We start from the raw sequence: 49,417 nt of genomic DNA on the forward strand, positions 1-49,417 counted from the left end.
CGTTGCGCAGGTAAGGTGAAACGTGTGATGGCAAACGAGATCGTTCCGTGGGAGCCCAAACCCGATGACGTCCATGCAGCTCACAGCTCGGTGTGGGAGATGGGGACGCTCCCAGCAGATTCCATCAAGGCCCGCAGGCCCTCGGACCTGCAACCCAAGGCCGAATATAAGACTGCAAACGCAACCTCCATGTCTCGCACGCTAGAACCCGACCTTGCCAACGGGGAGGTGTTCATATAAGGACGTCAAGCTTTCTCCGTTGATGAAGAGGCATCGTTAGCACCGCCACCATTCACCCCCCACCTCCGCCCAAGCCTCGGTTTCCGACGCGCAGCGGCGATGCTCGACCGTGAGCGCGATCGCGACCAACAGGTCGTTGACGCGGCGGTCAGGAGAGAAATTAATGCTTGGGTCGAGGGGTGCCGCCCTACGCTGGAGATCCAGCAGACAGGAGCCGTTCGAATCCGCGTATTACCCCGCTGCTGCTGGCGCCGCTGCTGCCGCCATTACGCCGCCCCATCCCTGGTGCCATTACGCCGCCCGTCGACACGCCGAGCGGGCAATGCGGCGAGCCCGCGCATCGCCGCCGTGTTCTCGGCGCCATCCTCGCTGCGGCCCGTGATCTCGTCCAGCGCCCGGTTGTTGGTGCGCGGCCCGAACACACCTATCGACACCATCACGATCAGCATGCTGCCGCCGATCAGCACGAACACCGCGGGCACCCCGCCGCGTTCGAGCAGCAGCGCGACGATGAAACTGCTGGCGATTCCCGTCAGGCGGCCGATCGAATGCACGAAGCCGAGCGCGCGCCCGCGAATCTCGGTCGGAAACACTTCCGACTGGTACGCGGTGCCGTTGCTCGCGAGCACCGTATTGGACAGCGTGACGAGCAAGCCGAACGCGATCACGAACGGCGCCTGCGCCGACATCGCGAACGCGGTGCCGAACAGCGCGACGCCGAACGCCGACGCGACGATCAGCCACTTGCGCTCGATCCGGTCGGCGAGCAGGCCGGCGACGAACGGCGACACCGGATACGCGAACGCGATCAAGAATGCATACCAGAGGCTCTTCGTGACGGTCGCACCCTGCGCGGCGAGCAGCGTCGGCAGCCACTGGCTGAAACCGAAGAAGCCGATGCTCAGGAATGCATTGAACGCGATCAGCATCGCCGTGCAGCCGCGATGCCGCGCATCCCACATCGACGGCGCGCGCTGCGCGGCGGCGGCAGTTGCGACCGGCGTCGGCACTGCGGGCAGCGGCCGGCCGGATTCCCGCTCGACCGCCTGCTCGAGCCGCTGCAGCACGGCTTCGGCCTCGGCCTCGCGGCCGGTGCGGGCGAGCCAGCGCGGCGACTCCGGCAACCGCGACTGCAGCCACCAGACGACGGCCGCACCGCTGCCGCCGAGCAGCACGACCCAGCGCCACCCGGACATCCCGAGCGGATCGTGCGGCACCCATAGCCACGACACCAGCGCGAGCACGGGCATCGCGAGATAGCCGACCGCGAAGCACAGCGCGAACGCGCGGCCGCGCACCGCCTTCGGCACCAGTTCGGTCAGGAACGCGCTGATCGTGATCAGCTCCGCGCCGATGCCGCAGCCCGCGATGAAGCGGCACGCGAGAATGCCGAGCGCATGCGTCTGCACGCACATCGCAAGGCTCGCCGCCGTGTAGAGCAGCAGCGCGCCGGTAAACAGCGCGCGCCGTCCGAAGCGGTCCGCGAGGCGCGACACGAACATCTCGCCGACAAACAGCCCGGCGAACGTCGCCGCGCCGAGCGCGCCCTGGTCCGACATGCCGAGCACGCCGTGCGAACCCGCATGAAAGATGCCGTCGCGGATCAGCCCCGGCGGCAGGTAGGTCATCTGGAACAGGTCGTAGACCTCGAAAAAACCGCCCACGCTCAGGAACAGCACGAGCGTCCAGATGCTGGCCGTCGCGGGCAGGCGGTCGATACGCGCGGCGATCGACGCCGCATGGGAATGGGACATGGCGACTCCTCGATGATCCGCCCGCGCGGCCTGCGCGAAGCGGCGGACAAGGCGCCGGCGCGGCGTGGCCGGCGCCGGCGCCGGCGCCGGCGTTCACACGGTGGCGACCGGATTGACCGGCGACCCGACGAGCCCGCGCAGGTGCAGCGGCGGCGCGGTCAGCAGGAAGCGGTTACGCCGGTGCGCGTGCAACCAGTCGGCAAGCGGTGTCAGGTGCCACAGCTCGCCGAGATGAATGCCGAGCTTGAACAGGCACAGCTCGTGCAGCGGCATCAGCGCGCCGGGCTGTTCGCGCGCCGACGCATCGCGTGGGCGCTCTTCGACCGCGTGGTTGTCCGCCGCGAGCGCGGCGAGCTCCGATGCGTCGATCCATTCGAGCAGGCGCGGGTCATTGCCGTCGAGCACGCAGCACACCTCCGGCGCGCCGGGCTCGCCACGCGCGTCGGCGTCGAGCAGGCGATCGGCGAAGCCGGTATGCACGCACACGATGTCGCCGCGCTCGACGACCACGTCGTCCGCGCGCAGCACCGCCATCCATTCCGCGTAGCCGATCTTGCGCCGTTCGTCGCCGAAGTGACGGCGCAGGTCGACCAGCACGCCGCGCCCCTGCACGCCGGTTTGTGCCATCACCTCGATGCCGAGCGCGCGCGCGCCGCCGCGCGACGCGCCCGCTTCGGGCACGTGGATGTGCTCGTCCATCCGGTAGCCGTTGTAGAACACGCGGGCTCGCTCGCCGTCGCCCGCCGGATCGAACAGCGAGCCGACATGCGACAGCGCATCCCACTGCGTCGAGAACTGCGAGTGCATGCAGAACGAATCGTCGCAGACCACATCGGTTGCGTTGGCAACCTGTTCGTCGGCCCGATAGCCGAAGTACGGCTTGTCGCCGAGCAGCGCCGGCATGATCGCCGGCGGCCGGCGCCGCGCGTTCAGCCCGCCGCCGCGCGGCACGTCGAGCGGCAGGCTCAGCGAAAACACGCGACCTTCGCGCACCTCCGCGACGCCGCGCAGCACCGCGTCGGCCGTCAGCCAGTTCAAGCGCCCTCTCTGGTCGTCCGGGCCGAAATCGCCCCAGTTCGAGCCGGGCGGCCGATGGGTCCAGCGTGGCTTCATGGTGTCTCCTCCATGCAATGTCAAGGGTGCGGCGGCCGGTGCGCGCAACCGTCCTTCGCGGTCGCGTCGCGCCTCCCGAGGCTGCGCGCCTAGCGCGTGCGGATCACGCCCAGCCCGGCGAGCCGCTCGTATTCGCGTTCGCCGAGCAGCGGCAGCAGGATCTCGCGATTGTTCTCGCCGAGCGCGGGCGCCGGCCGGCGGAACGTGCCGGGCGTGGCCGACAGGCGCGGGGTGATGTTGTGCATCGGCAGGCTGCCGACATCGTCGTCCGGCAGCTCGACGAGCGCCTCGCGCTCGATCACGTAGTGATCCTGAACGATCTGTGCGATGTCCTGGATCGGGCCGACCGTCACGCCCGCTTCCTCGAAGAATGCGAGATTGGCATCGAGATCGCGCGCGGCGACGAATTCGCCGACGATCGCATCGAGCGCCTCCGCATGCTGCACGCGCTGCACGTTGGTCGCGTAGCGCGGATCGTCGATCAGCTCCGCGCGGCCGATCGCGCGGAACAGCCGCTCGGCCATCGCCTGCGTCGAGCTCGACAGGCACAGCCACTTGCCGTCGCGAGTGCGATACGCGTTGCGCGGCGCGGTGTTCGACGAGCGGCTGCCGGTGCGCGCCTTGATTTCGCCGGTCATCACGTAGTTCGCGGCAGCCGGCCCGAGGATCGACAGCAGCGGCTCGAACAGCGACACGTCGATCACCTGCCCCGCCGCGCCGTGCGCATCGCGCGCATGCAGCGCGACCAGCACGGCGATCGCGCCGGACAGCCCGGCCGTCATGTCGCCGAGGAACATCGGCGGCAGCACCGGCTCGCGATCGGCGAAGCCGTTGATCGCCGCGAACCCCGCGTACCCTTCAGCGAGCGTGCCGAAGCCCGGCTTGTGGCGGTACGGCCCCGTCTGCCCCCAGCCGGAGATCCGCGCGATCACCAGCTCGGGACGGATCGCGAGCAGGTCGTCCGGGCCGAGCCCCATCTTCTCGGCGACGCCGGGCTTGAAGCTCTCGACGAACACGTCCGCGTCGCGCACCAGCCGGCGGACGATGTCGATCCCCTCGGGCGCGCGCAGGTCGACGCATACGCTGCGCTTGTTGCGCCCGTACACCTTCCAGTTCGTGCTGATCCCGCCGGCGCCGACCGCGCGCAGCGTATCGCCGCGCTCGCTCTCGACCTTCACGACGTCCGCGCCGAAATCGGCGAGCTGCACACTCAGCATGTTGCCCGCCATCAGGCGCGACAGGTCGACCACGCGCACGCCGGCGAGCGGCCCCTGCGCGCCGGCGTCGAAGGGCTTCGGATGGATCGGGCCGGTGGACGCGCGACGGCGCGCGCCGGCCGCGTAAGCGGCCTGCGGATCGGGAACGAACATGCTTGTCTCCTGGTTGGTGTGTGCGTCGTTCGATGCGGAATGCCGGTCAGGCGCACTCAGCGGCGCATGGCGCTACTCGAGCAGCGCGCCGAGCTGGTCGGCCGTGCGGAACGCCGCGCCCGCGGCGGGCAGATCGCCGCCCAGCGCATGCGTCAGCTCGGCGGCGGCTGCCTGCACGCGCGGCAGGTAGTCGGCCATCACCTTCTTGTTGAAGCGATAGCGCGGCACGCCGAGCGAGATCGCGCCGCTCAGCACGCGGCCGACGCCGAACGCCGGGCATGCGATCGCCGCGCTTTCCGGGTCGCGCTCGGCGATCGACACCGCGTAGCCCTGCTCGGCCGTCTTCTCGTAGTCGCCGCCGCGGGTGCCGCTGCACGCGAGCAGCACGCGGCCGGCCGCGCCGACGTCGAGCGGGAAGCGGTCGCCCTCGCGCAGATGCGTGCGCACCGAACGCTGCGCCTGGATGCGGAACAGGCACACGCGCTGGTCGCCTTCGCGCACGTAGAACGCGGCCGTCTCGCCAGTTTCCGCCGAAAGCTTCGACAGGATCGGCATCACGTACTCGCGCAGCTGGAACGACTCGCGATACATCATCCCGAGCTGGAACACGGCGGGCCCCAGCACGTAGCGCCCGTCCGGCAGCCGCTTGATGAAGCGGAACTGCTCGAGCGATTCGAACATCCGCAACAGCGTGCTCATGTTGAGCCCCGTCTCCTCGCTGACCTGCGCGAGCATCAGCCCGCCGGGCGCGTTGCCGAACGCCAGCAGCGCGGTCAGCGCGCGGTTGACCGCGGCCACGCCGCCCTCCGCCGGATTGCTTGTCTCCACCTTGCTCATGTCCACCTCGTGCGAGGCCGGGCCTACGTGCCGCGTCGCGGCGGCCGGCACTCGAAAAATGAAAGTCACTTTCATTATACGCAGATCATCGATGACATCAACATGAATTCGCGCGCCTTCGTTCGCTCATCGTCGCGCAATAGCCTTTGAAACTAGGCGTTAACGATAATCTTGACGAATGCCATCATCCATCACAAAAATGAAAGTGACTTTTATTTTTTGAGATCAATGATGAATTTGACGCCTCAACCCGTCTGGCGCTCGCTGCTGTACGTCCCCGCCCATGTCCCCCGCTTCGTCGCATCGGCCGCCGCGAGCGACGCCGACGCGCTGATCCTCGATCTCGAGGACAGCGTCCCGCCCGCGTGCAAGGAGGCGGCCCGCGACGGGCTGGCCGACGCCGTGCCGGCGCTGCGCGCGCCCGGCCGCGACGTGCTGGTGCGCGCCAACGGCCCGCTCGACCTGCTGGTACCCGACCTTCGCGCGGCCGTCCGGGCCGGCGTGGACGGCGTCGTGCTGCCGAAGGTGCGCGGCGGCTCGCACGTCGAGGCGATCGACGAACTGCTGGCTGCGCTCGAAGAGGAAGCCGGCGCACCGCCCGGCGGCACGCGGATCGTCGCGATCGTCGAAACGCCGCGCGCGTTCCAGGCTATGGACCGGATCGCGCGGGCGTCGCCGCGCGTCGTCGCGATGATGCTGGGCGGCGGCGACTTCGCGCTGAACTGCGAAAGCGGCGCGAGCGCCGAAGTGCTGCGCGTGCCGAAGCAGTTGCTGATCATCGCCGCGCGCGCCGCCGGCATCCTGCCGCTGGGCCTCATCGGCGGCCTCGACGAGCTGCGCGATCTCGACGCATTCGAGCGCATCGCGCGCGCGTCCGCGGAGCTTGGCTATGCGGGCGCGACCTGCATCCATCCGCTGCAGGTCGGCGCGCTCAACCGCGCGTTCCGGCCCGACGACGACGCGGTGCGCGACGCGAACGCGGTGCTGGCTGCGTACGACGACGCGCGCGCGAACGGGCGCGGCGCGCTGCGCGTCGACGGCAGGATGGTCGACGCGCCCGGCGTCGCCCGCGCAAAGCGCGTGCTCGCGCGTCACGCGGCCGTGCAGGCGCGTGCCGACGGCGTGCCCCGGTGATGCGAGCGCCGCCGTTCATCGCTGCGCTTCGTACCCGCGCATGCGCATGTCGCGCAATGCGCGCGTGCGTCCCGCCACCACGCCGAGCCATCGCCGCCCGGCCCGGATAGCGTCGCTCCGCAGCACCGCCGCGCCGCTCGACCGGCACGGCGCCGCAATCAAATAAATAACAAACCCACGAAGGAGACAAGCCATGGGCAAGCGGATGTCCGCACTGTGCGGACTGGGCCTCGTATCGGCCGGCGCCTGCGCGCAGAGCACGATCACGCTGTATGGCGTGGCCGACATCTATACGGAATTCCTCACCCACCAGGCCGCGCCCGGCGACAAGTCGTCGGCATCGCTCGTGCGAATGGCGTCGGGCGGCAAGAGCGGCTCGCGCTGGGGCCTGAAGGGCGTCGAGGCGCTCGGCGGCGGCTGGCAGGCCGCATTCCGGCTCGAAAGCGGCATCAACCTGAACAACGGCACCGGCACCGGCGCGGGCGGCTTCGACCGCTCCGCGTGGGTCGGGCTGCAGCACGAGCGCTGGGGCGCGTTGCGGCTCGGCCACCAGTACTCGACGCTGTTCGACGTCATGGAGCGCTATTCGCCGACGGGCGCGTATTCGACGCTGTACGAGCCGGCCGGCGCGATCGTCGGCGTCAACTTCCGCGAGAACAACGTCGCCAAGTACCTGGCGAAGATCGGCTCGCTGACGCTCGAAACGCATTATTCGTTCGGCGGCACGCCCGGCGCGTTCCAGTCGAACGCCGCCTACGGCGCCGGCTTCGACTATGCCGGCGACGCATGCTCGTTCGCCGCCGCGTTCGACAACGTCAATACGCCGCAGCCGGGCGGCTTCGCGCATTTCCGCCGCTACGCCGCCGCCGCGATCGTGTCCGTCGACCGCGCGCAGCTGCTGGCCGGCGTCACGCACGGCCGCAGCGGCGTCGCCGCGCCATCGGTCGTGACGCGCTACACGTTCTGGTGGGCCGGCGTGCGCTACGCGATCACCCCTTACCTGCAGGCGATCGGCGCGTTCTATTACGAGGACATCCGCGCGCAGAATCCGCCGAACGCGCAGACGCCCGCGCCGCACCCGGCCAACCCGCAGCAGGTCACGCTGCAACTGAACTACTTCCTGTCGAAAGCCGTCACGCTGTATCTGGCAGGCGGCTACGCGCGCCGCGCCGCGCTCGATTTCGACAACGACAACTACAACTTCCTCCACTACACGCTGGCCGCCGGTCGCGCCAGCAGTGCAGGCGCGGCACTCGGGCTGCGCAAGCTGTTCTGACCTCGCCTCTCCCCCAGTTTCAGGAACCTTCGGAGTCTTCGAACCATGAACCGCCGCCACTTCCTTTCCACGCTGACCGGCGCCGCGCTCGCGCTGCCGCTCGCCCATGCCCGCGCGCTGCCGGCCGCCGGCGTCGCCACCGGCCGCCCGATGCTCGCGCAACAGCTCGCCGATTACGCGGCCGGGCTGCAGTATCGCGACCTTGACGCCGCGACGATCGAGACGATCAAGGCGCACCTGATCGACGCGCTCGGCTGCGCGATCGCCGCGCACGACGAACGCCCGGTGCGGATCGCGCGCGACGCGGCGCTCGCGTCGCCGGGCGGCGTGTCGACGATCGTCGGCACGAACCAGCGCACGAGCCCCGATCTCGCCGCGTTCGCGACCGGCACCGCGCTGCGCTATTACGATTTCAACGACGCATACGCCGGCAAGGAGACCGGCCATCCGAGCGACAACATGTCCGCGTGCCTCGCCGTCGCCGAAGCGCAGCATGCGAACGGTCGCGACCTGATCCTGTCGATCGCGATCGCGTACGAGATCGCGTGCCGGCTGATGGATGCCGCCGCGATCAGCCCGCGCGGTTGGGATCACACGTGCTACAGCCTGCCCGCCGTCGCGCTCGCCGCGGGCAAGCTGATGCGCATGCCCGTGCCGCAGCTGGTGCAGGCTGTGAACCTGTCGATCAACGGCCATCTCGCGCTGAACCAGACGCGCGTCCAGCAACTGTCGAACTGGAAGGCGCTCGCCGATGCGGACGCGGCGCGCAACGCGGTGTTCTCGACGCAGCTCGCGCGCGCCGGGCTGACCGGCCCCGCACCGATCTTCGAAGGCATGGCGGGGTTCTTTCCGCAGGTGTCCGGGCCGTTCGCCGTCGACACGCGCGAATTCGGCGGGCGCGGCGGCGCGTTCCGGATCGGCAACTGCTTCGTGAAGTTCTATCCCGCGCAAGGGCTCACGCAAACCGCGATTCCGGCCGCGCTCGACGTCGCCGCGCAGGTCGGCGACCTGCGCCGCATCCGGCGCATCGAGATCCACACGACCGAGATCGGCTACGTGACGGCCGGCCGCGACCGCGAAAAATGGGCGCCATCGACCCACGAGACCGCCGATCACAGCCTGCCGTACATCGTCGCGCGCGCGATGCTCGACGGCGACATCACGACCGAGAGCTACCGGCACGACGCGCTGCGCGATCCGGCGCTGCGCGCGCTGATCGAGCGGATCGAGGTGCGCGAGGATCCGGCGCTGACCGCCCGCTACCCGATGCAGGCGCCGAATCGGGTAACGGCCGTGTGCGACGACGGCACGACCTGCTCGAAGCAGGTGGACGACCTGCCCGGCTCGCGGACGCGGCCGATGCGGCGCGACGACTACGACGCGAAGTTCACGAAGAACTGCCGGCGGCACTGGAACCCGGCGCAGATCCGCGCGGCGCTCGATTACCTGTGGCGGCTCGACGAACAGCCCGACGTCGCGACGCTGCCACCGCTGCTCGTCGTCGGCTGACCCGCGCGGTGCGGGACATGGCGGCACATGGCGGAACTCGCCCGGCCGACGCGTTACGCCTCCGCCGCGACGCCGTGCGGCTCGAGCGCTTCCGCGACCTCGACGATGCGGCCGCGCAACCACGCGTGCGCGTTGCTGCCGTCGTAGCGACGGTGCCAGTACAGCGACCACGAGACGGGCTCCATCGCGAGCGGCAGCTCGCGGATCACGAGCCGCGCATCGTCGAGGCTCAGCGCGTGCCGCTCCGACATGATCACCGCGTACGGCAACGCATCCAGCATGTTCGGCACGACGAGCCAGTGCGGCACGTTGAGCGCGATGCGCCGCGTGCAGTTCATGTTCGCGAGCAGGTTGTCGACCAGGCTGTGGTCGACCGGGTTGATCGACACGTTGAGGAAGTCGAGCGCGAGGAACCGTTCGAGCGTCAGCGGCGTGCCCGCATCCGGATGGCTGCGGCTCATCACGCAGACCATCCGGTCATGAAACACGATTTGCGACGACAGCGTGCCCGAATTCTCGAGGCCCGCGCTGATCGCCAGGTCGAGCAGCCCCGATTCGAGCGCGTCGGCGGTCTTGGCGGCGCTCATGTGCACGACGTCCATGCCGATATTCGGGCTGCTCAATCGCATGCAGCGCAGCAGGGCCGGCAGCAACAGCAATTCGGTGAGATCCGACATGCGCACCGTAAAATGGCGCTCGGATGTAAAAGGATTGAATTGATAATCCGATTCAAATAATTCCTCGATTTGTTGCATGATTTGTCGAATCGGCATGGCCAGCGCCTGCGCACGCGGCGTCAATTCCATACCGACCGCGGTACGCGCAAGGATCTCGTCCTTGAACACGAACCGCAGCCGCGCCAGCGCGTTGCTGACGGCCGGCTGCGTGAGGCCGACCTTCTGGCCGGCCCGTGTGACCTGTTTCTCCGTCAATAGCGCATCGAGTATGACCAGCAAGTTCAGATCGATCGAACGTAGATTCATGGTTGTGACCATTCACTAAACAGGTTAATCACCGCCTCCGTTTACGATTACGAAATTCCGCAATCGGAGCAATCCCCTGATATTTAGTGCAATGCACAAGAATAGTCCAATCTTGACATGACGATATTTTTTAGATAAAGCGCGATATTATTTACGCTCCTAAATTAAATCGCCCGTTGCGCGTCGATTCTTCTGAATACCTTGCCAATCGGCAATTGAATCCGGCTTTGTGCAAGCCGGTCGCGTTGCAAAAAAGTGCGGGCGGCCGCCGCCACGGCCGCCCGCAGGCTCAAACGGTCGCGACAGGATTCGCCGGCGCGCCGACCAGTCCGCGGATATGCAACGGCGGCGCGGTCAGCAGAAACCGGTTCCGGCGGTGCGCATGCAGCCAGTGCGCGAGCGGCGTCAGGTGCCACAGCTCGCCGAGGTGAATGCCGAGCTTGAACAGGCACAGTTCGTGCAGCGGCATCAGTGCGCCCGGTTGCGCGAGCGGCTGAGCATGCTGCGGACGTTCCTCGATCGCATGGTTGTCGGCCACGAGCGCGGCCAGCCCCGATTCGTCGATCCATTGCAGCAGCCGCGCGTCGCTGCTGTCCAGCACGCACGCGCTCGCGACCGTCGCCGGCGATCCGCCGTCATCGTTCAGCAGCAGATCCGCGAAGCCGGTGTGAATGCAGACGATGTCACCGCGCTCGACCTGCACGCGGTCCGCCTCCATCACCTGCATCAGTTGCGCGAAGCCGACCTTCGTGCGCGCGTCGCCGAAATGACGCCGCAGGTCGATCAGCACGCCGCGCCCCTGCACGCCCGTCTGCGCCATCACCTCGATGCCGAGCGCGCGAGCGCCGCCCGTCACGTCGCCTTCCTGCGGCACCAGCAGATGCTCGCCCATCCGGTAACCGTTGTAGAACACGATTTCCGGCACGCCGTCGCCGTCCGCGTCGAACAGGCCGCCCACGTGCGACAGGCCGTCCCATTGCGTCGAGAACTGCGAGTGCATGCAGAACGAATCGTCGCAGACCACGTCGGTTGCGTTGGCAACCTGTTCATCCGCGCGATAGCCGAAGTACGGCTTGCCGCCGAGCAGCGCCGGCATGATCGCCGGCGGCCGGCGCCGCGCGTTCAGCCCGCCGCCGCGCGGCACGTCGAGCGGCAGGCTCAGCGAGAACGACAGCCCTTCCCGGACCTCGGCTGCGCCCTGCCGCACCTTGTCCGGCGTCAGCCAGTTCAGCCGCCCCTTCTGATCATCGGGACCGAAATCGCCCCAGTTCGAGCCGGGCGGCCGTTTTTTCCAGCGGGGTGCATTCAAGATCGGTGTCCTCCTTCCGTGCCCGACGTCAGTGCCGCGATCGCGTCGAGCGTCGCATCGTCGGCCAGCGCCTGCACCGCGTCGCGCAGCGCGAGCGCGCGCGCCATGCCGAGCGCCGAACTCGCCGCCAGCACGAATTTCGCGATGAGTTCCTGTTCGGTCAGCGGCCGCGAATTCGTGCCCTTGCTCGATTCGATCCGAGCCTCGCGCACCTGCCCGTCGCGCAGCTCGACGCGCAGCACGGCCGGCAGGAAATTCGGGAAGCGCGCGTCGCACCACGGATCGGCCACGCAGCGCACCTTCGCGGCCAGCGCGCGCCGCGCGGGGTCCTGCGCAAGCGCATCGTCGAAATCGTCGAACCAGACGCCGAGCCCGCCGCCGCCGAGCAGCGCCGCCGCGACCGTGTATGGTCCCGAGAACGCCGCCGCATAGCCGTTCGGCGGATTCGCCTTCAGCTCCGCCGGCTCGCCGATCGTGCGCAGCGTCGACGTCGCGACCCGCAGCTCGGCCGACACCACGTCGTCCGCCGTCACGCCTTCCGCCTTCAGTTGCAGCGCGGCGTCGATGCCCGGATGCGTGAAGTGGTTGCACGGATACGGCTTGAAGATGATCCGGCTCGTCTCCCATTCGTCGCCCAGGTCGCGCAGCACCGCGTCGACATCGGCAAGGTCGCCGCACCACGCGTGGAAGAAGCCGAAGCGGCCTTCGAGCGCGGTCGGCGGCGCGGTCACGCCCGCGCCCGCCAGTTCCGCCGCGCTCACGCCCGCATGCGCCGCCCAGCCGCAGTGGATCCGCTTCACCGAACCGCCGGTGCGGTTCGCTTCGAGCAGGCCCGCGCCCATGCTCGCGGCAATGCCGAGCGCCGCCGCGATCTGTGCAGCGTCGAGCCCGAGCAGCATCGCCGCGGCCGCCGCCGCGCCGACCGTGCCGCAGATCGACGTCGCGTGCTGGCCGCGCTCGAAGAACACCGAGTTGCCGAGCCGCTCGTTGTAAGCGGCGACGCCGAGCCGGATGCACACCTCGGTGCCGACCGTGATTGCGTCGAGCAGCGCCGCACCCGACGCGCCGCTCGCCTGCGCGACGGCGATCGCGGCCGGAATCACGGACGCGCTCGGATGCAGCACCGACCGCATGTGCGAATCATCGAAATCCATCGCATGCGCGAGCGTGCCGTTGACGAGCGCGGCGCTCGCGGCCGGCAGCCGGTCGGGCGCGCCGATCACGCTCGCCGGGCCGGTGCCGGCCCAGCGCCGCGCGACCTGCAGCACCGACTGCGCGACCGGTTCGTCGTGCGCGATCAGGCTGTTGCCGATCACGTCGAGCACGCGCGCGGCGGCCTCGACGCGCAGCCTGCGATCCAGCCCTTCGGCGCGCACCGCCGCCGCGAAGCGGCCGAGCGCGCCGACGATGCCGTCGGGCGGCGCCGGCCGGGTTGTCGCGGCCGCCGCCGGAGCGGAAAGCGTCTCGGGTGTGCTCATGCCAGTGCTCCACTGAGTCGAAGATTGTTCGCGAGCGCAAGCGTGACGCGCGCGTTGGCGATCAGCGGCGGCGCGACCACGCGGCCGTCCGGCAGCACGAACACCGACGACGCCGAGGCCTTGCCCGCCGCCGCATCGACCGCCTCGAGCACGCGCTCGGCCGCGCGGATCTCGTCGTCCGACGGCGTGAACACTTCGTTGATCACCGGCAACTGCGACGGATGGATCGCGAAGCGGCCGAGGAACCCCATCGATTTCGCGCGCAGCGTCGATTCCTTCAACCCGTCGAGATCGGGCAGCGTGTGATAGACGGTCTGGATCGGCCCGTTCAGCCCCGCCGCGCGCGACACGACCACACAGCGCGCGCGGCACACCTCGAGCGTGAAGTTGTCGACGCCGATCTGCAGGTCCGCGCGCAGATCGCTCTCGCCGAGCCCGATCCGTTCGAGCCGCGGCGACGCGGTCGCGAGCTGGTAAGCCGTCTCGACGCCGTACGCCGACTCGATCAGGATCTGGATTCCCGCATCGCAGCCGAGCGCGTCGAGCCAGCCCGCGACCTCCTGGATATGCTGCGGCAGGTCGCACTTCGGCAGGCGCAGCGCCTGCAGCGCGGGCTGCGCGATTGCTTCGACATCATCGCGACACCACGGGCTGCCGATCGGGTTGATCCGCACGTAGGTCGGTTTCGGCGGACCTTCCGCGAGAATCGCGGCGGCCGCCTCGCGTGCTTCGGCCTTGTGGCTGGCCGGCACGGCGTCCTCGAGGTCGAGCACGACGGCATCGGCCTCGCTGGCATACGCCTTCTCCACCACCTGCGCCTTGTGCGCGGGCACGTAAAGGTAACTGCGGTAAGTTGCGCTGGTTTTCACATCACACCTCGTTCGGTCAAATCGGCGATCTCGCGCCGCTCCAGTCCCAATGCGCCGAATACTTCGTCGTTGTGGGTGCCGCGCGCCGGGCCGCCCCAGCGGATCGTGCCGGGCGTGTCGGACAGCCGGAACGGCACGTTGTGCGTGCGGAACGCGCCGAGTTCCGCGTCGGGCACCGATACGACCGAGCCGAGCGCCGCGTACTGCGGATCGCGCAGCACGTCGGCGACGTCGTAGATCGGCGCGACCGCCGCCTGTGCCCGCTCGAATTCAGCGATCACCTCGTCGCGCGTGCGCTGCCCGATCCAGCCGCCGACCGCCGCATCCAGCTCGTCCGCATGCTTCGCACGTTCGGACCCGTTCGCGAACCAGGGTTCGTCGATCAGGTCCGCACGGCCGACGAGACGCATCACGCGCTCCGCGATGCTGTGCGCCGACGTCGACAGCGCGACCCACTTGCCGTCCAACGTGCGGTAGACACCGCGCGGCGAATTGTTCGGCGAACGATTGCCGGTGCGCGCGGGCACCTGGCCCGTCTGGTCGTAGCTCGCGACCTGCGCGCCCATCGCGGCGAGCATCGTCTCGATGATCGCGAGATCGACGACCTGGCCGCGCCCGGTGCGCTCGCGCGCCTTCAGCGCGGTCATGATCGCGAACGCGGCGGTCAGCCCCGCGACCGTATCGGCGAGCGGAAACGATGGCAGCAGCGGCGGCCCGTCCGCCTCGCCGGTGATCGACGCGAGCCCGCTCATCGCCTCGGCCAGCGTACCGAAGCCCGGGCGGCTCGCATACGGGCCGAACTGGCCGAAGCCCGTCACCCGCACGAGCACGAGCCGCGGGTTGATCGCGGACAGCACGTCATAGCCGAGCCCCCAGCGTTCGAGCGTGCCGGGCCGGAAATTCTCGACGACCACGTCTGCCTGCGCCGCCAGTTCGCGGAAGATCCGCTGGCCGTCGGTCGTGCCGAGATTCAGCGTGACCGCCCGCTTGTTGCGCGCGAGCACCTTCCACCACAACGGCACGTCGTCGCGACGCGCGCCGTACTTGCGCGCCGGATCGCCGTCCGGATGCTCGACCTTGATCACGTCGGCGCCGTAGTCCGCGAGCATCGTTGCCGCGAGCGGGCCCGCGAACAACGTCGCGGCGTCGATCACGCGAATGCCGTCGAGCGGCGCCGGTTTGGGCGCGTCCGACGCCGCGCCGGCGTCGACTTGCCCGATTTCCACAGTGGCCATGCCGTTCTCCCATCAGATGGATTGCACGGCGCCGCGCACCGTCATCGTCTGCATGACTAATCATCGTGCAGCGATGCGGGCGCGGCGCGCGACCTGCCGCTCAGACGGCGTTGATCCGGTAGATCGGGAAATACGTCTGGATCTTCCCGTTCAGGTAGTCGGACGCGAGCTTCGGCACCTCGTCGAAATCGAAGATCTCGGTCGGCTCCTGGCCGATCCAGCCGCTCTTTTCCTGGAAGTCGCGGATCGTGATGCTGTCGTCGTAGCGCCACGCATGCGTGTGGATGTGCAGGCGGCGGTTGATGCATTCCGTCGCGCGCAGGTTCCACAGGCGCATCCCGGTCTTCCAGCCGACCGTCGCGATGATGCCGGTGCGGCCGACCACACGCGTCGTCGCGCGATACAGTGCGCCGCCGAGGTTGTCGAGGAAGATCGCGACGCCACGGCCGCCGCTCAGTTCCGCGATCGTCTCCGCGAACACGCGCTCCGACTCCCGATAGCTCGCCTGGTACTCGGGATCGGTCTTGTAGCGCTCGTCGTCATACGCGAGATTCGGGAACTTGCGTCGATCGACCGGCGTGATGCCGAGCTTCGCGAGCTCCTCGAGGCGCCGGTCGTTGCTCGCCGTCATCGCGACGCGAAAACCCTCGCGCTTCGCGAGCTGCAGCTCGGCGAGCGTCGTGCCGCCGCCCCAGCCGAACACCAGGTAGTCAGCCGGATCGACGTCCCGCAACTGCGAGCGCCAGCACGCCGACGCCACCTTCCAGTTGTCCCACGCGGTGAAGTAGCGGCCGTACGTCGCCCATTGCAGCAGCGAATGGCGGCTGTCCGTCGGCACCGCCACGAGGTTGTCGGCGCGCATCTTGGTCCGCTGCGCCATCACGCCGATCGTGCCCGGCGCGTCGTACGCATAGACGAGCTCGGCGAACCCGTTTTCGTCGCGCTTGCCGAACGGCATCACCATGCAGATCTCGCCCTCCTTCAGCGCCTTCACGCCGCTGCCGCGCTCGACGATGCGCACCAGCGCGCCGTTGCCGAGCACGATCTTGTCCTCGCGGCGCTGCCGGCAGATGTCGACCGGATTGCGCGACAGCGCGTGGTCGAGGTTCGCTTCCCACGATCCGTACAGCGGCTCGACCAGCACCTCGTCGGTTTCCAGATCGGAGAATTCGAAGGTCTCGCGACGCAGCTCGCCCGCCACGGGCGCCTGCTTCCTGCTCGGTTCCGGTCCTGCGTAGAGAACCCATGCATCGGTCTTGATCATCGTCATGCCTCGGTAAATGACTCTGTTTGAATGTGCACGCCGAACCCGCCGCTTCGTTCAGCGCGAATACGCCTGCTCCAGTGCCGCCTCCACGTCAACCGTCGCGGCGACCTGCCCGAGCTTCGGAAAGATCTGCGTCAGCGCGAAGGCCTGCGCGTCGGTGGACGACGTGCTGACCGCGTCGCTGACGACGACGACGTTGTAGTTGTTCTCGTATGCCTGGCGCGCCGTCGATTCGACGCCGATGTTGGTCGCGATCCCGGTCAGCACGATGTCCGTGATGCCGCGCCGGCGCAGTTGCACGTCAAGGTCGGTGCCGGTGAACGCGCCCCACTGGTGCTTCGTCACGACGATGTCGGACGGCTGCACGCCGAGCGCCGGCGCGAACGCGCTCCATTCGGGATCGAGATTCGGTGGCGCCGACGGCGCGTCCGTCTTGACCTTCAGCGCAACGCCGCCGTCCGGCTGGTAGCTCGTGTGCACGTAGATGACGGGAAGCTGCAGCGCGCGGAACGCGGTCGCGAGCTCGACCGTCTTCGCCACGACCTGCGCGCCGGTGTAGGGCACGACCGGCAGCGACACGATGCCGTTCTGCAGATCGATGGCGACCAGGGCGACCGTGCGATTGAGCGTCGGAATGGACATGTAGAAACCTCACTTCTGTTGGGGGAGGGAAGAAGCGGCGGCATCCAGGTGCCGGCTCGATGCCGCGTTGAGCAGCAGCAGCACGCTGATGACCGCCAGGACGATGGCCAGCTCGCGCAGGCCGCGATCGCTCGCCGGATGGCCGAGCGCCAGCCCGACGAGCGCAAACGACAGGCTGCCGCCGACATACTGCGCGGTGCGGTACAGCCCCGCGGCCGTGCCGATCCGGTCGTGCGGCGCGCTCTGGTAGAGCGCCGCCTGGTTGCCGAGATTGTTGAAGCCGTTCGGCACGCCGAACACGATCGACAGCAGCACGATCGACCAGACCGGCATGCTGCTCGTGAGGAGACTCATCACGACGCTGCCGACGCACAGCATCGCGGAGCCGATGATCAGCACCGGCCGCGAGCCGTGACGGTGCGCGAGGCGGGTCGCGAGCATCGTCGCCACCGTGCCGACGCCGGCGATCGGCAGCATCACGAGGCCGGCGTCGGCGGCAGACAGGCGCTTGGCCTCCTGCAGCCACATCGGCAGCGCATAGAAGATCGCGTAGAACACCGCGTAGGTGCCGACGCAGCGCAGGTACGTGCTCGTGAGCGCACGGTTGTCGCTCAGCATGCGGATGTCGATCAGCGGCGTCGCGGCCAGCCGCTCGCGCCGGACCAGCAACGGGCACAGAACCAGCGTCGCGACGAGCAGCAGCCAGTCGGGCTCGTGCGATACCGATTGCAGGAACAGCAGCAGGCTCGCGAGCGTCAGGATGAAGAGCGCAACGCCCGGCAGGTCCAGCTCCTTCAGCGTGCCCCGCGGCGTGCGGCGCTCCTGCGCGCCGCGCGGGACGACGTCGGCCGGAATCCACAGCCACGCCAGCACGAAGGCGATCAGCACGATCGGCACGTTGATCCAGAAGATCGCGCGCCAGCCGGCGAACTGCACGAGCGCGCCGCCGAGCGGCGGCCCGAACGCGACGGCCACCTGCGCCGCGACCGAAATCGCGCCGAGGCCACCCGTCGGCGTCGCGCCGTTCGCGTGCCGCTGCGACCACGTGCGGATCATCGCCATGCCGGCCGGATACGCGGCGGACGTGCCGATGCCGAGCGCGACGCGCGACGCGATCAGCCACCCGAGCGACGGCGCGAACGGCGCGAGCGCGGACGCGATCAATACGATCGCGAGGCCGATGCAGAAGATCCGCTTCGCGCCGAACCGATCGGCGAGCCGCCCCATCGTCGGCTGGCCGACGGCCGTCGCGAGATAGAGGCCCGACACGAGCCACATCGTGTCGATGCGTTCATGCGCCGCACCCTGCGGGTTGAACGCTTGCTGGATGCTAACGAGCGCGACCGCGATCATCGACGAGTTCAGCGCGTTGAGCAGCGTGCCGAGCACGATCGGGCCCACCAGCCGGGTCGGCAGGCGCAGGCCCGCCGCGTGCGCATTGCCGCCGCCTGCCGGCGTGACGCCGGGGGACGAAGGTGTCGCTTGCGCAGGTCGATCGTGGTTCGTTTTCATGGCATCGTCACGTGGTGGATTCGCATCGCTCGATCAAATTAGAACGTGCGTTCACCTTACCGTTACGATTGCCGTGAATGAAATGGATTGTTGCGATGCACACATTCGTCGCTTGAATGCAGATCGCGAACCGGATGCTCGAGCGTGGCCTCGGCAAGCCGGGGAATGATGTCGGCAAACAAGCCGTGCCCCTTGCCGGACGGGCATGTCCCGGGAGCGCGACGAATCTTGCCGCTTGCGTACGAAATGATTTGCCCCGTGTGAGTCCACCGGCTGACGACTGTTTTCTGCGGCAGTGCAGCGGGGATTCAGAGCGATGGCTCTAGACCGGCATTCCGCCCGCGAGTGCCGGGCCATCGAGATCGGTGCCGGCCTGCGCTCGCAGGACGGGATCCTGGCGCGTTCGCGACTTACTGATGCGACCGTATGCGCGATCGCATACGCGTCGTGAGCCGTTCTGCGATGAAGTGCGGACCGCGCTGAAGCACCGATAGACCACGCGCTGGTGGCCGTTATCGACGACGCGTTGCGGCAATCGCTCGATGCACGACGCTCCGCGCGATCGCGCCCGGATCTATTGCGTGCGCGTCGACACGCTGCCACGATCGAGCGATGCCGCACGCAGCGCCTCGCCCGGCTCCGTAAAGTAGCGCTGTCGCAACTGCGCGATCTGCGCATCGCGATCCTGTGTCGACAGGTTCTGCGCATCGATCTGCGCGCGCTGCGCCGCATATTCGTTGTACTTCGCATGCCACGCGTTGTCCGCCTGCTGCATCTTCACGACGCGCTCGGCAGCCTCCGGCCCGAGCGTTTGCGCGAGCTGCGCGCGCATTTCATCAGGCGTCGCGTTCGATTGCCGCACTTTGTCGATCTGCGCGATCGCGTTGTCCTGCGCCTTCTGTTGTTCCAGCTCGGCGCGCTGATCGGCCGGCAGTTGCTGCTCGAGCGCGGCAAGACCTGCCGCCTTCTGGTCTTCCGTCAGCGACGGATCGCGGATGATCTTCCATCGCGCGAGATCGTAGCGCTGCAGCTTCTGCTCGGCGCCGAAGAACGGCTCGCTCCAGTCGCCGAGCGTGCGGCTCGCGATCGTCGCGCGCTGGTCGAGCGCAAGCTGCAGTGCCGGGAGGTCGAGCTTGTTGTCCACGGCGCCGCCGCCCGGCAGCTTCGCCAGTTCGGCGAAATACGCGCGGTAGCGCTGCCAGACGTCGAGCGCCTCGCGTTGCGCAACCGTCCCGTCGAGCTGCGCGGCAATCGCGCGCACGACGAGTGCATCGAGTTCCGCGGGGCGCAACTGGTTTTGCGCGGTCAGGAAATAGTCGAAGAAGCCACGCACCGCCACGACCTTGGCGAGATGGCCGTGCGCATCGAGCGGCAGGCGCGGCGCAGTCGAGCCAGCGAGTGCCGGGGGCAGCCCGCTGGCGCTGAAACCGGGCACGGTGCTCGCCGCCGTGCCGCCCACCGGCGCGGACGACACGGCCCCGGCAGGCGCGACACCGGACATGCCGGCGTCGCGCGCGTTCCGGGCGCTGATCCCATACCAGGCAGCGCCGGCCGCAACGACGCCCGCTACCCCGTAAAGCGCGACGCGTCGCGCGATGCCGCTCTTGCTACCTGCCATCGGTTACACGCCTTGAGTTTTCAGCCGGTTCGCATGCGTGCGGATCGCCGCAACCGGATCCTCCACATTCGCGCCAAGCACGCCGAGAATCTGGTTGATCGCATCGGTGTGATTCCAGTGATACGTGCCAAGCACCTGGCCAAACAGCGCGCTGCATTGCGACACGACGCCGTCGTTCGGACCGGAGCCGCGATTGACCATCACCGTACCGCTGCCGAGCAGCGCCAGCGTTGCAGGATTAAGCACGTTCGCCGGATCGGTCAGCCCGCTCACGCTCGTATCGACGGCACCCGTCACACCGGCCACCGTCGTTGTCGGCTGGATCGCCGTGCCGCCCCATGAATAAAGCAGGTGCGTATTGCCGCTCACCGTCTCGGTTGACGCGCCCGTCCGACACGAATCCGGCGCACCAAGGCCTGCGCTCGGAAATTTCTGGTTGTATGCGGCGGCCTTCGCTGTCGTCAGCACCGACAACGCCTGCATCGCATCCTGGTTCGAATTGAGGTTGCTGCTCGTCAACGTGCCGAGCGCATTCGCGAACGCGCTGAACACGGCCGACGACAGGCCGGTCGGATCCGTCTGCAATAGTTGCTGGACGAAGTCCGCGAATTGCGAGCCCCAGTGCGGCGTGCTGATCGTCGTCACCGATGCGACCAGTTCCGGCGCAACAGATGCAACATAACGCGATGTCAAGCCGCCCTGGCTATGGCCGATCAGATTCACTTTCTGCGCGCCCGTCGCGGCGAGCACCTGCTTCACGTAGGCAAGCAATTGCTCGCCGCGCCCGTTCGGGCCATCGTCGCTCTGAAAGCCGGACAGATTGGCAACGTATACCTTCGCGCCGTGCGCCTGCAGATCCTCCGGAATGTGATACCAGTACTCGACGACGCCACCATACTTGTCGGTGCCGGTCAGCCCGTGCACGAGAATGATCGGGTACTTGGTCGCCGCATAATCGTCGACGGCGGTCGTCGCGGCGGACGCGGCGTGCACGCCGGCCAGCGACAGAAAGGTTCCAACACTCGCGGCGGGGGCCGCGTTCATTGCGAATGCGACCACGGCCGCCGCTGCCTTCGCTCGTATCGATCTGCTCATCTTTGCTCTCCATTTTTTAAGTGCATATCAATTGCTCGAGGATGAGGATGCGAAAATCGCTGATGCAGCGACGCTTCCGGCACTGAAGCGTCGCCCGCACGCGGTGTCGGCCATACCGGCCTCGACGGTTTGGCACGACACGCACCGATACCCGAAAACGAACACAAACGAACACAAACGAACGTTTTCGCACCAGCACGCGAAGTGAATCACATTCGACAAATCTGCGCGGATAGTTAGACAGGGTGCTCCAGTCAGTTGACAGCGGGCGCATCGACCGCTACATCCATCGCCCCTCCTCGATGCCTTGCGATCTCAGCCGTTACACCCACTCAACATCGTCATGCGTACAAGAAAGGCCGAGCGTGCGCACGCCAAACCACTCCCGTTCATCCACTCACCGTGATCCGCAACGCGGGCAACATCGCCGTCTTATGGGCCGGAACCTGGCGGCGTATCGGCCACGGTCGAACACGCGGTGGCCGTCCTCGGCGTGCGCGGCATCGTGATCTGCCGGCTGAGTTGAGTCCGGCCGCGCGCTCGCTACCGGACACGGTAGCGTTGCCGCCTTCGTTACGTGACCCGAGCGGCCCGACGTGCGTCGGCGCCTACCGCCGCTCAACCGCCTCCCGCCGCGGCAAAATCGCCCGGCGGTAGCGGTCGATTCGCGACGTCCTGCGCCTCGACGCGCGTCAGGCCGAGCGCCTGCAATACCACCGCGGCGGCACGCTCGGGAAAACCGCCCGCCTCGTCCGCCCGCTCCCTGCTTCCGCCCTCGGCCTGGTCGGCCGAATGAAACTCCGCCGCGATCACCGCGAGAATCGTCCCCGTCATCGCGAGCACGCTCATGAGCGGATCGCCGACGACAAATCGGCGTGCCGCGATTCCGCGCTCGCTGTCCCGTTGCAAACGCTTGCCCAGCCCGTGATCGAGCGCTCGCACCGAGAAGCCCTCCCGCATCAGGAAGCGGCCCCAGAGGCGCTCGCGGCGCGCTCGCATGAGCGTGTGGCGCACGCATACGGAGATGACCTCGGCGGGATCCGACAAGCCGCTCGCGAGACGCTCGAGCCCATCCGCGAAATCGTCGAACACCCACTCCGTCAGCGCGGCGAAGATGCCGTCCTTCGATTCGAAGTGGTAGTAGAACGAGCCGAACCCCACATCCGCGGCCTCGGTGATCTCGCTGATCGCCACGTTATCCCTCCCCTTTTCCGCCATCAGCCTGAACGCCGCCTGCAGCAAACGCATGCGCGTCTGCTGCTTGCGGCGAGCTCCGCGCGGTTGGCGAGGCTCCGCTTCCCCGCCGGAGGCGTTCGGGCGACGGGGCCCGACCGTTCGGTCCATGAGCGCGTCTCCCCTGTTCGAAAGAATTTTCTGCATGCCGCAATTTTAGATTGTTGGCTCATACTTGACAACATTATCAGTTATGAGTCTAATCTCGAAAACAGCGGCACAGGGTTCCTGTGCCGGCACGGGGTCCGATGCGCGGTAGCAGGCAACGCCAGCGCGTCCACGGCCCGTGCAAGCCGTTGCCGCCGGTTCGTTGTTCCGTCGTGCGCCGCGCGCGGACACCGGGCGACGGCGATGTGAGGCGTCGCCCGGTTCTGTCGGCCGGCCGCGCCGTCGAAGCGACCGATCCGTCGGCAGGTCGGCGGCCTTCGCGGTGCATGGGCATCGGTATGCCGGCAACCGGGACGATTTGCAGCACAAACATTGGAGTACTGATTTATCTGCAGGAGCGTCGTCGGCGGCGAAGCCGGAGCGCGCTTGCGCAAACCGGGCGCCCCGCCGTGGTCGCCGAATCTTTTTCAGTTGGCCCCTCACTTGTCTTGGAAACATCGTGAAATCACCCAGTCTTAACGCGCGGACTGAAACGCGCCTGTTTGTTCGGCGGGCGCCGATCGTCTTCGCCTGCTGTGCGATTCTTCTGACGGCTTGCCACTCGCACCCGGCCCCCGCGCCCGAATTGCAACCGGTGGTCGCGCTGGCGGTTCATGCGGATAACGACGCCGTGCAGCGCGTGCTGCCCGCGCAGGTCCAGGCACGCTATTCGACGCCGCTGTCGTTCCGGGTCGGCGGCAAGATCGTCGAGCGGCGCGTGCGAATCGGCGACACCGTCAAGGCAGGCCAGGCACTCGCGATGCTTGATCCGGCCGATCTGCACAACACGCTGCTGAATGCCCGTGCACAGCTCGATGCCGCCGAGCATCGCGTCGTCTACGCGAAACAGCAACTGGATCGCGACCGCGCGCAGGCCCAGGCCAACCTGATCGCTCCCGCGCAGCTCGAGACAACGCAGGACGCTTATACGTCGGCGCTCGCGCAACGCGATTCCGCGCTCGCGCAAATGGGGCTCGCCGGCGATCATCTTCGCTATGCCACGCTGGTCACGGATCACGACGGTGTCATCACGTCGGAAGACGCCAGTACCGGGCAGAACGTCGAGCCCGGCCAAGCGGTGTTTCATCTCGACTGGAGCGGCGATCTCGACATCGTGTGCGACGTCTCGGAGCGCGACCTGCGCGATCTCGCGGTCGGCCGCATCGCGCACGTCAGCCTGACGGCACTGCCGGGCAAGGCCATCGACGCACGCGTGCGCGAAATCGCGGCAGCGGCCGATCCGCAGAGCCGCACGTGGCGCGTGAAGCTGACGCTGATCGCGCCGGGGTCGGACGTCCGCTCGGGCATGACCGCAAGCGTTGCGTTCGACGCTACCGCCGAAGCCGCCGCCGACCACGTGATCACGCTGCCGGCCACCGCGCTCTTTCACCGCGGTGAAGCGCCGGCGGTCTGGGTCGTCCGCAAGGGCAGCGACACGCTGGAACTGCGCCCGGTGTCGATCGGACGCTACGACGAACGCACGGTGTCCGTCACCTCGGGGCTCGCGAGCGACGAGCGCGTCGTGATGCAAGGCGTCCATACGGTCAGCGCCGGCGAGCACGTGCGCCCCGTGCCGCCGCTGCACGCGGAGGACTTCCCGTCATGAATGCCCCAGAACATCGGCACTCGCCGGACGGCGCACACGATGCGCGGACCGACGCCGGCCCGGGCGACGACCGTCGCTTCAATCTGTCCTCATGGGCGCTCAAGCATCAGCAACTGGTGATCTTCCTGATCGGCCTTGCGACGATCTTCGGCGTGATCGGCTATACGCGCCTCGCACAGTCCGAGGATCCGCCGTTCACGTTCCGCACGATGGTGATCCAGACCTACTGGCCGGGCGCCACCGCCCGCGAAGTGCAGGAGCAAGTCACCGACCGGATCGGCCGCCAGCTTCAGGCCGCGCCGTACGTCGACAACATCAAGAGCTACTCGCGCCCCGGCGAGTCGATGATCTTCTTCGCGATGAAGGATTCGGCACCGGTCAACCAGGTGCCGGAAACCTGGTATCAGGTGCGCAAGAAGGTCGGCGACATTCGCTCGACGCTGCCGAAGGGAACGGTCGGTCCGTTCTTCAACGACGAATTCGGCGACGTCTATACGAACATCTATGCGCTCGAAGGTGACGGCTACTCGCCGGCGCAACTGCACGATTACGCGGACAAGCTGCGCGCGGTGCTGCTGCGCGTGCCCGGCGTCGCGAAGGTCGACTACTTCGGCGACCCCGACCAGCACGTCTTCGTCGAGATCTCGAATACGCAGCTGACCCGGCTCGCGATCACGCCGCAACAGCTCGCGCAAGCGATCGACGCGCAGAATACCGTCGCGCCGGTCGGCACGATCACGACGGCCGACGATCGCGTGTTCGTGCGGCCCACCGGCGCGTTCAAGGACACGCAGGCGCTCGCGGACATGCTGATCACCGTGAACGGCCGCACGTTCCGGCTCGGCGACGTCGCGAAGATCACGCGCGGCTACGACGATCCGCCGGTCACGCAGATGCGCACGAACGGCCATGCCGTGCTCGGCATCGGCGTGACGATGCAAAAAGGCGGCGACGTGATCGATCTCGGCAAGGCGCTCGACGCCAGGACCGCCGAACTCCAGGCAGGCCTGCCGGCCGGCGTGAAGCTGAGCGCGGTGTCGAGCATGCCGCACGCGGTCAAGCACTCGGTGGACGACTTCGTCGAGGCAGTGGGCGAAGCCGTCGCCATTGTGCTCGTGGTCAGCCTTGTATCGCTCGGCTTGCGCACCGGGATGGTGGTCGTCATCACGATTCCGATCGTGCTGGCCGTGACCGCGCTGTGCATGCATGTGTTCGGCATCGGGCTCGACAAGGTGTCGCTGGGCACGCTGGTGCTCGCGCTCGGGCTGCTGGTGGACGATGCGATCATCGCCGTCGAAATGATGGCGGTGAAGCTCGAGCAGGGCTGGACGCGAACCCGCGCGGCGGCGTTCGCGTACACGAGCACGGCGTTCCCGATGCTGACGGGAACGCTCGTGACGGTATCGGGCTTCCTGCCGATCGCGCTCGCGAAGTCGAGCACCGGCGAATACACGCGGTCGATCTTCGAGGTGTCGGCCATTGCACTGATCGTGTCGTGGTTCGCGGCCGTCGTGCTGGTGCCGCTGCTCGGCTACCACATGCTGCCCGAGCTCAAGCATCACGACGGCCATGCGCACGGGCAGGACGTGTACGACACGGGCTTCTACCGGCGCCTGTCCGGCTGGATCTCGACGTGCATCGAACGCCGCTGGGTCGTGCTCGGCGTGACGGCCGTGCTGTTCGCGATCGCGATGGCCGCCTTCACGCGCGTGCCGCAGCAGTTCTTCCCGAACTCGGAGCGCCCCGAACTGCTGGTCGACATGCGCTTGCCGGAAGGCGCGTCGTTCGACGCGACGCTGCGCGAGGCCACGCGGCTCGAGAAGGCGCTCGATGGCCGGCCCGAAATCGATCACGTCGTCGACTTCGTCGGCACCGGTGCGCCGCGCTTCTATCTGCCGCTCGATCAGCAGCTTCAGCAGCCGAACTTCGCGCAGTTCGTCATCACGGCGAAGGACGTCGACGCGCGCGACCGGCTGTCGCACTGGCTCGAGTCGACGCTCGCGACCCGTTTCCCGACCGTGCGCACGCGTGTGGCGCGGCTCGAAAACGGGCCGCCGGTCGGCTTCCCGATCAAGTTCCGCGTGAGCGGCGACGATATCGCGACCGTGCGCGCGATCGCCGACAAGGTCGCCGACAAGGTGCGCGCCGACTCGCGCACACGCAACGTGCAGTTCGACTGGGACGAGCCGGCCGAACGGTCGGTATCGTTCGAAATCGACCAGCTCAAGGCGCGCCAGCTCGGCGTGACGTCGGAAGACGTGTCGGGCTTCCTCGCGATGACGCTGTCCGGCTACACGGTCACGCAATATCGCGAGCGCGACAAACTGATCGACGTCGACCTGCGGGCGCCGAAGAGCGAGCGCATCGACCCGTCGAAGATCGCGGGCCTCGCGATTCCGACGCCGCACGGCCCGGTGCCGCTCGGCTCGATCGGCCACGTGCGCGACACGCTCGAATACGGCGTGATCTGGGAACGCGACCGCCAGCCGACGATCACCGTGCAGGCCGACGTGCGCGGCGACGCGGCGAGCATCGGCGTGACGCGCGATATCGACGGCGCGCTGGCGATATCGCGCGCGACGCTCCCGGTCGGCTACGGGATCGAGATCGGCGGCGCAGCGGAGGAAAGCATGAAGGGCCAGACGTCCATCAACGCGCAGATGCCGCTGATGATCATCGCGGTGCTCACGCTGCTGATGATTCAGCTCAAGCGCTTCTCGCGCACCTTCATCGTCGTGCTGACCGCGCCGCTCGGGCTGATCGGCGTAGTCGCCGCGCTGCTGCTGTTCGGCAAGCCGTTCGGCTTCGTCGCGCTGCTCGGCGTGATCGCGATGTTCGGGATCATCATGCGCAACTCCGTGATCCTGGTCGATCAGATCGACCAGGACATCGCAGCCGGACAGCCGCGCTTCACCGCGATCGTGAGTGCGACCGTGCGGCGCTTCCGGCCGATCATGCTGACCGCCGCCGCGGCCGTGCTCGCGCTGATTCCGCTGCTGCGCTCGGGCTTCTTCGGCCCGATGGCCACGGCGCTGATGGGCGGCATCACGATCGCGACGGTACTGACCATCTTCTTCCTGCCCGCCCTTTATGCGACGTGCTTCAAGGTGCGAGGCGACGAACGCGAATCGACCGCCACGGCCGTCGCGTCCCCGGAGACATGTCAATGAAACTTACCCGTATGACTGCGGCGCTCGCCGCAACCGCGGCGCTCGGCCTGTCCGGCTGCGCGATGGCCCCGAGCAGCACGCCGCCCGCGATGCCGTCGCCGGCGCACTACGGCGAGACGCCGCAGCCGCAGCGGACCGCCGAAGCGGCGGGCGTCGCGCAGCAATTCGAAGTAGGCGCCGCGCCCGTCCCGCAATGGTGGCGGCTGTATCGCTCCAGCGCGCTCGACGCGCTGGTCGACGAAGGCCTGCGCGCCAACCCGACGCTGGCCGCGACGGAAAAGACGCTCGCCGCCGCGCAGCAGGAACTGCGCGCGCAGGTCGGCGCATCGACGCTGCCGTCGATCGACGCGAATGCGCAGGCCGCACGCACGCGCACGCCGGACATTTCCGGCGCGGGCGCGCAAAGCCTGCGCTACAACGTGTTCGTCGGACAGCTCCAGGCGCATTACACCTTCGACCTGTTCGGCGCCACGCGGTATGCGAACGCGGCGAGCGCCGCACGCGTCGACGTGCGCGGTTGCGAACTCGAAGCGGCGCGGCGAGCGCTGGCGGCCAACATCGTCGGCACCGCGATCGGCGCCGCGGCGCTCAACCGCCAGATCCTGCTGACCGAGCGCCTGGTCGCCGTCGCCGAAGCGTCCGCGCTCGACAACCAGCAGCGCTACGCGCTCGGTGCGGTGTCCCACGTGCAAGCGCTGACGTCGACGCAGGGCGCGGCGTCGCTTGCCGCGACGCTGCCGCCGCTGCGCCAGCAACGCGCGAGCGCCGTTCACTCGCTCGCGATCCTGCTGGGCCGCACGCCCGACGCGCCGCCGCCGATCCCCGCATTCGCCAGCCTGTCGCTGCCGGAGCACGTGCCCGTCGTCGTGCCGTCCGACCTGTTGAAGGCCCGCCCAGACATCCGCGCGGCCGAAGCCGCCGTGAAGGCCGCATCGGCCGACGTCGGCGAGGCGACCGCGCAGTTGTTCCCGAGCCTGTCGCTGACCGCGACGATGGGACGCGGCGGCTTCAGCTGGCCGGCCCTGTTGTCGGGTGCGGGCGGGCTATGGGCAGTCGGCGCAGGCCTGTCGCAGCCGATCTTCCATGGCGGCGCGCTGCTGGCCCATCGGCGGGCGTCGCTCGATTCGTACGACGCGGCGGTGCTTCAGTATAAGGCGGCGGTGCTGTCCGCGTTCGGCGACGTCGCGGATTCGCTCGCCGCGCTGGACAACGACGCGCAAACGCTGGCCGCGAACGAACTCGCGGCACGCGCCGCAGGCATGGCTTTCGACGAAACGGTGCAGCGCCGCACGCTGGGCGCCGTTCCGGTGTCCGCGCAACAGGCGAGCGAGCAGCAATACCTGAACGCGGAGCTCGACGCGGTGCGTGCCGCGAGCCGCCGAATGACCGATACGGCGGCACTGCTGCAAGCGATGGGCGAGCTGCCGCCCGACACCCGCACGGTGGTCGCGGCCCGGCAATGACGGCTGCTTGCGTCGACGGGTCGGCCGCGCGTGCCGTTCGGCCGGTGCCGGCCCGGACCTCGACGCTCGACGCTCGACGCCCGGCGCACCGCGAGTACCGCAGCGTCGAGCCCTCCCTTACCCCGCATGATTGATTCCCGATGAAACCCGAAAACCTGGTCGCCTGCCACGAATGCGACCTGCTGTTTCAGCGTCCACCGCGCCTGCGCGCGCTGGCGGCGCACTGCCCGAGGTGCCGCGCCCGCGTGGGCGGCGCGGCGCACGGCCGCCGGGCGCTCGACCGGCGGTGCGCGATCGCGCTCGCCGCGCTGTTCACGGTCTTCATCGCGCAGGCCTTTCCCATCGTCGCGCTCGATGCTGCCGGCATCGCGTCGCATGCGACGCTGGCCGACGCGGTGGCCGCGTTGCGCTTGCACGGGCAGCCGGCCGTGGCGGCGATCGTGCTCTGCACGACGATGCTGTTCCCGCTGCTGGAACTCGCCGCATGGCTGTACGTGCTCATCCCGTTGCGCACGGGCCGTGTACCGCCCTGCTTCGTGCCGGTCCTGCGCAACATGCAGCGGCTGCGCCCTTGGAGCATGGTCGAGGTGTTCCTGCTCGGCATCTTGGTCACGATCGTCAAGATGACGAGCGTCGCGCACGTGATACCGGGCCCCGCGCTGTTTGCGTTCGGCGCCCTCACCGTGATGCTCGGCTTTCTCGCGTCGTTCGACCCGGGCGGCCTGTGGGAAGCGCGCGACGAAATCGTCGCGCTGCGCGGCGGCGGTACGCGCGCCGCGGCGTCGCGCCGGCCGCACACGCTGCGACGCGCGGCACCGGTGGCGCCCGACGCAACGGACGCAACGGACGCGACCGGCGCGACCGGGCACCGCCGGCCGGCAAGCGTCACGGCCCGCGCCGCGGGACTGGTCGCCTGTCATACGTGCGGACGCGTGCAGCGGCCGCATGCCGGGGCCGACGGCGAGCGCTGCATGCGCTGCGGGTCGGCGCTGCACGAACGTCGCCCGCGCAGCGCCGCCCGCACGGGCGCGCTCGTCATCGCGGCCGCGCTGCTCTACATTCCGGCGAACCTGCTGCCCATCATGCATGCGACGTCGTTCGGCCGCGCCGAGGACGACACCATTCTCGGCGGCGTCGCGTACTTCTGGACGTCCGGCGACTGGCCGCTCGCCGTCGTCGTGTTCGTCGCGAGCGTGCTCGTGCCGATGCTCAAGCTCGCGATTCTCGCGTTGCAGGCGATCGCCGTGCATCGCGGCGCGCAATGGCGCCCGCTCGAACGGGCACGGCTCCATCGGCTGGTCGAGCGCGTGGGCCGCTGGTCGATGCTCGACGTATTCGTCGTCGCGCTGACGATCGCGCTCGTGCATTTCGGGTCGTTCGCCGAGATCACGCCCGGCCCCGGCGCGCTGGCGTTCGGCGCCGTGGTCGTGCTCACCATGTGCGCGTCGATGCAGTTCGATCCGCGACTCATCTGGGACGGCACGCAGCGTTCTGCCGCCGGCCCTCGATCCTGAACGGGCGCAAGCCCGTCGCAACTCTACGACTATTCACAAGATGCCTTCCCTCGATTTACCTGAACCCGAGATCCGGCCGCGCAGCCGCTGGATCCCGTCCCTCGTCTGGATCGTGCCGCTCGTGTGCGCGCTGATCGGGCTGTCGCTCGTGTTCCGCAGCGTTGCCGCGACCGGCCCGACGATCACCGTCACGTTCGCGAACGCAGAGGGCCTCGAAGCCGGCAAGACCAAGGTCCGTTACAAGGACGTCGATATCGGCTCGGTGCAGGCCATCACGCTCACGCCCGACTTCAAGCGCGTGGTCGTGCGCATCCAGCTCACCAAGGAAGCCGCGCGGTTCGCGAACCGCGATACGCGATTCTGGGTCGTTCGGCCGCGGGTCGGCGCCACCGGAATCTCCGGGCTCGGCACGCTGCTCTCCGGCGCGTACATCGGCGCGGACCTCGGCCGCTCGCCGCACGAGCAGACCGACTTCACCGGCCTCGAGACGCCGCCTGCCGTCACCGCGGACCAGCAGGGCCACCGCTACCTGCTGCACGGCGATTCGCTCGGCTCGATCGACATCGGCTCGCCGGTGTTCTACCGGCACCTGCAGGTCGGCCAGGTGGTCGGCTTCTCGCTCGGCAAGGACGGCACCGGCGTCGACGTGCAGGCGTTCGTGAAGGCGCCATACGACAAATACGTCGGCACCAACACGCGCTGGTGGCACGCAAGCGGCGTGGATCTGCGGCTCGATTCGAGCGGCCTGAAGCTGAACACGCAGTCGCTGGCGACGGTGATCGTCGGCGGTCTCGCGTTTCAGGCGCCGCCCGGGCAGCCCGATGCTCCGCCGGCGGCCGACAACGCGTCGTTCCAGCTTGCGCCCGACGAAACCGACGCGATGCGCGACCCCGACGGTGCGCCGCTGATGGTCGTCATGCGCTTCGACCAGTCGCTGCGCGGGCTGTCCGTCGGCGCGCCGGTCGACTTGCGCGGCATCGCGCTCGGCCAGGTCACGAACATCGGCATCGAGTACAACGAGCACTCGCGCAGTTTCAGCATGAAGGTCACGATGGCGCTGTACCCGTCACGACTGAGCCGGCACTCCGATACGGCGCTGCCCGCACCCGATACGGCCGGCGGCCACGAACTGCTCGAGCACCTGGTGCTGCAGGGGCTGCGCGGGCAGTTGCGCACCGGCAGCCTGCTCACGGGCCAGCTGTACGTGGCGCTCGACATGTTCCCGAAGGCGCCGCGCGCGAGTGTGGACGTGCGTCGCACGCCGGTCGAGCTGCCGACCGTGCCGAACACGCTCGACGAACTGCAGGTGCAGCTCGCCGACATCGCACGGAAGCTCGATAAGGTTCCGTTCGACCAGATCGGCAACAGTCTGAACGGTGCGCTCGAGCATGCGAATCAGCTGTTCGGACACCTCGACGAGCAGGTCGTGCCGCAGGCGCGCGACACGCTGGCGGCGGCGCAGCGCACGTTCGACGCCGCGCAGGCGACGCTACGGCAGGATTCGCCGATGCAATCGGACGTTCATGACGCGATGCAATCGCTCACGCATACGCTCCAGTCGCTCAATACGCTGGCCGACTATCTCGAGCGGCATCCGGAAGCGCTGCTCTTCGGCAAGAAAGGGGAATCGCAATGACGCCGCATTTGTTTCGCACGATCCGGATGCCGATCCGCATCGCGACGTGCGTCGCACTGGCCGTGCTGAGCGCCTGCGCGTCCTCGCCCGTTCACTACCATACGCTCGGGATGGCGGACGGCGCGGGCGGCGAAACCGGCGCCTCGCGTCCCGCATGGCTGATCGACATGCAGACCGTGCACGTCGCGGCGCCGGCGGACGGCAGCCGGCTCGCGGTGCAGCGCGGCCCCGAACGGGTCGACATCCTGGAACAGGAGCGCTGGGTTTCACCGCTCGGCGACGAGATGCGCGGCGGACTGTCGACGCGCGTCACGTCCCGGCTGAACACGATCGACGTTCACCGCGTCGCCCATCCGGATGACACGCCGATCTATCGGGTCGCCGTGGACGTCCAGCGTGTCGAATCGTGGCCGGCGTCGCACGTGCTGCTCGATGCGACATGGAGTGTGGGCGCCGGCTCCGGACAGCCGGCACTGATGTGCCGCAGCATCGTTCAGGCCGGTGCGTCGGCGGGCTACGACGCGCTCGTCGACGCGCATCGCCATGCGCTCGACACGCTCGCGCTCGGCATCGCCGCGGGCATTCGCGCGGCGGCCACGCACGCGCCGCCGCCAGCAGGATGCCGCGCGGCAGCACTCGACCGACGGATCGCGCCACCCGCCGTCGAGCGCGGCGCGCCGGAGCCGCTCGTCGATTGAATCGGGCCGCGAAAACGCGCCCGGTCGGGTCGGGCGACCGGCCTCGCGCCGGTGCCCTTGCACGATCAAGCGACATCGTTGGACGAAATCGTCCCGACGAAAAGCGAAGCGGCGCACCGCCGTTCCCGCGTCGATCCGGCGTTTCGCGCGGCGCGGCGTTGCGCCGCTTCGCTCATTTCCACCTGCATGGACAACCCACGATGAAACCCGCCCGACTCACGCGCGAGCAACGCAGGCTCGACACCCGCGAACGGCTCGTCGCCACCGCTCGCGCGCTATTCATCGCGAAAGGCTTTGCCGATACGAGCGTCGAACAGATCGCCGAGGGCGCCGGGTACACGCGCGGCGCGTTCTATGCGCACTTCGAACACAAGCGCGAGCTGTTGATCGAGATCCTTCGCCGCGACCATGATCGAATGATCACGAAAGTTCGGCTGGCAGCGCGGGAGAGCGGCGGCTCCTGCACCGCAGCCGACTACGCGGACATTGCCGCCGGCTGGGAATGTTTCCCGCTGTGGGTCGAGGTCCATCTGTACGCGCTGCGCGATGCCGGGTTTCGGCACATCGTCGACTGCCTGCACACCGAACCGGTTGCGCTACCGGAGACGGCAAGCGGCGCGGCGGGCGCCGCCGATCGGATGCCGTCCGCGACCGGGTGGGCGGCCGTGCTCGGCGTCGCGCTGCTGAGCGCCGGCGTGCGGGATGCCCGGCGCGACGATCCGGCGTAGCGTAAGAAAGAGCCACCCGGCCGGGATTCGCTAAAAATCCGCCACATCTCGGCCCAAGCTGCCGTGTTGCCGTTCATCCGCAATTGACCCACCCGGGCCTGGCAGGGGGATGCGTCACCCCGCTGCGTCACTACGCCGTCTCGGCCGCTTCCACGACCGGCAGCGGCCGGCTTGCGATCTTCTCGGCTTCCGCGCGCTTGAGCCCCAGCGTATGCAGGAGTGTTGCCGCCGTGCGCTCCGGAAAATGTTCTCCGCTGAAGCCGAGTTCCTTCAGCACACCGGCCGCCGGCGCGCCCGGCGCGACGAAGTTGAGCTCGGCCGCAATTGAGGTCAGCACCGTACCGCCTACCGAAAGGAAGCCGATGAACGGGTCGGCGACCACGAAGCGTTTTTCGGCGATGCCGCGCTCGATGTCCCGCAGCAGGCGCTGGCCCAGGCCAAGCGTCAGGACCCGCGCCGAAAAACCCTCGCGTATCAGGAAGTGTCCCCACACCGGCTCGCGCCGCGCGCGCATCAGCGTATGTCGCACCGACACGGAAATGATTTCCGCCGGGTCGGACAAGCCGCTGGCCAAGCGATCGAGCGAATCCGCGAACTCCTCGAATACTGATTCCACGAGGGTGGCGTAGATCGCCTCCTTCGATTCGAAGTGGTTGTAGAACGAGCCGAAGCCGACGTCGGCGGCCTCGGTGATCTCGTTGATGGCGACGCCTTCCATCCCCTTCTCCGCCATCAGCCTGAGCGCGGCGTCCAGCAGGCGGGCACGGGTCTCCCGCTTGCGGCGCGCGCCGCGCGGCTCGCGCTCTTCGGCGGCCGCGACCACGGGATTGGCTGCTTCCGGAGCGGCGCGCTTTGGGGTCCGGCGGTTCGGTGTATTCGGCATGACGTTTCTGATCCTTGTTCGTGCCCAAGTATAGATTCAAATGTCTACATTGACAAAACTATCATCTATGATTTTAATGTCATAAAAGACGGCGGAACAAGGCCTCGAGAACCAATCGAAAGACGAATGGAGAAACGGTGGAGACACATCTGCACACGGGCGCCAGCGCGTCCATTCACGACAATCCGCTCCCGTCGCCGGCGTGCGGGTTGCCTGCGACGCTCGGCGAACGGGTCGCAGGATTCGGGCCGGCCCGAGCCGCCACGGGCCATTTGCCGGCCAGCGACGGTACCCGCGACGACGCGCATCGCCCCCATGCGAAAGCGACGATCGACCTCGCGACGTTCATGGGCCGGCCTGACATGTCGTACGACGGTGCGATGGCATGCCTGCCGTTGCGCGGAAAGCCCCTCGATGCGACGGCGCCTGCCTTCGCGATTGCCATTCGACCTGCCTGACTGCCATCCGCCATGAAACTGACTACCACACAGCCGGCTCGACATCCTCACCCCACGACGAAGGCATCGGCACTCGCGTATCTGATCTTCGATCGTCCGGACCTCCACGAGGCCGAGCACTTTCTCAACGACTTCGGTCTTCGAACGGTGCTGCGCGATGACACGCAATTGCTGCTGCGCGCAACGGGCACGGCACACTTCTGTTATGTCGTTCGCCACGCGCCGAAGGCCCGCTTCGTCGGCTTCGGCTTGCAGGTCGACAGTCGGGCCGATCTGGAGGCGCTCGCCGGCGTCCCTGGCGCGTCGAAGGTCGAGGCATCGGATTGGCCCGGTGGCGGCCACCGGGTGCGCCTCACCGATCCGTCAGGCTTTCGGGTCGACGCGATTGCGGGCCAGACACGGGCCGACACGCTGCCGCATCGCGCTGCGCTCCCGTTCAACTCGGTCGACGCGCCCGTGCGAATCAACGAGACGCAGCGGCCGCCGGCGAGCGCCCCCGAAGTCATTCGGCTCGGGCACGTCGTGCTCGAGCTCGCCGACTACCAGGAAACCTGCGCGTGGTACACGCAGCATTTCGGGTTCATTCCCAGCGATGTCCAGGTGCTGCCGGACGGCTCCCCCGCGGTTGCATTCATGCGGCTCGATCTGGGCGACAGGCCGGCCGATCACCATACGCTCGCGCTCGCCCAAGGGTTCGTGCCGACTTATAGCCACAGCGCGTACGAACTGGTCGACGCCGATGCCGTCGGCATGGGCCAGCGCATGCTCCGCGACAGCGGGTGGACGCATGCGTGGGGCATCGGCCGACACATTCTCGGTAGCCAGATCTTCGACTACTGGCAGGACCCGTGGGGCGACAAGCACGAACATTATTGCGACGGCGACCTGTTCACGGCCGACGAGCCGACGGGCGTGCACGCGGTCAGCCGCGAAGCGATGGCGCAGTGGGGCCCGACGATGCCGCGCAGCTTCACGAAGCCCCGGTTCACGCCGTCGAGCCTCGCGGCGCTGTTTCGCAACCTGCGCCGCAGTCCCGATCTGACGCTGAGCAAGCTGCTGACCTTGGCGAAGCTGTTCGCCTGATCCCCAACCGCCTGTTCGACTCACGAGAGATCCATTCATGTCATTGCTTGTCCTGCACTTCCGGCATCACGGCCGCGCCCAATGGGGTGTGGTCGCCAACGGCGCCGTCACGCCGATTCCCGGCGACTTCGAAACAACCGCGAGCTTTCTCGCGGCGAATCCGGTCGAACGACTCGTCACGCTCGACGGATCGACGATTCCGGAGACAGAGGTGGAGTGGCTGCCCCCGGTGACCGCCAACCAGCAATTCGTTTGCCAGGGCGCGAATTATCGCCAGCACATGATCGAATCGGGCATGGATCCGGACGCGAAAAAGTTCAACATGATCTTCACGAAGGCGACGAGTTGCATCGTCGCCGCCGACTCGGCGGTCGTGAAACCGCGGCACGTCCGGTTTCTCGACTACGAAATCGAGCTCGGCCTCATCCTCAAGCGCGACATCACGTCTCACCGGCAAATCACGGACGAGAACCTGCACGACTTTGTCGCCGGCACCGTGATCGTCAACGACTATTCCGCGCGCGATGTCCAGATCCCGCAGATGCAGTTCTACAAGGGCAAGAGCTTCCGGACGTTTGGCCCGGTCGGTCCCTATCTGTGCCTGCTCGAGCGGCGTGACTTCCCGCAGCTGAAGGCGCTCGACCTGACGTTGACCGTCAACGGCGCGGTGCGTCAGCGGGACTCGACATCGAACCTCGTCTATGGTCCGGCAGAAACGTTGACCGAGTTGTCGGGCGTACACGACCTTCGCGCCGGCGACCTGCTCGCGACCGGCACGCCGGCCGGCTGCGCACTCAGCATCCCGTCGCCGCTCAAGCAGCGGGCCGTGGCGCTATTTCCCGAATCCGTCAAATGGAAGATGTTCATGAAGGTGCAGGCGGGACGCGCGCAGTACCTGAAGGCCGGAGACATCGTCGAAGCCCGGATCGCGAGCCGCGACGGAACGATCGATCTGGGCGTGCAACGTAACGAGATCGTGGACGCAGCAGCATGAACGGCATCGCGACCCGGTACGACGTGCTGGCGATCGAAGCGCGGGGCCTTCCGCCGGACCTCCCTGCCAGCACGTACGAGATGATTTGCGCCGGTGCGGACATCGATCCGTCCGCCCCCGCCCTCTCCTTCTTTCTGAGCGCCGACGCGCACCGCGACGCCGAGCGCTGGACCTATCGCGAGCTGGTTCGCGACATCACGCGCACGGCCAACCTGTTCACGCGCCTCGGCGTGAGCTCGCGTTCGGTGATCGCTTATGTCCTGCCCAATCTTCCCGAAACACATTTCGTGATCTGGGGCGGGCAGGCGGCCGGCATCGTATGTGCGATCAATCCGCTGCTCGAAGGCGAAGCGATCGGCAATCTGCTCGAAGCGGCCGGTGCCGGCGTACTCGTGACGCTCGCGCCATTTCCCGGGACCGATCTCTGGCAGAAAGTCGCGGCTAGCCTTCACCAGGTCGAGTCGCTGCAGCATCTCGTGCTGGTCGATCCGGCCGATCGCATGCGGGGCAACGCGCAATCAGCGGCCCGAATGCGCCAGCGTGACGCGTGCACGAAGCTGCACGGCGAGGGTGGTTTGCGCGGCGCGGTGCCCGCGCACATCCAGATCCACGACTTCGGTACGGCAATGGCGCGGGAATCCGGTACGGCGCTCGATACCGTGCGCCGCTTTCAACCCGGCGACATGTCCTCGTTCTTCTGTACCGGGGGAACCACCGGGTTGCCGAAAATCGCGATGCGCAGCCACGGCAACGAAGTGGCGAATGCATGGAGCGCCGGCCGGTTCTTCGGCGACAGCATCGGCCCCGGCAAAACGACTTTCTGCGGATTGCCGCTCTTTCACGTCAATGCCGCGATGGTGACCGGCCTTCTGCCTTTTTCGCGCGGCGCCCATGTCGTGCTCGGCACACCGCAGGGTTACCGAGGCGACGGTGTCGTCAAACGTTTCTGGGAAATCGTCGAACATCATCACATCAATTTCTTCAGTGGCGTCCCGACACTTTATGCGTCGCTGCTCGACATTCCTGCCGACGATCATGTGATCGACTCGCTCGAATACGGCCTGTGCGGTGCGGCGCCGATGCCGGTCGGCGTCTTCAGGGCCTTCCAGGAAAAAACGGGCATCCGGATCCTCGAAGGCTACGGCCTGACCGAAGGAACGTGCGTGAGCAGCGTCAACCCGCCGACCGGCGAGCGCCGGCTGGGATCGATCGGGCTTCGCATCCCCTTCCAGGCGATGAAAGCTGTCGTCGTGGACGACGCGGGGCGGTATCTGCGCGATTGCGCGGTGAACGAAGAGGGGCTGCTCGTCATCTCCGGCCCGAACGTTTTCACCGGCTACATGCGTCCCGATCAGAACCGGGCGCTGTGGCTCGATCTCGGCGACGGCAAGCGCTGGCTCAACACCGGCGACCTCGGCCGCTGCGACGTCGACGGTTACTTTTGGCTGACCGGCCGCAAGAAGGAATTGATCATTCGCGGCGGCCACAATATCGACCCTGCGGCGATCGAGGAACCGCTGCATCGGCATCCGGCGGTCCAGCTCGCCGCGGCAATCGGGCGTCCCGATGCGCATGCCGGTGAACTGCCGGTCGCGTATGTTCAGCTCAAGCCGGGCATGAGCGCTACCGAGCACGATCTGGCAGCGTTCATGCAGCAGGAGATCGCTGAACGCGCCGCGCTGCCCAAGCACGTCCGAATCGTGGAAGCCATCCCGCTCACGGGCGTCGGCAAGATCTTCAAACCGGAACTCAAGCGCCGCGAGACGAGTGACGCGCTCCGCACGGCATTGGCCCAGGGCGGTGCCCCCAGTGCATCCATCGACGTCAAGACCGACGATTCGGGCGGAATGTCGGTCTCGGTCGAGTTGAGCGATCCCGGGCTCGAGGCTGCGGCGCGCTTCGTGCTAGGTCGTTTTCCGTTTGCGTTCTCGATCTCGATCGCCGCGCGGCCAATACGGTCACCCTGACCGACAGCGACAGATCTGCGGCGATGGAGGCGCGCGGCTAGCCTGGATAACAAAAGCGTCGAAAGTAGATCGCCACACTCAATAAGGTATCCAAATTAATTGTTATTCATTAAACGGATCGAGACAGAGGAGACACACGATGAATTTCAAGCGGACGACGCGTTTCGCAGGCGTGGCGGTTTGTATCTGCTCGGCTTTGCTTGCCGACAATGCAGATGCGCAGGCGGCCGGAAGCATTACAACATCGGTAGGATGGCTACACATCGCCCCACATGGCGACGCAACGCCCCTGACCGTGCAAAGTGTCGACGGCATGACGGTGAATCATGAACTGACCGGTAGCAGCGCACATGCCAGTTCGACGGATACGCTCGGCATTGCCACCGAGTACTACGTCACCGACAACTTGGGCGTCGCCATGCTTTTGGGAATGCCACTGAAGGTCAATCTGATTGGCGACGGGACGTTGCAGAAGTACGGCACGCTCGGCACGACAAGGCCGATGCCGCCCGCGATCGAACTTCGATACCACCTGTTCTCAGCCGCATCGAAATTCCGGCCATACCTGGGCATTGGCGCGAACTATACGTGGTTCACCCAGGTTCGAGCCACCAATAGCCAGTTTGTCTCCGACAGCTTTGGGCCGGGCGGCTCGGCGCGCGCGACACTCAGCGCTTCGTGGAACCCCGTGTTCGAGATCGGCGCGAATTACGCGATCACAAGACACTGGTCTGTCGGAACCTCCGTCAACCACATGCCGGTGAAGACCCACCTCACGTTATACGGACAGACCGCGACCGGGACGCAGATCGTTTCCAAATCGACGCTCCGGCTCAATCCCGTCAGCGTTTTCTTGAACGTCGCCTATACGTTCTAACGGGTAAGCCCGGATGCCAGCCCCCCGCATCAAAGCAACACACTGGATCGAACGATGAAACGACAGGTTCTCAAGACCATTCTATTTGCGTTGCCCAAGGTTCTGGACCTGACGGCGCGCCGCTTCCCCGCCTACCGAGAACGTCTCAAGGAGCGCAATCTCGTTGCGTGGATCGGGCTCATGGATCAAAGCATCGGCCGCGCGATCGAGTTCAGGAACGGCCGTATCCGGTCGCGCGCCGGCAAGCATCCGCGGCCCGACGTGCGCATGGCCTTCAAGGATGTCGCCACCGCCCTGAAGTTCCTTTCCCCCAGCCCGGACCAGGGCGAAATCGTCCACGCCGCCAAGAACTTCAAGGTGGTCACCGAGGGCGAGGACGAACTGCTGGTCTGGCTCATGCAAACCCTGAGCATGATGCGCACCGTCGGTCTGCCGATGGGCACGCCCATGCGCGACGGCACCCGGCGCTACACCACCTGTACCAATGGCGGGCCCCTGTTCGTCTACGTCAAGGATGGCCGCATCGTCCGCGTGACCCCCATCGAGCTGGACGATACGGATGCGTCGAGCTGGGTGATCGAGGCACGTGGACGTCGCTTCAGCCCGCCACGGCGTGGCTTGGTCGCACCCCACGCGTTGACCCTCAAGTCGCTGGTCTACTCCGACAAGCGCATCCTTCACCCGATGAAACGGGTCGACTTCGACCCCGACGGCGAGCGCAATCCCCAGAACCGCGGCAAGTCCGGCTATGTGAGGATCAGCTGGGACGAGGCCCTGGACATCGTCGCCAAGGAGATCAACCGGCAGAAGCGCGTTCACGGTCCCGGTTCCATCACGTTCCCGATGTCGTCTCACCACCAGTGGGGCAACGTGGGCTACTACCTCAGCGCGCTGACGCGCTTCGCCAACCTGATCGGCTTCACCCGGGTCGCCGCGAATCCGGACAGCTGGGAAGGCTGGTACTGGGGCGCCATGCATCATTTCGGCAACTCGATGCGCGTCGGCGTGCCCTCCGGCTACGGCGGCCTCGAGGACGGTCTCAAGGAAGCCGAAATGATCGTCTTCTGGTCCTGCGACCCCGAAAGTACCAACGGGGCTTATGCGGGATTCGAAGGAACGCCGCGCCGTCTGTGGGCCAAGGAGCTCGGCATCGAGTTCGTTCATATCGACCCGCACTGCAATCCGACCGCACAGCTGCTGGGCGGCCGCTGGATCCCGGTCCGGCCGCAAACCGATGCTGCCCTGGCTACCGCCATCATGTACGTATGGACCGTGGAGGGCCTGTACGACAAGGATTACGTCGCGACGCGCACGACCGGCTTCGACGATTGGAAGGCCTACCTGCTGGGCGAAGCCGACGGTACGCCCAAGACGCCCGAGTGGCAGGAGAGCGAGACCGGCGTGCCGGCCAAGGACGTCCGCGCCCTGGCGCGCCTGTGGGGAAACAAAAAGGTTCATCTCGCCGTCGGGATGACCGGCGCGGGATTCGGTGGCGCGGGCCGCGGGGCGACCGGGGCGCAATGGGCGCGCTGCATGATCATGATGATGTCCATGCAGGGCTGGGGCAAGCCGGGGGTGAATTTCGGCTGCCTCGAAATCGGCGTCCCGCACGATCTCCAGTTCTACTTCCCCGGCTACGCGGACGGCGGCATTTCAGGCGACCTGGCGTGGACCGCCAATGCGGTGGACAACTACCAGCGCATGCCGCACATCCTGACCATGAATCCCGTCAAGCAGATGGTGCCGCGACAGCAGATGCCCGATGCGATTCTCAACGGTCACGCCACCGGTTATCTGTGGGACGGCATGTCCCAGGAAGCCCAGTTTGCGCCGTTCACCTACCCCATGCCCGGCTATTCGCCGATCCACATGATCTATCGCTATGGCGGATCGTCGTTCAGTACCGTGACGAATTCCGGGCGCTGGACGCAGGCCTACCGGCACTCGAGCATCGAGTTCGTGGTCAATCAGTCGATCTGGATGGAAGGCGAGGCCCAGTTCGCCGACATCATCCTGCCCGCGTGCACTTCGCTGGAGCGCTGGGACATTGGGGAATGGGCGAATTCGGGCGGCTACGCCCACCATGGGTATGGCACGGTCAACCATCGTATGCTGACGATGCAGCACAAGTGCATCGAGCCTTTGGGCGAGTCGCGCTCCGACTACGACATCTTCACCGCGATCTTGACCCGGTTGGGCCTGGGTGGCGTTTTCACCGAAGGCTGCGGCGATCTTGACTGGGTCAAGCGCGTATTCGACTCGTCGGATCTGCCCGATCATATTTCGTGGCGCGAATTCTGCCGCAAGGGCTATTTCGTCGTGCCGCCCGAAAAGCCCGAGCTCCGCCATCCCGTGGACATGCGTTGGTATGCGGAGGACAGGAGGAAGGACCTGCCGGAACCCCATCCGCTGCCGTCCCAGTTCTCGGAAACGTTCGGCAAGGGCCTGCAGACGCCGAGCGGCAAGCTGGAGTTCGTGCCCGAATTGCTGAAGCGGCACACCGCGGACAATCCCGAGCGGCCACCGGTCAACCGATATATCCCCTCCTGGGAGGGCCTGCGCTCGGACCTGGCTCGGCGCTACCCGCTGCAGTTGATCGCCACCCACAGCCGCTACAGCTTTCATACCCATTGCGACGGCAAGAATTCCGCGGTGAACAGCGTCGACGATCATCGCGCCCTGATCGCGGGGCACCGGTTCTGGCTGCTGAGGCTCAATCCGGCCGACGCCGCCATGCGACGCATTGCCCATCGCGATCTCGTCAAGGTGCACAACGACCGCGGCGCCGTGATCTGTGCGGCCGATGTCTCGCCCCTGGTGAACGCCGGAGTGGTGAAATCCTACGAGGCGAGCGCCGAATTTCAGCTGATCGAAATCGACGGCGAGCAAGTCGAGATTGGCGGTTGCATGAACATGCTGACCCCCGACCGGTCGCAAACCGCCGGCACCAGCAGCATGAGCCCGAATTCCTGCCTGGTGCAGGTCGAGAAATGGCGCGGTGCCGAGGCGTTCATGCTCGGTCGCGCAGCGTGAGGATTTTCAAATGAGCAAGTGGAACCTGATCGTCAAAGTCGGGCGTTGCGAGAACTGCCAGAACTGCGTGATCGCCGCGCGGGACGAGCACGTCGGCAACGACTTCCCCGGTTACGCCGCGCCCGCCGCGGCCAATGCCGAGAGCCCCATTCGTATCCTGCGTCGCGTACAGGGCGCCTCGCATATGGTCGAGACGACTTATCTGCCGGTCATGTGCAACCACTGCGACGACGCGCCCTGCATGCGTGTGGGCGGCAGCGCGATTCGCAAACGTGCCGACGGCATCGTCATCATCGATCCGGAAAAGGCGCGGGGCCGAAAAGACATCGTCAAGGCCTGCCCTTACAAGGCAATCGTCTGGAACGAAGAGTTGCAACTGCCCCAGATCTGGATCTTCGATGCCCATTTGCTCGACCACGGTTGGTCGGGCCCGCGCTGTCAGCAGTCGTGCCCCACCGAGGTCTTCGAGACGGTCAAGCTCGATGACACAGCGATGGCCGAGAAGGCCCGGCGCGAGGGGCTCAAGGTATTGCGACCCAACCTGGGCACGAGGCCCCGCGTGTGGTATAGCGGCCTTGAGCGCTGGGAAACGTGCTTCGTCGGCGGAAGTGTCAGTGTCCAGGCAGGCGACGTAGTCGAGTGTGTCACGGATGCAGCCGTCGCCTTGTACGTGGGTAATCAGAAGGTGGCCGAAACTGTCTCGGACGGCTTCGGTGATTTCCGGTTCGATGGCCTGGCCAAGGGCAGCGGCGCCTACCGAGTCAAAATCCGACATGCCCTCGGCAACGCCTGGCGCGAGTGCGAACTGGGCGACAGCGCCTACCTGGGAGAGATCAGGCTCAGTCAGTCGACAAACGCCATGGCGGCCGAGTGCTCATGATCTTAGGAAGGCTGAACGCTGCGGTACTCGCCCCCATCTCCGTAGCACCGTTCAATCGTGCTGACGAACCACACCGGCGTGTGGGAGCGAGCGCGCACCCCACGCGCATGGCGGTTCAGCGCGCAACGGCTTCCGCGTTCCGAACGCTGCCGAGGAACCGCGTCAACTCCACCGTCTGCGGCCGCTCGAAGATCTCGTCGGCCGTTCCGCTCTCCCACACTCTTCCCTGGTGCATGAACACGATCCTGTCGCTCACCGCACGTGCGAAGTTCATCTCGTGCGTGACCATGATCAGCGTCATGTCCTCGCGCGCGAGCTGTGCGACGACACCCAGCACCTCGCCGACGAGTTCGGGATCGAGCGCCGACGTGATTTCGTCGCACAGCAGCACGCTCGGCTTCATCGCGAGCGCACGCGCAATCGCGACGCGCTGCTGCTGGCCGCCCGACAGTTGTTCCGGAAACGCGTCGAATCTGTCGCCGAGGCCGACGCGCTCGAGCATCAGTTCCGCGATCGCGCGCGCCTTCTGGCGATGCGTCTTCTTCACGACCGACTGCGCGAGCATCACGTTCTGTCCGGCGCTCAGATGCGGAAACAGGTTGTATTGCTGGAACACCATCCCGACCTTGAGCCGCAGCGCACGCAGGTCCGCGTGCCGTGCATCGACGCGTTCGCCTTCGATCGCGATCGTGCCCGCGTCGATGCTCTCGAGCCCGTTGAGCGTGCGCAGCAGCGTGCTCTTGCCCGAGCCGCTGCGGCCGATGATCGATACGACTTCCCCGCGCTCCACGGAGAAATCGATGCCCTTGAGCACATGATGGGTGCCGAAGTTCTTTTCGAGACCACGGGTTTCAACGAGCGGCATGCCATCTCCTTTGCAACGTGCGCGCGTAGCGGGTAAGCGGGTAACAGAGCGCGAAATAGATCAGCGCGACGAGCCCGTACACGACGAACGGCCGGAACGTCGCGTTCGAGATCGCGATGCCGACTTTCGTCAGTTCGGTGAAGCCGATGATCGACACCAGCGCCGTATCCTTCACGGCCTGCACGCCGAAGCCGACGGTCGGCCCGACGGCGATGCGCGCGGCCTGCGGCAGGATCACATGGCGCAACTGCTCGACATAGCTCATGGCCAGGCTCGCCGACGCTTCCCACTGCCCTTTCGGCACTGCCTCGACGCAGCCGCGCCAGATCTCGGCGAGATAGGCACTGGTGAAGAACGTGAGCCCTGCCGTGGCCGCGACCCACGGCGGCACGTCGATCCCGACGAGCGGCAGGCCGAAGAACACGATGAACAGTTGCATCAGCAACGGGGTGCCCTGAAATACCTCGATATAGAGCTTCGCGACACCGCGCAGCACCGCCGAATTCGATACGCGCATCACGAGCAGCCCCAGGCCGACGAGGCCGCCGGACAGAAACGACACGATCGACAGCACGATCGTCCAGCGCGCGGCCAGCAGCAGGTTCGCGAGAATCTGCCCGAACGTGAAATCGGTCATCGCGCACCTCGCACGCGACGCGAGAACAGGCGGCGCCCCATCAAGCCGAGCGTGGCACGCAGCAACAGCGCCATCGCCAGATACGCGAGCGCGATCACGAAATACGTCTCGAACGAGCGGAAGTTGCGCGACTGAATATAGCCTGCCGCATAGGTCAGATCGGCCACCGAGATCTGCGACACGACCGCCGATCCGAGCATCGTGATCACGATCTGGCTCGAGAGCGCCGGAAACACCTTGGCGAGCGCCTGCGGCAGCACGACGTGGCGCAGCATCTGCGCGCGCGACATCGCAAGCGCGGATGCCGCCTCCAGATGCCCGTTCGGCACGGCGGCGACGCCCGCTCGCACGATCTCGACCGAGTACGCGCCGAGATTCAGCGTCATCGCGAGAATCGCAGCCGTGTATTCGTCGATATACACGCCGAGCGCCGGCAATCCGAAGAAGATGAAAAACAGCTGGACGACGAATGGCGTATTGCGAATCGCCTCGACATACGCGCCGATCAGCGGGCGCAGCCGCACGACCGAGGGCGCGTCGGCGCTGTAGGCGGCCGCGCCGAGCACGCCGGTCGCCACGCCGAGCACGGTCGCGACCGCGGTCAGCGCGAGCGTGATCGCCGCGCCGCTCGCGAACACACCGGCGTAATCGGCGAGCTCGCCGAATTGAAGCTGATAGCTCATGACAAGTGGGGAGGTTCTGGTTCGGACAACGACACCCGCCGCGCCGGGCGTACCGGCCACGGCGGCGTATCAGGCGAGACGGCGAACCGTCACAGTCCGGCCGGCAACGGCTGGCCGAGCCACTTCTTCGACATCGTGCCCAACGTGCCGTCCTGCTTTGCATGCGCGATCGTGTCGTCGATCTTCGCGAGCAGGCGCGGTTCGTTCTTGTTGACGCCGACGAAGCACGGCGAATTCTTGATCACGAACTTGACCTCGGGCCGACGCGGCGGATTCTTCGCGAGAATCGCCGCCGCGACGATGTTGCCGGCGGCGATCAGCTGAACTTGCCCCGACAGGAACGCCTGGATCGTCGCGTTGTTGTCCTCGAAACGCTTGATCGTCGCGTTCGGCGCGAGCTGCGACAGCGCGATCTCCTCGAGCGCGCCGCGCGTGGCGCCAACCGTCTTGCCGGTCAGGTCGGCCGGCGCGTTCACTTTCACGTCGGCCGGCCCGAACACGCCCTGGAAATACGGCGCGTATGCGCTCGAGAAGTCGATGACCTTCTCGCGCTCCGGCGTCTTGCCTAGCGACGAGATCACCATGTCGACCTTGTTCGTCGTCAGATACGGAATCCGGTTCGCACTGTTCACGGGCACCAGCTTCAGCTTGACGCCCAGCGACTTCGCGAGCAGTTCAGCCATGTCGATGTCGTAGCCCTGCGGCTGCATGTCCGTGCCGACCGAGCCGAAAGGCGGATAGTCCTCCGGTACCGCGACGCGCAGCGCGCCGCTTTTCGCGATCGTGTCGAGCGCGTCGGCATGCACGGGCGCGGCGGCGCACAGCGCCATCATGGGCACGGCGATCAGTGCGGCCAGCCAGGTGCGTCGGGGGAACGGTCGGGTCGTCGGGCTCACGGTGAATCTTCCTTGTCTGGTAGGTCGTCGGGCAGCGCGCAACCGTTGCGCGGCCTCGACAACACCAGCAAAAACCGGGCCATCGTCGTGCAATGCCTGTCGCAGCGGCACTTGACGGCAATTCGGCCGAACCGCATTCCTCATTTCGGTGCATGAGCCGGCGCCGGCCGCAGCGGTTGCCCATTCGCAGCGCGCGCCGACGCACCAAATTACCCAACTGGTTCACCCGCCCTATTGGACGCACGTCTCGCAGCGCGCGACTGACCCGGTTTGCAGCGTCAGGGCCGGGGCCTGTATGCACGGATTCGCACAGGCCCAGTCGAAATTTGCATTCTGTTTGTGAGCGGAATTACGGCTGAATACGTTTGCGACGTACCGTGCCTTTAGCCACGCTTGGGGAAGCGCAATCAGGATCGCCGTGCTCGAATCCGCGCCCCCTGGCCCCCCCGGTACCGTTCGTTCCCGGTCGTCACGCGACCGGGATGAGTCCAATCACATCAGTGCACGAGGATGCAGCCATGACATCGATTCCCGAACCGTCGGCAACCGGCGAAACCGACAAACGCAGCTGGCTCGAATCGCACGAAGCCGGCTATCACAAGACCCTCGGCAATCGACAGGTGCAGATGATCGCGATCGGCGGGGCCATCGGCACCGGGCTGTTTCTCGGGGCCGGCGCTCGACTGCAGGTTGCCGGGCCGGCGCTCGCGATCGTCTATCTGGTGTGCGGTGCGTTCTCGTTCCTGATACTGCGAGCACTCGGCGAACTCGTGATGCATCGCCCCAGCAGCGGCAGCTTCGTGTCGTACGCGCGCGAATTTCTCGGCGAAAAGGCGTCGTTTGTGGCCGGATGGATGTATTTCCTGAACTGGGCGATGACCGGCATCGTCGACATTACCGCGGTCGCGCTCTACATGCATTACTGGGCGCCGTTCGCGGGCGTGCCGCAGTGGGTCTTCGCGCTCGTCGCGCTGTGCATCGTCGCGACGATGAACCTGATCGGCGTGAAGTGGTTCGCCGAGATGGAATTCTGGTTCGCGCTGATCAAGGTCGCCGCGATCGTGCTGTTTCTCGTGATCGGCTCCGCGATCCTGGGCACGGGTGGCCACGTCGCCGGCCATGACACGGGCATGCATCTGATCACCGACAACGGCGGGTTCTTCCCGCACGGACTGATGCCCGCACTGGTGCTGGTGCAGGGCGTGGTATTCGCGTTCGCGGGCGTCGAACTGGTCGGCACGGCCGCCGGCGAATGCAAGGACGCGCGCAAGGTGCTGCCGCGCGCGATCAACAACGTGATCTGGCGCATCGCCCTCTTCTATGTCGCGTCGGTCGTCCTGCTGGTCTGCCTGTTGCCGTGGAGCGCGTACAAAGCCGGCCAGAGCCCGTTCGTCACGTTCTTCAGCGCGCTCGGCGTGCCCGGCATCGGCTCGGTGATGAACCTGGTGGTGCTGACGGCAGCGCTGTCGAGCCTCAACTCGGGCCTGTATTCGACCGGACGCGTGTTGCGTTCGCTGTCGATGGGCGGCTCGGCCCCCGCGTTCCTCGCGCGAATGAGCGCGCAGTCCGTACCGTACGCGGGCATTCTCGTGACGGTCGCGATCTACGTGGTCGGTGTACTGCTCAACTATCTCGTGCCGTCGAGCGTGTTCGAGATCGTGCTGAATATCGCATCGCTCGGCATCATCAGCACGTGGGGATTCATCGTCGTGTGCCAGATGAAGTTCCGCGAGGCGGTCAGGCGCGGCGAGGTAGACGACGTGTCTTTCAAGATGCCGGGCGCGCCCGTGACATCGTGGCTCACGCTGTTGTTCCTGCTCGGCGTGTTGGTCCTGATGGCATTCGACTACCCGAACGGGACGTGGACGATCGCATCGATCCCGCTGGTCGCACTGCTGCTCGTGGTCGGCTGGAAGTGGGTGAGCAGCCGCGCGCGCCGCGCGTTGCTCACGCCGACGATTCCATCGGTCACGCTGACGCAGAACGTGCTCGAGAAGGGTGACAACTGATACGACGCGCAAGAAGAGGAACGCTACCCGGACCGCTGAAGGTCGCCGCCCCCGACAAAGGAAAAAAATTCCATGGCACCGTTTGACGAAATGCTGGCAGGCGATCAGGTTCGCCTGCCCTACTCGCGAGTCAAGTCGTGGCTCGACGCACAGAGCCCTGCGAGCCTCGCCCAGAAGGCCCACGACGCGGAAGGCGTGTTCCGCAAGACGGGCATCACGTTCGCCGTCTACGGCGACGCGGAGGCCGCCGAGCGGCTGATTCCGTTCGATATCGTGCCGCGCATCATCTCGGGCGCGGAATGGAGCCGGCTGTCGCTCGGCATCGAGCAGCGCGTGATGGCGCTCAACGCGTTCCTCGACGACATCTACCACCGCCAGGAAATCGTCCGTGCCGGCATCGTACCGAAGCACCTGATCGCGCACAACGAAGCGTTCGTCCCGGAGATGATCGACTTCCGGCCGCCCGGCAACGTTTATACGCACATCATCGGCGTCGACATCGTGCGCACCGCCGAGAACGCGTTCTACGTGCTCGAGGACAACGCGCGCACGCCGTCCGGCGTGTCGTACATGCTGGAAAACCGCGAGACGATGATGCAGCTCTTCCCGGAGCTGTTCCAGCAGGTGAAGGTGCGCCCGGTCGAGACCTACCCGCAGATGCTGCGCCAGTCGCTCGCGGCCGTGTGCCCGCCGGGCGGCAACGCCGACAATCCGAC

General features: G+C 67.0%; 39 protein-coding genes and 1 pseudogene. 20 read left to right on the forward strand and 20 right to left on the reverse strand.

Translation table 11 applies throughout. The features are described from left to right. Positions 1-506: 506 nt before the first annotated feature. The 4 genes from BFF94_RS34850 to BFF94_RS34865 form a co-directional block, all read right to left on the reverse strand. The gene (locus tag BFF94_RS34850) at positions 507-1,994 is read right to left on the reverse strand and encodes an MFS transporter (protein ID WP_219140375.1); all 1,488 of its coding nucleotides are present in this window, start codon (positions 1,992-1,994) and stop codon (positions 507-509) included. Between the two features lie 93 nt (positions 1,995-2,087). Continuing rightward, positions 2,088-3,107, reverse strand: coding sequence for a cyclase family protein (locus BFF94_RS34855; RefSeq protein WP_219140376.1), 1,020 nt, complete (start codon positions 3,105-3,107; stop codon positions 2,088-2,090). Positions 3,108-3,196: 89 nt separating this feature from the next. Continuing rightward, positions 3,197-4,477: a CaiB/BaiF CoA transferase family protein gene (locus BFF94_RS34860; protein ID WP_128848413.1), complete on the reverse strand. Its 1,281-nt coding sequence runs from the start codon at positions 4,475-4,477 to the stop codon at positions 3,197-3,199. A gap of 72 nt (positions 4,478-4,549) precedes the next feature. Beyond that, entirely contained in the window at positions 4,550-5,314 is a 765-nt protein-coding gene (locus tag BFF94_RS34865; RefSeq protein WP_128848416.1) for an IclR family transcriptional regulator, read from the reverse strand. A gap of 231 nt (positions 5,315-5,545) precedes the next feature. Here BFF94_RS34865 and BFF94_RS34870 point away from each other — a divergent pair, with 231 nt between their 5' ends. The 3 genes from BFF94_RS34870 to BFF94_RS34880 all read left to right on the forward strand — a co-directional run bounded on the left by BFF94_RS34870 (position 5,546) and on the right by BFF94_RS34880 (position 9,233). Beyond that, complete coding sequence (locus BFF94_RS34870; protein ID WP_219140377.1) at positions 5,546-6,448, forward strand: HpcH/HpaI aldolase/citrate lyase family protein; 903 nt, start codon at positions 5,546-5,548, stop codon at positions 6,446-6,448. Between the two features lie 193 nt (positions 6,449-6,641). After that, positions 6,642-7,724 carry a porin gene (locus BFF94_RS34875; protein WP_128845551.1) on the forward strand — a complete coding sequence of 361 codons (1,083 nt, stop codon included), beginning with the start codon at positions 6,642-6,644 and terminating at the stop codon, positions 7,722-7,724. Between the two features lie 45 nt (positions 7,725-7,769). Then, the gene (locus BFF94_RS34880; RefSeq protein ID WP_219140378.1) at positions 7,770-9,233 is read left to right on the forward strand and encodes an MmgE/PrpD family protein; all 1,464 of its coding nucleotides are present in this window, start codon (positions 7,770-7,772) and stop codon (positions 9,231-9,233) included. 53 nt (positions 9,234-9,286) lie between these two features. On the opposite strand, the gene BFF94_RS34885 is transcribed toward BFF94_RS34880, so the two are convergent. From BFF94_RS34885 to BFF94_RS34930, 10 genes are all read right to left on the reverse strand, one after another. Then, positions 9,287-10,216, reverse strand: a complete 930-nt coding sequence (locus BFF94_RS34885) for a LysR family transcriptional regulator (protein WP_128845548.1) — start codon at positions 10,214-10,216, stop codon at positions 9,287-9,289. A 289-nt stretch (positions 10,217-10,505) separates the two neighbouring features. Beyond that, positions 10,506-11,525, reverse strand: coding sequence for a cyclase family protein (locus tag BFF94_RS34890; RefSeq protein ID WP_128845546.1), 1,020 nt, complete (start codon positions 11,523-11,525; stop codon positions 10,506-10,508). Then, on the reverse strand, positions 11,522-13,003 hold the full coding sequence (locus tag BFF94_RS34895; RefSeq protein WP_219140379.1) for an MmgE/PrpD family protein: 1,482 nt from the start codon (positions 13,001-13,003) through the stop codon (positions 11,522-11,524). Before BFF94_RS34895 ends, BFF94_RS34890 begins: the two co-directional genes overlap by 4 nt. Then, on the reverse strand, positions 13,000-13,872 hold the full coding sequence (locus BFF94_RS34900) for an HpcH/HpaI aldolase/citrate lyase family protein (RefSeq protein WP_219140380.1): 873 nt from the start codon (positions 13,870-13,872) through the stop codon (positions 13,000-13,002). The genes BFF94_RS34895 and BFF94_RS34900 overlap by 4 nt, the downstream gene beginning before the upstream one ends. Beyond that, positions 13,869-15,107: a CaiB/BaiF CoA transferase family protein gene (locus BFF94_RS34905; RefSeq protein WP_128848439.1), complete on the reverse strand. Its 1,239-nt coding sequence runs from the start codon at positions 15,105-15,107 to the stop codon at positions 13,869-13,871. The genes BFF94_RS34900 and BFF94_RS34905 overlap by 4 nt, the downstream gene beginning before the upstream one ends. Before the next feature lie 100 nt (positions 15,108-15,207). Beyond that, complete coding sequence (locus BFF94_RS34910; RefSeq protein ID WP_164497765.1) at positions 15,208-16,371, reverse strand: quinone oxidoreductase family protein; 1,164 nt, start codon at positions 16,369-16,371, stop codon at positions 15,208-15,210. A gap of 57 nt (positions 16,372-16,428) precedes the next feature. After that, a complete protein-coding gene (locus tag BFF94_RS34915) occupies positions 16,429-17,016 on the reverse strand; it encodes a hydrolase (protein ID WP_128848445.1) in 588 nt (195 codons plus the stop codon). A 9-nt stretch (positions 17,017-17,025) separates the two neighbouring features. Beyond that, on the reverse strand, positions 17,026-18,528 hold the full coding sequence (locus BFF94_RS34920) for an MFS transporter (RefSeq protein ID WP_128848448.1): 1,503 nt from the start codon (positions 18,526-18,528) through the stop codon (positions 17,026-17,028). A 574-nt stretch (positions 18,529-19,102) separates the two neighbouring features. After that, on the reverse strand, positions 19,103-20,146 hold the full coding sequence (locus BFF94_RS34925; protein WP_128848450.1) for a lipase secretion chaperone: 1,044 nt from the start codon (positions 20,144-20,146) through the stop codon (positions 19,103-19,105). A 3-nt stretch (positions 20,147-20,149) separates the two neighbouring features. Further along, positions 20,150-21,241, reverse strand: coding sequence for a triacylglycerol lipase (locus BFF94_RS34930; RefSeq protein ID WP_128848453.1), 1,092 nt, complete (start codon positions 21,239-21,241; stop codon positions 20,150-20,152). A 396-nt stretch (positions 21,242-21,637) separates the two neighbouring features. Between BFF94_RS34930 and BFF94_RS34935 the strand changes: the two are divergent. Then, positions 21,638-21,755, forward strand: a pseudogene (locus BFF94_RS34935) (carbonic anhydrase); the annotation flags it as partial. A 104-nt stretch (positions 21,756-21,859) separates the two neighbouring features. Here the strand turns inward: BFF94_RS34935 and BFF94_RS34940 are convergent. Further along, positions 21,860-22,489 carry a TetR/AcrR family transcriptional regulator gene (locus BFF94_RS34940; protein WP_372454366.1) on the reverse strand — a complete coding sequence of 210 codons (630 nt, stop codon included), beginning with the start codon at positions 22,487-22,489 and terminating at the stop codon, positions 21,860-21,862. Positions 22,490-23,162: 673 nt separating this feature from the next. Here BFF94_RS34940 and BFF94_RS34945 point away from each other — a divergent pair. The 7 genes from BFF94_RS34945 (at position 23,163) to BFF94_RS34975 (ending at position 33,436) form a co-directional block, all read left to right on the forward strand. Then, the gene (locus BFF94_RS34945) at positions 23,163-24,227 is read left to right on the forward strand and encodes an efflux RND transporter periplasmic adaptor subunit (protein ID WP_372454367.1); all 1,065 of its coding nucleotides are present in this window, start codon (positions 23,163-23,165) and stop codon (positions 24,225-24,227) included. Then, entirely contained in the window at positions 24,224-27,397 is a 3,174-nt protein-coding gene (locus BFF94_RS34950) for an efflux RND transporter permease subunit (RefSeq protein ID WP_128848461.1), read from the forward strand. Before BFF94_RS34945 ends, BFF94_RS34950 begins: the two co-directional genes overlap by 4 nt. Then, positions 27,394-28,860: an efflux transporter outer membrane subunit gene (locus tag BFF94_RS34955; RefSeq protein ID WP_219140381.1), complete on the forward strand. Its 1,467-nt coding sequence runs from the start codon at positions 27,394-27,396 to the stop codon at positions 28,858-28,860. The genes BFF94_RS34950 and BFF94_RS34955 overlap by 4 nt, the downstream gene beginning before the upstream one ends. A 140-nt stretch (positions 28,861-29,000) precedes the next feature. Then, positions 29,001-30,374, forward strand: coding sequence for a paraquat-inducible protein A (locus BFF94_RS34960; RefSeq protein ID WP_219140382.1), 1,374 nt, complete (start codon positions 29,001-29,003; stop codon positions 30,372-30,374). Between the two features lie 40 nt (positions 30,375-30,414). Further along, on the forward strand, positions 30,415-32,010 hold the full coding sequence (locus BFF94_RS34965; RefSeq protein ID WP_128848335.1) for a PqiB family protein: 1,596 nt from the start codon (positions 30,415-30,417) through the stop codon (positions 32,008-32,010). Beyond that, a complete protein-coding gene (locus BFF94_RS34970) occupies positions 32,007-32,708 on the forward strand; it encodes a PqiC family protein (protein ID WP_219140383.1) in 702 nt (233 codons plus the stop codon). Before BFF94_RS34965 ends, BFF94_RS34970 begins: the two co-directional genes overlap by 4 nt. After that, complete coding sequence (locus BFF94_RS34975) at positions 32,705-33,436, forward strand: TetR/AcrR family transcriptional regulator (protein WP_281426435.1); 732 nt, start codon at positions 32,705-32,707, stop codon at positions 33,434-33,436. Before BFF94_RS34970 ends, BFF94_RS34975 begins: the two co-directional genes overlap by 4 nt. A 130-nt stretch (positions 33,437-33,566) precedes the next feature. On the opposite strand, the gene BFF94_RS34980 is transcribed toward BFF94_RS34975, so the two are convergent. Beyond that, on the reverse strand, positions 33,567-34,319 hold the full coding sequence (locus BFF94_RS34980; RefSeq protein WP_128841893.1) for a TetR/AcrR family transcriptional regulator: 753 nt from the start codon (positions 34,317-34,319) through the stop codon (positions 33,567-33,569). Positions 34,320-34,528: 209 nt separating this feature from the next. On the opposite strand from BFF94_RS34980, the gene BFF94_RS34985 reads away from it, so the two are divergent. The 7 genes from BFF94_RS34985 (at position 34,529) to BFF94_RS35015 (ending at position 43,611) form a co-directional block, all read left to right on the forward strand. Continuing rightward, positions 34,529-34,777, forward strand: a complete 249-nt coding sequence (locus tag BFF94_RS34985) for a hypothetical protein (protein WP_246637483.1) — start codon at positions 34,529-34,531, stop codon at positions 34,775-34,777. 12 nt (positions 34,778-34,789) lie between these two features. Next, positions 34,790-35,860, forward strand: a complete 1,071-nt coding sequence (locus tag BFF94_RS34990; RefSeq protein ID WP_128841894.1) for a VOC family protein — start codon at positions 34,790-34,792, stop codon at positions 35,858-35,860. 37 nt (positions 35,861-35,897) lie between these two features. After that, the gene (locus BFF94_RS34995; RefSeq protein ID WP_128841895.1) at positions 35,898-36,854 is read left to right on the forward strand and encodes a fumarylacetoacetate hydrolase family protein; all 957 of its coding nucleotides are present in this window, start codon (positions 35,898-35,900) and stop codon (positions 36,852-36,854) included. Beyond that, a complete protein-coding gene (locus tag BFF94_RS35000) occupies positions 36,851-38,821 on the forward strand; it encodes an acyl-CoA synthetase (protein ID WP_128841896.1) in 1,971 nt (656 codons plus the stop codon). Before BFF94_RS34995 ends, BFF94_RS35000 begins: the two co-directional genes overlap by 4 nt. 139 nt (positions 38,822-38,960) lie before the next feature. Next, entirely contained in the window at positions 38,961-39,698 is a 738-nt protein-coding gene (locus tag BFF94_RS35005) for an OmpW/AlkL family protein (RefSeq protein WP_128841897.1), read from the forward strand. Between the two features lie 54 nt (positions 39,699-39,752). Further along, the gene (locus tag BFF94_RS35010) at positions 39,753-42,731 is read left to right on the forward strand and encodes a molybdopterin-dependent oxidoreductase (protein ID WP_128841898.1); all 2,979 of its coding nucleotides are present in this window, start codon (positions 39,753-39,755) and stop codon (positions 42,729-42,731) included. 10 nt (positions 42,732-42,741) lie between these two features. Next, a complete protein-coding gene (locus BFF94_RS35015; RefSeq protein WP_128841899.1) occupies positions 42,742-43,611 on the forward strand; it encodes a 4Fe-4S dicluster domain-containing protein in 870 nt (289 codons plus the stop codon). Between the two features lie 115 nt (positions 43,612-43,726). Here BFF94_RS35015 and BFF94_RS35020 read toward each other — a convergent pair whose 3' ends face one another. The 4 genes from BFF94_RS35020 to BFF94_RS35035 all read right to left on the reverse strand — a co-directional run bounded on the left by BFF94_RS35020 (position 43,727) and on the right by BFF94_RS35035 (position 46,692). Further along, positions 43,727-44,476 carry an amino acid ABC transporter ATP-binding protein gene (locus BFF94_RS35020; protein WP_128841900.1) on the reverse strand — a complete coding sequence of 250 codons (750 nt, stop codon included), beginning with the start codon at positions 44,474-44,476 and terminating at the stop codon, positions 43,727-43,729. Further along, complete coding sequence (locus tag BFF94_RS35025) at positions 44,463-45,113, reverse strand: amino acid ABC transporter permease (protein WP_128841901.1); 651 nt, start codon at positions 45,111-45,113, stop codon at positions 44,463-44,465. The genes BFF94_RS35020 and BFF94_RS35025 overlap by 14 nt, the downstream gene beginning before the upstream one ends. After that, positions 45,110-45,796 carry an amino acid ABC transporter permease gene (locus BFF94_RS35030; protein ID WP_219140384.1) on the reverse strand — a complete coding sequence of 229 codons (687 nt, stop codon included), beginning with the start codon at positions 45,794-45,796 and terminating at the stop codon, positions 45,110-45,112. The genes BFF94_RS35025 and BFF94_RS35030 overlap by 4 nt, the downstream gene beginning before the upstream one ends. Positions 45,797-45,885: 89 nt before the next feature. After that, positions 45,886-46,692 (reverse strand): transporter substrate-binding domain-containing protein, encoded by an 807-nt coding sequence (locus BFF94_RS35035; protein ID WP_128841902.1) that lies wholly within the window; start codon positions 46,690-46,692, stop codon positions 45,886-45,888. Positions 46,693-47,210: 518 nt separating this feature from the next. Here BFF94_RS35035 and ansP point away from each other — a divergent pair. Then, complete coding sequence (gene ansP, locus BFF94_RS35040; RefSeq protein WP_128841903.1) at positions 47,211-48,701, forward strand: L-asparagine permease; 1,491 nt, start codon at positions 47,211-47,213, stop codon at positions 48,699-48,701. 72 nt (positions 48,702-48,773) lie between these two features. Then, on the forward strand, positions 48,774-49,417 hold a 644-nt coding region (locus BFF94_RS35045), incomplete at its 3' end, for a circularly permuted type 2 ATP-grasp protein (protein WP_219140385.1).

Source organism: Burkholderia catarinensis, from assembly GCF_001883705.2.
Lineage (GTDB): Bacteria > Pseudomonadota > Gammaproteobacteria > Burkholderiales > Burkholderiaceae > Burkholderia > Burkholderia catarinensis.

Coding starts and splice junctions, on each gene's coding strand:
- BFF94_RS35000 (WP_128841896.1), top strand. CDS start 36,851: ATGAACGGCATCGCGACCCGGTACGACGTGCTGGCGATCGAAGCGCGG.
- BFF94_RS34880 (WP_219140378.1), top strand. CDS start 7,770: ATGAACCGCCGCCACTTCCTTTCCACGCTGACCGGCGCCGCGCTCGCG.
- BFF94_RS34870 (WP_219140377.1), top strand. CDS start 5,546: ATGAATTTGACGCCTCAACCCGTCTGGCGCTCGCTGCTGTACGTCCCC.
- BFF94_RS34990 (WP_128841894.1), top strand. CDS start 34,790: ATGAAACTGACTACCACACAGCCGGCTCGACATCCTCACCCCACGACG.
- BFF94_RS34995 (WP_128841895.1), top strand. CDS start 35,898: ATGTCATTGCTTGTCCTGCACTTCCGGCATCACGGCCGCGCCCAATGG.
- BFF94_RS34875 (WP_128845551.1), top strand. CDS start 6,642: ATGGGCAAGCGGATGTCCGCACTGTGCGGACTGGGCCTCGTATCGGCC.
- BFF94_RS34910 (WP_164497765.1), bottom strand. CDS start 16,371: ATGATCAAGACCGATGCATGGGTTCTCTACGCAGGACCGGAACCGAGC.
- BFF94_RS34980 (WP_128841893.1), bottom strand. CDS start 34,319: ATGCCGAATACACCGAACCGCCGGACCCCAAAGCGCGCCGCTCCGGAA.
- BFF94_RS35030 (WP_219140384.1), bottom strand. CDS start 45,796: ATGAGCTATCAGCTTCAATTCGGCGAGCTCGCCGATTACGCCGGTGTG.
- BFF94_RS34940 (WP_372454366.1), bottom strand. CDS start 22,489: ATGCGTTTGCTGCAGGCGGCGTTCAGGCTGATGGCGGAAAAGGGGAGG.
- BFF94_RS35015 (WP_128841899.1), top strand. CDS start 42,742: ATGAGCAAGTGGAACCTGATCGTCAAAGTCGGGCGTTGCGAGAACTGC.
- BFF94_RS34855 (WP_219140376.1), bottom strand. CDS start 3,107: ATGAAGCCACGCTGGACCCATCGGCCGCCCGGCTCGAACTGGGGCGAT.
- BFF94_RS34970 (WP_219140383.1), top strand. CDS start 32,007: ATGACGCCGCATTTGTTTCGCACGATCCGGATGCCGATCCGCATCGCG.
- BFF94_RS34920 (WP_128848448.1), bottom strand. CDS start 18,528: ATGAAAACGAACCACGATCGACCTGCGCAAGCGACACCTTCGTCCCCC.
- BFF94_RS34915 (WP_128848445.1), bottom strand. CDS start 17,016: ATGTCCATTCCGACGCTCAATCGCACGGTCGCCCTGGTCGCCATCGAT.
- BFF94_RS34860 (WP_128848413.1), bottom strand. CDS start 4,477: ATGTTCGTTCCCGATCCGCAGGCCGCTTACGCGGCCGGCGCGCGCCGT.
- BFF94_RS35010 (WP_128841898.1), top strand. CDS start 39,753: ATGAAACGACAGGTTCTCAAGACCATTCTATTTGCGTTGCCCAAGGTT.
- BFF94_RS34850 (WP_219140375.1), bottom strand. CDS start 1,994: ATGTCCCATTCCCATGCGGCGTCGATCGCCGCGCGTATCGACCGCCTG.
- BFF94_RS34955 (WP_219140381.1), top strand. CDS start 27,394: ATGAAACTTACCCGTATGACTGCGGCGCTCGCCGCAACCGCGGCGCTC.
- BFF94_RS35025 (WP_128841901.1), bottom strand. CDS start 45,113: ATGACCGATTTCACGTTCGGGCAGATTCTCGCGAACCTGCTGCTGGCC.
- BFF94_RS35005 (WP_128841897.1), top strand. CDS start 38,961: ATGAATTTCAAGCGGACGACGCGTTTCGCAGGCGTGGCGGTTTGTATC.
- BFF94_RS34925 (WP_128848450.1), bottom strand. CDS start 20,146: ATGGCAGGTAGCAAGAGCGGCATCGCGCGACGCGTCGCGCTTTACGGG.
- BFF94_RS34905 (WP_128848439.1), bottom strand. CDS start 15,107: ATGGCCACTGTGGAAATCGGGCAAGTCGACGCCGGCGCGGCGTCGGAC.
- BFF94_RS34885 (WP_128845548.1), bottom strand. CDS start 10,216: ATGAATCTACGTTCGATCGATCTGAACTTGCTGGTCATACTCGATGCG.
- BFF94_RS34930 (WP_128848453.1), bottom strand. CDS start 21,241: ATGAGCAGATCGATACGAGCGAAGGCAGCGGCGGCCGTGGTCGCATTC.
- BFF94_RS34950 (WP_128848461.1), top strand. CDS start 24,224: ATGAATGCCCCAGAACATCGGCACTCGCCGGACGGCGCACACGATGCG.
- BFF94_RS35020 (WP_128841900.1), bottom strand. CDS start 44,476: ATGCCGCTCGTTGAAACCCGTGGTCTCGAAAAGAACTTCGGCACCCAT.
- BFF94_RS34895 (WP_219140379.1), bottom strand. CDS start 13,003: ATGAGCACACCCGAGACGCTTTCCGCTCCGGCGGCGGCCGCGACAACC.
- BFF94_RS34965 (WP_128848335.1), top strand. CDS start 30,415: ATGCCTTCCCTCGATTTACCTGAACCCGAGATCCGGCCGCGCAGCCGC.
- BFF94_RS34865 (WP_128848416.1), bottom strand. CDS start 5,314: ATGAGCAAGGTGGAGACAAGCAATCCGGCGGAGGGCGGCGTGGCCGCG.
- BFF94_RS34960 (WP_219140382.1), top strand. CDS start 29,001: ATGAAACCCGAAAACCTGGTCGCCTGCCACGAATGCGACCTGCTGTTT.
- ansP (WP_128841903.1), top strand. CDS start 47,211: ATGACATCGATTCCCGAACCGTCGGCAACCGGCGAAACCGACAAACGC.